The 55,970-nt window shown below is 63.7% G+C and carries 54 protein-coding genes and 1 tRNA gene (1 of these 55 running past the window's edge); 25 read left to right on the top strand and 30 right to left on the bottom strand.

The genetic code is table 11. The features are described 5' to 3' along the window. Positions 1-81: 81 nt before the first annotated feature. Positions 82-663, bottom strand: coding sequence for a dCTP deaminase (dcd, locus tag ACFVHU_RS15120; protein WP_013349886.1), 582 nt, complete (start codon positions 661-663; stop codon positions 82-84). Between the two features lie 189 nt (positions 664-852). On the opposite strand from dcd, the gene ACFVHU_RS15125 reads away from it, so the two are divergent. Next, positions 853-1,713: a M15 family metallopeptidase gene (locus tag ACFVHU_RS15125; protein ID WP_388025153.1), complete on the top strand. Its 861-nt coding sequence runs from the start codon at positions 853-855 to the stop codon at positions 1,711-1,713. Between the two features lie 399 nt (positions 1,714-2,112). Here ACFVHU_RS15125 and ACFVHU_RS15130 read toward each other — a convergent pair whose 3' ends face one another. Continuing rightward, positions 2,113-3,819: a fumarate hydratase gene (locus ACFVHU_RS15130; protein WP_388025155.1), complete on the bottom strand. Its 1,707-nt coding sequence runs from the start codon at positions 3,817-3,819 to the stop codon at positions 2,113-2,115. A gap of 111 nt (positions 3,820-3,930) precedes the next feature. Between ACFVHU_RS15130 and ACFVHU_RS15135 the strand changes: the two genes are divergently transcribed. The 8 genes from ACFVHU_RS15135 to ACFVHU_RS15170 all read left to right on the top strand — a co-directional run bounded on the left by ACFVHU_RS15135 (position 3,931) and on the right by ACFVHU_RS15170 (position 10,642). Next, the gene (locus tag ACFVHU_RS15135; RefSeq protein WP_105662527.1) at positions 3,931-4,416 is read left to right on the top strand and encodes an SseB family protein; all 486 of its coding nucleotides are present in this window, start codon (positions 3,931-3,933) and stop codon (positions 4,414-4,416) included. Positions 4,417-4,521: 105 nt separating this feature from the next. After that, a tRNA-Gly gene (locus tag ACFVHU_RS15140) sits at positions 4,522-4,592 on the top strand. Positions 4,593-4,661: 69 nt separating this feature from the next. After that, positions 4,662-5,591, top strand: a complete 930-nt coding sequence (locus ACFVHU_RS15145) for an AEC family transporter (protein WP_133833550.1) — start codon at positions 4,662-4,664, stop codon at positions 5,589-5,591. An 87-nt stretch (positions 5,592-5,678) separates the two neighbouring features. Continuing rightward, complete coding sequence (locus tag ACFVHU_RS15150; RefSeq protein ID WP_332594840.1) at positions 5,679-6,506, top strand: amino acid ABC transporter substrate-binding protein; 828 nt, start codon at positions 5,679-5,681, stop codon at positions 6,504-6,506. A 73-nt stretch (positions 6,507-6,579) separates the two neighbouring features. Further along, entirely contained in the window at positions 6,580-7,245 is a 666-nt protein-coding gene (locus ACFVHU_RS15155) for an amino acid ABC transporter permease (RefSeq protein WP_105657025.1), read from the top strand. Beyond that, the gene (locus tag ACFVHU_RS15160) at positions 7,232-7,999 is read left to right on the top strand and encodes an amino acid ABC transporter ATP-binding protein (protein ID WP_332485898.1); all 768 of its coding nucleotides are present in this window, start codon (positions 7,232-7,234) and stop codon (positions 7,997-7,999) included. The genes ACFVHU_RS15155 and ACFVHU_RS15160 overlap by 14 nt, the downstream gene beginning before the upstream one ends. An 18-nt stretch (positions 8,000-8,017) precedes the next feature. Then, positions 8,018-9,553 carry a helicase HerA-like domain-containing protein gene (locus ACFVHU_RS15165; RefSeq protein WP_388025158.1) on the top strand — a complete coding sequence of 512 codons (1,536 nt, stop codon included), beginning with the start codon at positions 8,018-8,020 and terminating at the stop codon, positions 9,551-9,553. Between the two features lie 66 nt (positions 9,554-9,619). Continuing rightward, entirely contained in the window at positions 9,620-10,642 is a 1,023-nt protein-coding gene (locus tag ACFVHU_RS15170; protein WP_133833547.1) for a hypothetical protein, read from the top strand. On the opposite strand, the gene ACFVHU_RS15175 is transcribed toward ACFVHU_RS15170, so the two are convergent. The 11 genes from ACFVHU_RS15175 to ACFVHU_RS15225 all read right to left on the bottom strand — a co-directional run bounded on the left by ACFVHU_RS15175 (position 10,639) and on the right by ACFVHU_RS15225 (position 22,149). Further along, complete coding sequence (locus ACFVHU_RS15175; protein ID WP_332594843.1) at positions 10,639-11,877, bottom strand: MFS transporter; 1,239 nt, start codon at positions 11,875-11,877, stop codon at positions 10,639-10,641. The genes ACFVHU_RS15170 and ACFVHU_RS15175 overlap by 4 nt on opposite strands. 181 nt (positions 11,878-12,058) lie before the next feature. After that, a complete protein-coding gene (locus ACFVHU_RS15180) occupies positions 12,059-13,966 on the bottom strand; it encodes an NHL domain-containing thioredoxin family protein (protein WP_332727289.1) in 1,908 nt (635 codons plus the stop codon). A 172-nt stretch (positions 13,967-14,138) separates the two neighbouring features. Then, on the bottom strand, positions 14,139-14,903 hold the full coding sequence (locus tag ACFVHU_RS15185) for a hypothetical protein (RefSeq protein ID WP_133833544.1): 765 nt from the start codon (positions 14,901-14,903) through the stop codon (positions 14,139-14,141). Then, positions 14,896-16,950, bottom strand: coding sequence for a cytochrome c oxidase assembly protein (locus tag ACFVHU_RS15190; RefSeq protein ID WP_105657032.1), 2,055 nt, complete (start codon positions 16,948-16,950; stop codon positions 14,896-14,898). Before ACFVHU_RS15190 ends, ACFVHU_RS15185 begins: the two co-directional genes overlap by 8 nt. A gap of 65 nt (positions 16,951-17,015) precedes the next feature. Then, the gene (locus tag ACFVHU_RS15195; RefSeq protein ID WP_166650711.1) at positions 17,016-18,164 is read right to left on the bottom strand and encodes a Dyp-type peroxidase; all 1,149 of its coding nucleotides are present in this window, start codon (positions 18,162-18,164) and stop codon (positions 17,016-17,018) included. Next, positions 18,151-18,684: a copper chaperone PCu(A)C gene (locus ACFVHU_RS15200; RefSeq protein WP_133833542.1), complete on the bottom strand. Its 534-nt coding sequence runs from the start codon at positions 18,682-18,684 to the stop codon at positions 18,151-18,153. The genes ACFVHU_RS15195 and ACFVHU_RS15200 overlap by 14 nt, the downstream gene beginning before the upstream one ends. 76 nt (positions 18,685-18,760) lie before the next feature. Continuing rightward, the gene (locus ACFVHU_RS15205; protein ID WP_388025162.1) at positions 18,761-19,351 is read right to left on the bottom strand and encodes a copper resistance protein CopC; all 591 of its coding nucleotides are present in this window, start codon (positions 19,349-19,351) and stop codon (positions 18,761-18,763) included. Between the two features lie 43 nt (positions 19,352-19,394). Further along, positions 19,395-20,003 carry a hypothetical protein gene (locus ACFVHU_RS15210; RefSeq protein ID WP_133833541.1) on the bottom strand — a complete coding sequence of 203 codons (609 nt, stop codon included), beginning with the start codon at positions 20,001-20,003 and terminating at the stop codon, positions 19,395-19,397. Positions 20,004-20,161: 158 nt separating this feature from the next. Next, positions 20,162-20,446, bottom strand: a complete 285-nt coding sequence (locus tag ACFVHU_RS15215; protein ID WP_013349906.1) for an HU family DNA-binding protein — start codon at positions 20,444-20,446, stop codon at positions 20,162-20,164. Between the two features lie 275 nt (positions 20,447-20,721). Beyond that, on the bottom strand, positions 20,722-21,006 hold the full coding sequence (locus ACFVHU_RS15220) for an HU family DNA-binding protein (RefSeq protein WP_013349906.1): 285 nt from the start codon (positions 21,004-21,006) through the stop codon (positions 20,722-20,724). A gap of 174 nt (positions 21,007-21,180) precedes the next feature. After that, on the bottom strand, positions 21,181-22,149 hold the full coding sequence (locus ACFVHU_RS15225; protein WP_105657037.1) for an SDR family NAD(P)-dependent oxidoreductase: 969 nt from the start codon (positions 22,147-22,149) through the stop codon (positions 21,181-21,183). 219 nt (positions 22,150-22,368) lie between these two features. Between ACFVHU_RS15225 and ACFVHU_RS15230 the strand changes: the two genes are divergently transcribed. After that, positions 22,369-22,950, top strand: a complete 582-nt coding sequence (locus ACFVHU_RS15230; RefSeq protein ID WP_388025164.1) for a DUF1992 domain-containing protein — start codon at positions 22,369-22,371, stop codon at positions 22,948-22,950. A gap of 60 nt (positions 22,951-23,010) precedes the next feature. Here the strand turns inward: ACFVHU_RS15230 and rpsN are convergent, their stop codons facing one another. The 9 genes from rpsN to ACFVHU_RS15275 form a co-directional block, all read right to left on the bottom strand. Further along, a complete protein-coding gene (rpsN, locus tag ACFVHU_RS15235) occupies positions 23,011-23,316 on the bottom strand; it encodes a 30S ribosomal protein S14 (RefSeq protein ID WP_013349909.1) in 306 nt (101 codons plus the stop codon). Between the two features lie 3 nt (positions 23,317-23,319). Then, positions 23,320-23,490 (bottom strand): 50S ribosomal protein L33, encoded by a 171-nt coding sequence (gene rpmG, locus ACFVHU_RS15240; RefSeq protein WP_013349910.1) that lies wholly within the window; start codon positions 23,488-23,490, stop codon positions 23,320-23,322. A gap of 2 nt (positions 23,491-23,492) precedes the next feature. After that, entirely contained in the window at positions 23,493-23,729 is a 237-nt protein-coding gene (rpmB, locus tag ACFVHU_RS15245; RefSeq protein ID WP_013349911.1) for a 50S ribosomal protein L28, read from the bottom strand. Positions 23,730-24,056: 327 nt separating this feature from the next. Further along, positions 24,057-24,557, bottom strand: coding sequence for a MarR family winged helix-turn-helix transcriptional regulator (locus tag ACFVHU_RS15250; protein ID WP_105657039.1), 501 nt, complete (start codon positions 24,555-24,557; stop codon positions 24,057-24,059). A 360-nt stretch (positions 24,558-24,917) separates the two neighbouring features. Beyond that, a complete protein-coding gene (locus ACFVHU_RS15255) occupies positions 24,918-25,715 on the bottom strand; it encodes an ABC transporter permease (RefSeq protein ID WP_105657040.1) in 798 nt (265 codons plus the stop codon). Position 25,716: 1 nt separating this feature from the next. Continuing rightward, positions 25,717-26,640, bottom strand: a complete 924-nt coding sequence (locus tag ACFVHU_RS15260) for an ABC transporter permease (RefSeq protein WP_133833538.1) — start codon at positions 26,638-26,640, stop codon at positions 25,717-25,719. Next, entirely contained in the window at positions 26,637-27,770 is a 1,134-nt protein-coding gene (locus ACFVHU_RS15265; RefSeq protein ID WP_332730596.1) for an ABC transporter ATP-binding protein, read from the bottom strand. Before ACFVHU_RS15265 ends, ACFVHU_RS15260 begins: the two co-directional genes overlap by 4 nt. After that, positions 27,767-27,928 carry a hypothetical protein gene (locus tag ACFVHU_RS15270; RefSeq protein ID WP_166650709.1) on the bottom strand — a complete coding sequence of 54 codons (162 nt, stop codon included), beginning with the start codon at positions 27,926-27,928 and terminating at the stop codon, positions 27,767-27,769. Before ACFVHU_RS15270 ends, ACFVHU_RS15265 begins: the two co-directional genes overlap by 4 nt. A gap of 15 nt (positions 27,929-27,943) precedes the next feature. Then, positions 27,944-29,167 (bottom strand): spermidine/putrescine ABC transporter substrate-binding protein, encoded by a 1,224-nt coding sequence (locus ACFVHU_RS15275; RefSeq protein WP_332485884.1) that lies wholly within the window; start codon positions 29,165-29,167, stop codon positions 27,944-27,946. A 210-nt stretch (positions 29,168-29,377) separates the two neighbouring features. Here ACFVHU_RS15275 and ACFVHU_RS15280 point away from each other — a divergent pair, with 210 nt between their 5' ends. The 4 genes from ACFVHU_RS15280 to ACFVHU_RS15295 all read left to right on the top strand — a co-directional run bounded on the left by ACFVHU_RS15280 (position 29,378) and on the right by ACFVHU_RS15295 (position 34,438). Next, a complete protein-coding gene (locus ACFVHU_RS15280; RefSeq protein ID WP_105657044.1) occupies positions 29,378-29,845 on the top strand; it encodes an Lrp/AsnC family transcriptional regulator in 468 nt (155 codons plus the stop codon). Continuing rightward, complete coding sequence (locus ACFVHU_RS15285; RefSeq protein ID WP_105657045.1) at positions 29,842-31,221, top strand: aspartate aminotransferase family protein; 1,380 nt, start codon at positions 29,842-29,844, stop codon at positions 31,219-31,221. Before ACFVHU_RS15280 ends, ACFVHU_RS15285 begins: the two co-directional genes overlap by 4 nt. A gap of 156 nt (positions 31,222-31,377) precedes the next feature. Then, positions 31,378-32,436: an ImmA/IrrE family metallo-endopeptidase gene (locus tag ACFVHU_RS15290; protein WP_388025169.1), complete on the top strand. Its 1,059-nt coding sequence runs from the start codon at positions 31,378-31,380 to the stop codon at positions 32,434-32,436. A 79-nt stretch (positions 32,437-32,515) separates the two neighbouring features. Continuing rightward, the gene (locus ACFVHU_RS15295; protein WP_388025171.1) at positions 32,516-34,438 is read left to right on the top strand and encodes an acyl-CoA dehydrogenase family protein; all 1,923 of its coding nucleotides are present in this window, start codon (positions 32,516-32,518) and stop codon (positions 34,436-34,438) included. Here the strand turns inward: ACFVHU_RS15295 and ACFVHU_RS15300 are convergent. Continuing rightward, positions 34,435-36,168 carry an HNH endonuclease signature motif containing protein gene (locus ACFVHU_RS15300; RefSeq protein ID WP_388025173.1) on the bottom strand — a complete coding sequence of 578 codons (1,734 nt, stop codon included), beginning with the start codon at positions 36,166-36,168 and terminating at the stop codon, positions 34,435-34,437. The two genes, ACFVHU_RS15295 and ACFVHU_RS15300, sit on opposite strands and share 4 nt — an antisense overlap. Before the next feature lie 61 nt (positions 36,169-36,229). Continuing rightward, positions 36,230-37,756: a PucR family transcriptional regulator gene (locus tag ACFVHU_RS15305; protein WP_388025175.1), complete on the bottom strand. Its 1,527-nt coding sequence runs from the start codon at positions 37,754-37,756 to the stop codon at positions 36,230-36,232. Positions 37,757-37,866: 110 nt separating this feature from the next. Here ACFVHU_RS15305 and ACFVHU_RS15310 point away from each other — a divergent pair, with 110 nt between their 5' ends. From ACFVHU_RS15310 to ACFVHU_RS15330, 5 genes are all read left to right on the top strand, one after another. After that, positions 37,867-39,369, top strand: a complete 1,503-nt coding sequence (locus ACFVHU_RS15310; protein WP_388025176.1) for a CoA-acylating methylmalonate-semialdehyde dehydrogenase — start codon at positions 37,867-37,869, stop codon at positions 39,367-39,369. A 5-nt stretch (positions 39,370-39,374) separates the two neighbouring features. Beyond that, positions 39,375-40,754 (top strand): aspartate aminotransferase family protein, encoded by a 1,380-nt coding sequence (locus tag ACFVHU_RS15315; RefSeq protein WP_388025178.1) that lies wholly within the window; start codon positions 39,375-39,377, stop codon positions 40,752-40,754. A gap of 59 nt (positions 40,755-40,813) precedes the next feature. Then, on the top strand, positions 40,814-42,172 hold the full coding sequence (locus tag ACFVHU_RS15320) for an FAD-binding oxidoreductase (protein WP_388025180.1): 1,359 nt from the start codon (positions 40,814-40,816) through the stop codon (positions 42,170-42,172). Positions 42,173-42,210: 38 nt separating this feature from the next. Beyond that, positions 42,211-42,648, top strand: a complete 438-nt coding sequence (locus tag ACFVHU_RS15325; RefSeq protein ID WP_388025181.1) for a hypothetical protein — start codon at positions 42,211-42,213, stop codon at positions 42,646-42,648. A 91-nt stretch (positions 42,649-42,739) separates the two neighbouring features. Further along, entirely contained in the window at positions 42,740-43,216 is a 477-nt protein-coding gene (locus ACFVHU_RS15330) for an HtaA domain-containing protein (protein WP_286134134.1), read from the top strand. A gap of 60 nt (positions 43,217-43,276) precedes the next feature. On the opposite strand, the gene ACFVHU_RS15335 is transcribed toward ACFVHU_RS15330, so the two are convergent. Together ACFVHU_RS15335 and ACFVHU_RS15340 are read right to left on the bottom strand one after the other, a co-directional pair. Next, entirely contained in the window at positions 43,277-44,191 is a 915-nt protein-coding gene (locus tag ACFVHU_RS15335) for a hypothetical protein (RefSeq protein ID WP_388025183.1), read from the bottom strand. Between the two features lie 120 nt (positions 44,192-44,311). After that, complete coding sequence (locus ACFVHU_RS15340; RefSeq protein ID WP_388025185.1) at positions 44,312-45,124, bottom strand: shikimate 5-dehydrogenase; 813 nt, start codon at positions 45,122-45,124, stop codon at positions 44,312-44,314. Positions 45,125-45,264: 140 nt separating this feature from the next. On the opposite strand from ACFVHU_RS15340, the gene arr reads away from it, so the two are divergent. Further along, a complete protein-coding gene (gene arr, locus ACFVHU_RS15345) occupies positions 45,265-45,675 on the top strand; it encodes an NAD(+)--rifampin ADP-ribosyltransferase (protein ID WP_388025187.1) in 411 nt (136 codons plus the stop codon). Positions 45,676-45,756: 81 nt separating this feature from the next. On the opposite strand, the gene ACFVHU_RS15350 is transcribed toward arr, so the two are convergent. From ACFVHU_RS15350 to ACFVHU_RS15365, 4 genes are all read right to left on the bottom strand, one after another. Beyond that, complete coding sequence (locus ACFVHU_RS15350; RefSeq protein ID WP_388025189.1) at positions 45,757-47,169, bottom strand: aldehyde dehydrogenase family protein; 1,413 nt, start codon at positions 47,167-47,169, stop codon at positions 45,757-45,759. A 25-nt stretch (positions 47,170-47,194) separates the two neighbouring features. Beyond that, the gene (locus tag ACFVHU_RS15355; RefSeq protein WP_133833525.1) at positions 47,195-48,625 is read right to left on the bottom strand and encodes an APC family permease; all 1,431 of its coding nucleotides are present in this window, start codon (positions 48,623-48,625) and stop codon (positions 47,195-47,197) included. Positions 48,626-48,738: 113 nt separating this feature from the next. Next, a complete protein-coding gene (locus ACFVHU_RS15360) occupies positions 48,739-49,662 on the bottom strand; it encodes a helix-turn-helix domain-containing protein (RefSeq protein ID WP_388025191.1) in 924 nt (307 codons plus the stop codon). A gap of 104 nt (positions 49,663-49,766) precedes the next feature. Then, a complete protein-coding gene (locus tag ACFVHU_RS15365; protein WP_388025193.1) occupies positions 49,767-50,360 on the bottom strand; it encodes a TetR/AcrR family transcriptional regulator in 594 nt (197 codons plus the stop codon). 130 nt (positions 50,361-50,490) lie between these two features. On the opposite strand from ACFVHU_RS15365, the gene ACFVHU_RS15370 reads away from it, so the two are divergent. The 5 genes from ACFVHU_RS15370 to ACFVHU_RS15390 form a co-directional block, all read left to right on the top strand. After that, on the top strand, positions 50,491-52,413 hold the full coding sequence (locus ACFVHU_RS15370) for a primary-amine oxidase (protein ID WP_388025195.1): 1,923 nt from the start codon (positions 50,491-50,493) through the stop codon (positions 52,411-52,413). Then, a complete protein-coding gene (locus ACFVHU_RS15375) occupies positions 52,397-52,837 on the top strand; it encodes a hypothetical protein (protein WP_388025197.1) in 441 nt (146 codons plus the stop codon). The genes ACFVHU_RS15370 and ACFVHU_RS15375 overlap by 17 nt, the downstream gene beginning before the upstream one ends. Before the next feature lie 276 nt (positions 52,838-53,113). Continuing rightward, positions 53,114-54,559, top strand: coding sequence for an NAD(P)/FAD-dependent oxidoreductase (locus ACFVHU_RS15380; protein WP_388025199.1), 1,446 nt, complete (start codon positions 53,114-53,116; stop codon positions 54,557-54,559). After that, positions 54,559-54,927, top strand: a complete 369-nt coding sequence (locus tag ACFVHU_RS15385; protein WP_388025201.1) for a cupin domain-containing protein — start codon at positions 54,559-54,561, stop codon at positions 54,925-54,927. Before ACFVHU_RS15380 ends, ACFVHU_RS15385 begins: the two co-directional genes overlap by 1 nt. 20 nt (positions 54,928-54,947) lie before the next feature. Beyond that, positions 54,948-55,970 carry the 5' portion of a gamma-aminobutyraldehyde dehydrogenase gene (locus ACFVHU_RS15390; RefSeq protein ID WP_388025203.1) on the top strand. It continues 468 nt past the right edge of the window, so 1,023 of the gene's 1,491 nt are visible here — the first part of the coding sequence; it begins with the start codon at positions 54,948-54,950; the stop codon falls past the right edge of the window.

Raw genomic sequence — 55,970 nt, forward strand, 5'->3', positions numbered from 1 at the left:
GCTTCCAGCCGCAAACGGCGCTGGCCCCCAACAAATGTTGGGGGCCAGCGCCGTTTGCGGGATCCTGAGCGGTACTGCCGCTTAGTTCTCGATGATGGTCCGGTGGAAGTTCAGGTGGCTGCGCGAAGCCGTGGGGCCACGCTGGCCCTGGTAGCGGTTGCCGTAGGGTCCCGAACCGTACGGATGCTCGGTGTCCGACGTCAGCTTGAAGAAGCACAGCTGGCCGATCTTCGATCCCGGCCACAGCTTAATGGGCAAGGTGGCCATGTTGGACAGTTCCAAGGTCACGTGGCCGGAGAACCCTGGATCGATGAACCCTGCGGTGGAGTGGGTGAGCAGGCCAAGGCGGCCCAAGGAGCTCTTGCCTTCCAGCCGGGCGGCCACGCCGTGGCCCAAGGTCACCACTTCGTAGGTCGAGCCGAGCACGAATTCGCCCGGGTGCAGGATGAATGGCTCATCGGGGTCGACCTCGACCAGGCGCGTCAGTTCATCTTGCTCCACCGAAGGATCGATGTGCGCATACTTGTGGTTATCGAAAAGCCGGAAGAACCGGTCAAGTCGAACATCCACGGATGCGGGCTGGACCATCTGCGGGTCAAAGGGCTCTAGCCCAATCTCACCGGACGCTATTTCTCGACGAATGTCACCATCTGAATACAACACGCGTATAAATTTATCCTGACTTTCCCCGGCAGCCGAACTATTAGGCCAATTATGTACAGTGAGTCGAGATCACTGGCCGCATCCTGTTCACCAGCTGGTCGCAGATTTCCCACGAATTACCCAGCGTTTCCAGCTATTGTTAGGGTGGGATTTCCCATCATCGCTCCGCAACTCAAGGGTTTATTCAACATGCGCCTAGCCTCCGCGCTGACTGGCACCGTACTCGCATCGGCATTGCTGCTCTCCGGCACCGCCGCACTCGCTGCGCCGGCCGAGGATCTGCCTGCTGTCGAGAGCTCGCAGCTGTCGAAGGCATCGAGCCCCTTGGCCTTGATCAACCCCACCACGAAGCTTTCGCCGGAGGACTATGTTCCCGGCAAGCTAGTTGGTGTTGCCGGCAGCTCGATGACCCTGCGTCCTGAGGCGGCAGAGGCCATTGAAGTGTTCATTGCTGATGCGCGCGCTGCCGGCCATTCGATCAAGCTGCTGAGCGCATACCGTTCGTACCAGCGCCAGGCGGTCTTGTTCAACCAGTACCAAGCCAAGTACGGCACCGCTTATGCCGAACGGATTTCTGCGCGCCCCGGAACCAGCGAGCACCAGCTTGGTTTGGCCGCAGACCTGGGCTACACCGATAGCCGTGCCGAATTGAAAGCCGAATTCGGCCAGACCCCGGCCGGCCTGTGGATTGCCGAGCACGCGGCGGAATACGGTCTGATCATCCGCTACCCCCAGGGCAAGGAAGAGATCACCGGCTACAAGTACGAGCCGTGGCATGTGCGCTATGTCGGCGTCGAGCATGCCGAAGCGATGCTTGCTTCCGGAGCGGAAACGTTCGAAGAGTACCACCAGATGCTGGCCGCCTCGATAGCGGAGGCCGAGCAAAGCGAAGCAAAGGCAGCTATCGAGAAAGAACCCGCGAAAGCCAAAGACGAAGAGCCGCAGGAAAAATCCAAGAAGGCCGGCGAAGATGTGGTCGTGGACGAGGACTTGATGGTCCTGCGTTTCCTTCCGCCGTACCGCGACTGGGGCTTCGGCTTCACCCAGTAGTCCGGTCTGGAACAGGCCGCTGCCAGGTCCACTAGAACCGCCGGAACCACGAACATTGTTGCTGCGAGTCGCCAATTCGCGGCTCTGCCCGAATCCGCTGGGCGTTGGGCGGTGCCCGAATCAGGGTACAGCGGGGCATCCAGTACTAGCGTCCAATATTAACTAGTGCCCGGGACGCGAAGCAGCAAGTTCACACGAAGTAGCCTCGTCAGCACCCTGCCCCTCTGCGGGAGCATCCTGGAATCTGCCCTCCGCACCGGCATGCAATCCCGGGAACGGTTTTCCAGGTTGCGTGCCGCCGGACGGCATGAAAATGCTCCCCAAAAGTTGCTGGCTTCTACAGTCCAACTTTTGGGGAGCAGTTCATGGCAGGTGGTTCCTGCCCAGAGCGCTGGAGAATTACTTCGCGCGCACCGGAATGCCGGTGAAGGTCGGCTTCAAGGTCTCGGCGAAGAAGTCCTCGCCCTTGTCATCGACAACGATGAAGGCCGGGAAGTCCTCGACCTCGATCTTCCAGATCGCTTCCATGCCCAGTTCCTCGTATTCGAGCACCTCGACCTTCTTGATGCAATCCTGGGCCAGGCGTGCCGCCGGGCCGCCGATGGAGCCCAGGTAGAAGCCGCCGTGGGTGTTGCATGCGTCGGTGACCTGCTTGGAGCGGTTGCCCTTGGCCAGCATGACCATCGAGCCGCCGGCAGCCTGGAACTGGTCCACGTAGGAGTCCATGCGGCCTGCGGTGGTTGGGCCGAAGGAACCCGAAGGCATGCCTTCTGGGGTCTTGGCAGGACCTGCGTAGTAGACCGGGTGGTCCTTGAGGTACTGCGGCATTTCCTCGCCAGCATCCAGGCGTTCCTTGACCTTGGCGTGTGCGATATCGCGGGCCACAACCAATGGACCGGACAGCGACAAACGCGTCTTGACCGGGAACTTGGTCAGCTCGGCCAGGATTTCGCTCATCGGCTTGTTCAGGTCGATCTTGACCACCGAAGAGCCACCGGTGCCGGTGACGCCATCGGTCTCGTCGTCGTGCGCGGCCAGGGCCGGGTGGTCCTCCGCCGGCATGAAGCGGGCTGGATCGGTTTCCAGCTGCTCGACGAACAGTCCCTCTTCGGTGACCTTGGCCAGCATCTGGCGGTCAGCCGAGCAGGATACTGCGATGGCCACCGGCAGCGAGGCGCCGTGGCGAGGCAGGCGCACCACGCGCACATCGTGGCAGAAGTACTTGCCGCCGAACTGCGCGCCAATGCCGAAGTGGCGGGTCAGCTCAAGGACCTTGTCTTCCAGCTCGGTGTCGCGGAAGCCGCGGCCGGTCATCGCGCCTTCGGTCGGCAGCGAATCCAGGTACTTGGCCGAACCGTACTTCGCGGTCTTCAACGCCATCTCGGCCGAGGTGCCGCCGATGACGATGGACAGGTGGTACGGAGGGCACGCGGCGGTGCCCAGAGAACGCAGCTTCTCATCGAGGAACTTCAGCATCGAGTTCTCGTTGAGGATCGCCTTGGTCTCCTGGTACAGGAAGGACTTGTTGGCCGATCCGCCGCCCTTGGCCATGAACAGGAACTTGTAGCTGGTGTCAGCGCCGTCCTTGGTGTTCGCGTAGAGGTCGATCTGCGCCGGGAGGTTGTTGCCGGTGGCCTTCTCTTCCCAGGTGGTGATCGGAGCCAGCTGCGAGTAGCGCAGGTTCAGGCGGGTGTAGGCGTTGTAGATGCCGCGCGACAGCGAGATCTCGTCCTGCTCTTCGGTCAGCACGCGCTGGCCGCGCTTGCCCATGACGATCGCGGTACCGGTGTCCTGGCACATCGGCAGGATGCCGCCGGCGGCGATGTTGGCGTTCTTCAGCAGGTCCAGGGCGACGAACTTGTCGTTCGGGCTGGCATCCTCGTCGTCGAGGATATTGCGCAGCTGCTGCAGGTGGGCCGGGCGAAGGTAGTGCGAGATGTCGTGCAGCGCGGTCTCGGCCAGCTGCTCCAGTGCCTGCGGCGCGACCTTCAGGAAGTACTTTCCATCCGGGCCGGCGACAACTTCGACACCTTCGGAGGAAATCTTGCGGTACGGGGTGGTATCTTCGCCAATTGGCAGAAGATCCTCGTAACGGAATTCAGGCATGCTCAGTCCTTGATTCAATCGTGTGTGCTCATCTGCCATTTTAGGCCTTTACCCCGAATTAACCGCATTCGGCGTTTGCACCTGGGGGTTTATCGCGACATGCTGTAGTACATGAGCAACGAGAACACCTCCGCCGCCGCTGAAGGCCAAGAACCAGACCAGGTCCCGGATGCGATCATCGAAACGCCAATGGACAAGCAGCGGGCACAGCCCAAGACTCATTTCGAAATGATGCTGCAGGCCGGGCTCAACAAACCTGAGCTGTCCGGCTCGGTCATCGGCGCTTTCATGAGCGCCGAGGTGTATTTCCTCTCCCGTGAAGAGGTCACCGGCGAGAACAAGAATGCCCAGCCGATGATGCTGACCAACCCTTCCGGTGAGGCCGTGGTAGCGGTCTTCACCACCTTGGAGCGCATCCCCTCCTCGTACATCGACATGGCGCCGTACGGCGTGAAGGTCCAGGGCGCCACCGTGGTGCGCGCATTGGAGAACACCGGCTTCGTGGTGAACCCCGGCGACGAGCTCAGCTTCGAGGTCCCGGCCGATGGGGTGGCAATCCTGCGCGAGCAGCTGCTCAACGAGAAGCCCTCCGAATAGGCATTGCGTAACTTTGGCCACGATTTTCCGTGCCGTTTTCCGGTGCGCGGGATTCGTGGGATATGCTTTTGATGCCCGGGCCGTCAATAGGCCGCTCGGTGCACTGCGGGCGTAGCTCAATGGTAGAGCGCTAGCTTCCCAAGCTCGATACGCGGGTTCGATTCCCGTCGCCCGCTCAAGCGAACGCCGGGGCACCAATGGTGCTCCGGCGTTGTTGGTCTTCTGATAGCCAGCGAAGGAGCACGATGACCGGAGTCCTCGAAGGCTTCTCCATCATTTGGGTTGTCATTCTCGTCGGCTACTTGGTGGGCCGCACCGGGGTGCTGGGCGAGCAAGGCCGCCATGTGCTCAGCCGGGTCACCTTCTTCGTGGCCAGCCCCGCCCTGCTGTTCACCACCTTGGCCGAGTCCGATCCGGTTTCCGTGCTCGGGCCGCTGCTCTGGGTTGCCGCCCTGTCCGCGGCGCTGACCGCGGTTCTCTACTACCTGGCGACGGCCCGGATGCTCAAGCGCCCGGCCTCGGAAAGCATAATCGCGGCAATGTCCGCCTCCACGGTGAACTCCGCCAACTTGGGCCTGCCCATCGCGTTGTACGTGCTCGGCGACATGTCCTACGCGGCCCCGATCATCCTCTTCCAGCTGGCCCTCTACCAGCCGATCAATCTGGCGATGCTGGATGCCACCACCTCGCGGCACCGCACCACCCCGATCGCTTTGCTGCTGGCCACCGCGAAGAACCCGATGATCATCGGGTCGCTGCTCGGCTTGGCCGTCGCGCTGACCGGCATCGAATTGCCCTCCATCGTGCTCGAACCGATCGACCTGATCGCCGGCGCCTCGATCCCCGCCATGCTCATGGCTTTCGGCATCTCCTTGGTGGGTTCCAAGCCGCTGGAAAAGAAGTCGGGCCGCCGCGCCGACGTGCTGATCGCCGCCGGGGCCAAGCTGCTGCTCCACCCGTTCCTGGCCTGGGCACTGGCCTACTGGGTATTCAATCTGCGTGGCGAGCTGCTGGTGGCTTCGGTCATCATGGCCGGCCTGCCAACTGCGCAGAACATTTTCGTGACGGCCATGCGCTATGACCACGGGGTGGTAATCGCGAAGGACACGGTCCTGGTCACCACCATCTGCGCGATCCCGCTGATGATGCTGCTGGCGATCGTCCTCGGAATTTAGCGTAACTTCCACCTGCAGGAATAAGCGATCATCACTAGAGTGTTCAGTAGGACAACAGCTTTTATCCACTCCCCTAGCGAGGTCACCATGAAGCGCACTGCACCACTGCTGGCTACTGCCGCAATTATCGCCCTGTCACTGAGCGCCTGCGGCTCGGCAGGCCCATCGACCTCCGCAAGCGAATCCGGTGGCGCCAAGCCCTCGCCGGACACCGGAGCAACCTTGAAGAAGGTCCAGGATTCGGGCGTGCTGACCGTGGGCACCGAAGGCACCTACCGCCCGTTCTCCTACCACGAGGGCAACGAGCTGACCGGCTACGACGTCGAGGTCATCGAAGCCGTCGGCGAGAAGATGGGCGTCGAGGTCAAGTTCCAGGAAACCCAGTGGGACGCGATCTTCGCCGGACTGGATGCCGGGCGTTTTGATGCCATCGCCAACCAGGTCTCGATCAACCCGGAACGCGAAGAGAAGTACCTGTTCACCGAGCCTTACACCGTCTCCACCGGCGTGGTGGTGACCAAGAGCGATAACAGCGAGATCACCTCTTTCGAGACGTTGGAGGGCAAGACCACCGCGCAGTCGCTGACCAGCAACTTCTACGAGACCGCCAAGGCCGCCGGCGCGAACGTCGAGCCGGTGGAAGGCTGGGCCCAGTCGATCACCCTGCTCAAGCAGGGCCGTGTCGATGCCACCGTGAACGACAAGCTGACGTTCCTGGATGCGCAGAAGACCAACCCGGATGACAGCATCAAGATCGCTGCCGAATCCGAGGAGAAGAGCGAATCCGCTGTAGCCCTGCGCAAGGATTCCACTGAACTGGCCCAGGCCATTGACACCGCGCTCGAGGAGCTGCGCGCCGAGGGGGAACTGGCAAAGATCTCCGAGAAGTACTTCGGCGAAGACGTCAGCAAGTAGCAAACACTATAAGTAGACTGGCTCCACACGTAAGAACGCGTGGAGCCAGTCTCATTTGCGCAAAAGGTAGCCCATGGATTCGAAATGGCAGTTATTCCTCGACTCGCTCGGGCCGTTAGCCCTCGGGGCGATCACGGCAACCATTCCGCTGGCCCTGATCAGCATGGCCTTGGGCCTGGTCATCGCCTTGCTGATGGCGCTGATGCGGATCAGCAAGAATCGGGTCATCTCCTCGATTGCCCGGATCTACATCTCCATCATTCGCGGCACGCCGCTGCTGGTGCAGCTGTTCGTCATCTTCTACGGCATGCCTTCGGTGGGGCTGACCATCGACCCGTGGCCTAGTGCCATCATCGCCTTCAGCCTGAACATCGGCGGTTACGCCGCTGAAATCATTCGTGCCGCGATCCTCTCGGTCCCCCAGGGCCAATGGGAAGCCGGCTACACCCTGGGCATGTCGCGCACGCGCACCCTGTACCGGCTGATCTTGCCGCAGGCCACCCGGGTGGCTGTGCCGCCGCTGTCGAACTCCTTCATTTCCCTGGTCAAGGACACCTCGCTGGCCTCCACCATCCTGGTCACCGAAATGTTCCGCAAGGCCCAGGAAATCACGGCCTCCACCTACGAGTTCCTGCTGCTCTATTGCGAGGCCGCAGCCATCTACTGGGTCATCTGCCTGGTGCTCTCGGCTCTGCAAAACTCTGTTGAAGGAAGGCTTGAAAAGTATGTCGCCAAGTAATTCCGCCCTGCTCTCCGTCACCGCCCTGCATAAGGCCTTCGGCGAGAACCAGGTGCTCCAGGGCATCGACTTCACCGTGCATTCCGGTGAAGTGCTGGCACTGATTGGCCCGTCGGGCTCTGGCAAGACCACCGCCCTGCGTTGCCTGAACGGCCTGGAAATCGCCGATGCCGGCACCGTCGGATTCGCCGGCGGGCCGGAAGTTTCCTTCAGCGCCGGGATGAAACCCAAGGCCGCACAGATCCTGCGCAAGCGTTCGGCGATGGTGTTCCAGGGACATCACCTGTTCCCCCATCTGACGGTGCTGCAGAACGTGAGCATCGGGCCGATCGAGGTGCAAAAGCGTCCCAAGGACCAGGTCCTGGCGCAGGCGAAGAAGCTGCTGGCCCGCGTGGGCCTTGAAGCCAAGGCCGACGCCTACCCGAACTCCCTGTCCGGCGGCCAGCAGCAGCGCGTGGGCATTGTCCGCGCGCTGATGCAGCAGCCGGATCTGCTGCTCTTCGACGAACCCACCAGCGCACTGGATCCGGAGCTGGTCGGCGAGGTGCTCACGGTCATCAAGGAATTGGCCCAGGAGGGCTGGTCCATGGTGCTGGTGACCCACGAGCTGGCCTTCGCCCGGGATGTGGCCGACACCGTGGTGTTCATGGATGGCGGGGTGGTCGTGGAGACCGGTCCGGCGGCCCAGGTGCTCGGCACGCCTGCCAACCCCCGCACCCAAACTTTCGTCCAGCGTCTGTTGCACCCGTTCTAAAAGCAATAGAGTGAAGCCATGACCCAGGAAACGAATACTTTGCTGACCAGCCTCGTTGAAGGCTACAACTTCGAATCCGATTGCTTGGAGCTCGGGGCTGCACTGATCGGCGGCAAGGCCGAGCCAACCGCGCAGGTCCGCCTGCCGTTGAAAATGCTCAACCGCCACGGCCTGATCGCTGGTGCCACCGGCACCGGCAAGACCGTCACCTTGCAGACCATGGCAGAACAGCTCTCCGTGGCCGGGGTTCCGGTTTTCCTCGCCGATGTCAAAGGCGATCTGAGCGGCCTGGCGCAGCCTGCCGAACCGTCGGAGAAGCTCAGTGCCCGACTGGCCGAGCTCGGCCACGAATTCGTTGCGCGCACCAACCCAGTCGAGTTCCTCAGCCTGGGTGGCAATGGGCAGGGCGTCCCGGTACGCGCCAGCGTGGACGCCTTCGGCCCGATTTTGCTGGCCCGTGTCCTGGAACTGAACGAAACCCAGGAAGAATGCCTGCAGCTGATCTTCCATTACGCCGATTCCAATAAGCTGCCGCTGGATGACCTCAGCGACCTGAAAGCTGTGATCAGCTTCCTGCTCAGCGACGACGGCGCCCCGGCGCTGGCCGCCCTGGGCGGCGTCTCCTCATCCACCGCATCGGTGATCCTGCGCGGCATCACGATCATGCAGACCCAGGGACTGGACCAGTTCTTCGGGCAGCCGGAGTTCGATACCGCGGACTTCTTGCAGGTGCGCGACGGCGCGGGCGTCATCAACATCCTGGAACTGCCCTCGGTCAGCTCCCAGCCAATGCTTTTCTCCACGTTCCTCATGTGGCTCCTGGCCGACATGTTCGAGGACCTGCCAGAAGCCGGGGACCTGGAGAAGCCCAAGCTGGTGTTCTTCCTCGACGAGGCCCACCTGCTCTTCAAGGATGCGACCAAGGCGTTCAGCGATGCGATCATCAACACCGTGCGCCTGATCCGCTCCAAGGGCGTGGGCCTGTTCTTCATCACCCAGTCCCCGACCGACCTGCCCGATGAGGTGCTCGGCCAGCTGGGTAACCGCATCCAGCATGCGGTGCGCGTGTTCACCGCCAAGGACCAGAGCGCGCTCAAGCAGATCATCAAGACCTTCCCAACCGGTGAGCTGGACCTGCAGGAAGCACTGACCCAGGCCGGTGTCGGCGAGGCTGTGGTCACCGTGCTGGGCGAGAAAGGTGCACCGACCCCGGTAGCGTGGACCAAGATGTCCTCGCCGGGGTCCAACATCGGCCCGGCCTCACCTGAGGTGATGGCCCAGGCCCGTGGCACTTCGACGCTGGCTGCGCAGTACAGCGCCGCAGTGGATCGTGATTCTGCCCGCGAAATGCTCGAGGCCAAAACCCGGGCCGCGGCGCCGGCGCCAGCGACTGCTCCCGAACCGGCGAAGGAGCCCCGACGGGAAAGCGCCCCACGCCAGAGCCAACCGCGCCAAGAAGAGAACCCGATGATGGACATGGCCATGGGCGCCGCCAAGGTGCTTGGCCGCGAGCTGATCCGCGGCTTCTTCGGCAACCGCAAGCGCCGCCGTTAGTAATACCTGGCTCTTCCAGCACGCCGTTTTCGGTCTGGGCCCGGAAACCAGATAGCCTAGCTACTGATGAACACTCGTAATTCCACGCCGATCTCCGCTGCCCGCCTGGCTCTTCGCTGGGCATTGGCTGCAGCGGCTGTCGTCGTTCTGGTCATTGCCGGAACGATCGCCGCCAACCGTACGCTCTTCTCCCCCCAGCACCAGGTGCAGGCACTGCAGCAGCATCTGGCCAGGGGCGAAGGCGCCGAAGCCCTGGGCCTGATGCAGGCCCAGGTCCCGCAGGGCGATGCTGTTGCCCTGGATGGGGACGTGCTCAAGCGCACCCAGGCCGGAATTACGGATTTCTCCACCGACAAGGCCCAGGCGGTAGAGGGCGATGAGCAGTTGCGCACCGTCACCGCGCATTACAAGGCCCACGGCGTGGACAAGGAATCGACCTACACGCTGCGCCATGCCGGCAAATCCTGGCTGCTGTTCGACAAGTGGGCCTTCGAGCCAAGCACGCTGCCCAGCGTGAAGATCAAGGCCAACACCGTCAACGAGGTCACGGTCAACGAGCAGAAGATCCCGTTATCGGCTGGCGTGAGCACCCTTCCGGTGTTCTACCCCTCGATCCTCGACGCGAGCTTCAGCACCAAGAACTTTGCGGCCGACACCCGCGGGATGGTGGTCACCAAGCCTGCCAAGGAGCCGGTGGAGATCGCGCTGAAGACCGAGCCGACCAAGGAATTCATCGCTGCCATCAATGCCAAGGTGAAGAACTACCTCAACGAGTGCGCCAGCGAGCAGGTGCTGATGCCTGCCGGATGCCCGTTCGCCTACAGCACCTCGGCGCGCGTGGACCCGGCAACCATCGACTGGTCCATCGCGAAGTACCCCACCATTGAAGTGAACTACTACAACGGCGCCTGGGTGCTGTCCCCGCTGAAGGCCACCGCTACCTTGACCCTGACCGAGCAGGATCTGCGCACCGGCGCCAAGGCCAAGAAGACCGTCAAGGATGACTACTCCTTCACCGCGCAGCTGACCACCAGCACCACCGAAGTTTCCGTGGTTCCGGTGGCCGGCGGCGAACAGGTGGCCGGCTAGCGTCCGAGCAGTTCGCGGAACTGGCTGCGCAGCGGCACCGCGTTGGTCTTGAACTTCTGCCAGACCACCAGCGCTGCCAAGCTGGCGGCCAGCGACAACCCGGCGCCAATGGTCACGGCGATCTGGATCCCGAACAGTTCAGCGAACCAGCCGATCAGCGGCGAGCCGATGGGCGTACCGCCCATCACCACCATCAGGTACAGCGCCAGCACGCGCGCCCGGTACTCCGGGGGCACCGAGGTCTGCACCATGGTGTTGCAGCTGTTCAAGAAGGTCAGCGACCCCAGTCCCACCGGGATCAGCACCAGCGCGAATGCGATGTAGTTGGGCATCCACGCACTGGCAATCCCGGCGATGCCGAAGAACACGCCGCCGCCGATCAGGAAGCGCCAGCGCGGAGCCGAACGCCGGGCGGCGAACAGCGCCCCGCCAAAGGTGCCCACGGCCATGATCGAGCCCAGGATCCCGTACTCCCCTGCTCCTACCCCGTAGACCTCGGTGGCCATCAGCGCGTTGGTCATCTGGAAGTTCAGCCCGAAGGTGCCGATCACGCCGGCCAGGAAGAAGATCAGCACCAGGTCCTTGCGGTTCTTCACGTAGGCCAAGCCCTCCCGCACCTGCCCCTTGGCGCGCGCGACCGGCTTAGAGGGGTTCAGCGCGTCCTTGCGCATGAACACCAGTGAGAAAATCACCGCGAGGAATGAGGCGCCGTTGAGCAGGAACGCCGGTCCGGTGCCCACCAGCGCGATGACCGCACCGGCCACGCCGGGCCCGGCCAGCCGGGCCAGGTTGAAGTTGGCGCTGTTCAACGCCACCGCGTTGGCCAGGTGGGTGCCGGGAACCACCTCGGAGACGAACGCCTGGCGTGCCGGGGCGTCGAAGGAGGCGCCGATGCCCAGCATCGTGGCCAGCACGTAGACATGCCACAGCTGCGCCGTGCCGGTAACCACCAGCAGGCCCAGGACCAGGGCGCAGACTCCCATGAAGCTCTGCGTGAGGATCAGCAGCCGGCGCTTGTCGAAGCGGTCGGCGATCAGTCCGGCATAGGGGCCCAGCAGCAGCACGGGCAGGAACTGCAGGCCGGTGGTGATGCCGGTGGCCACTGCATCGTGGTCGGTGAGCTCGGTGAGCACCAGCCAGTCCTGGGCCACACGCTGCATCCAGGTTCCGATATTGGAGACCAGCGCACCGATCACCCACAACCGGTAATTTGGTACTTCCAGTGCACGGAACATTTTCGACGCCATAGCTACCGCCAGATCCCTCCGGCTCCTCCCGTCCTCCAGTCTAGCCACCCGGGCAGGAAAATGCTGAGGCTTCCTCAGATTCTTGCTGCGGCGCTGCCCGGGCGTTCGGCGCCGGGCGCGCAAAAGGCGCACCATCGCTGGTGCGCCTGATGCATGCTTCGGGCCGGGGCTAGTTCACGCCACGCAGGTCAAGGAGCAGTTCATCCTCGCCCTCTGCGTCCAGCACCACCGGGATGCCCCAGTCCTGCTGGTACAGGTGGCAGGCCGCGTGATCGGGAATCTCGCCGCCCGGTTCGCCATCGCAGGCCGCCGCGCGGGCGGTAATGTGCAGCACGCCCTCGGCCACCTCCGGGTTCAGTTCCAGGGTGCGGGACAGGCCCACCGAGGTGCCGGCGCCGTCGAGGATCAGTTCCTCAGGGCTGGCCGAGATCTTCAGCTGGGTCGGATCGCCCCAGCGGTCATCGAGCTTCTGCCCCTTGGGTGCGGCGAAGCGGACCAGGATCCCGTGCTTGCCGGCCTGCACCCGGGTCTTGGGGCGCTGGGTCTGGCTGGCGCCCTGGTCGACCACCAGTGCTTCGGCAGGGATCGGGATGCGCACCAGCTGGTGGGAGTTGGTCTCCACGACCAGCAGCACCGGATCGCCGTCCACGGTGGTGTCCACCAGCACGTCGGCCGGTTCCTTCAGGCCCTTGGCCAGGGTGGAGACAGTCTTGGTGGCCGGATCGAAGCGGCGCACCGCGCCATTGTAGGAGTCGGCGATGGCAATCGAGTGGTCCGGCAGCACGGCCACGCCCAGCGGGTGCTGCAGGCGCGCCTGCTGCGCATCGCCATCGCGGAAGCCGAAGTCGAACAGGCCGGTGCCCACCGCGGTGTTCACGCTCTTGGCCTTGCCTTCTTCAACCTCGATCCAGCGCAGGGCGCTGGTTTCCGAGTCGGCGATCCACACGTTTTCGCCATCCAGTGCCAGGCCCGAGGACTGGGCGAACCAGGCCTCATCCGGCGCGCCATCGGTTAGGCCTTCCAGCCCGGTGCCGGCGAAGACCGACACGGCGCCGGTGCGCGGATCGAAGGCGAAGATCTGGTGGGTTCCGGCCATCGCGACGATGACCTGCCCCGATGGGTGGTAGAGCACATCCCATGGGGACGAGAGCGAAATATTCAGCGCATCGGTGCCCAGCTCGGTGGGCTGGACTTCCTGGCGGGCGTTCTCCGAATCCAGCAGGCGCTGCACGCCGTTGCCGGCCAGGGTGCCCACGGCGCCGGTGGCCAGGTTCACCGAGCGCAGGCGGTGGTTGACGGTGTCGGCGACGATCACGTCGTAGCCGACTTCGGCGGCCAGTTCCGCCGGCAATGCGGCCAGCCCCTGCAGTTCGTTGAACTGCGCGGTGGCAGCGTCCCCGTCGGCATAGCCCTTGACCCCGGCGCCGATGGTGCGCACCACGGTGGACAGGTCGCCGGCCAGTTCGACCAGGCGGTGGTGGCCCGAATCGCCCACCAGGAAATTGCCGTTGGCCAGGGCGATCGCCTTGCCCGGGAAGCGCAGGTCGCCCTCGCGGGCTGCCGGTGCCACGTACGGACCGTTGCCGCGGTGCAGCGTGCCCTTGGCTTCGTGCTCGGCTACCAGTTCCTCGACCAGCGAGCCCAGGCCCTGGGCGTGGCCCTCGCCGGACAGATGCGCGACGATGTAGCCTTCGGGATCCAATACCACCAGGGTAGGCCAGGCGCGGGCACCGTAGGCCTGCCAGGTGACCAATTCCGGGTCGTCGAGCACCGGGTGGTGGATTTCGTAGCGCTCCACTGCGGCGGCCAGCGCATCCGGATCCGCTTCGTGCTCGAACTTCGGGGAGTGCACGCCGACGGTGACCAGCACGTCCTTGTACTGCTCCTCCAGCGGGCGCAGCTCGTCGAGCACGTGCAGGCAGTTGATGCAGCAGAAGGTCCAGAAGTCCAGGAGCACGATCTTGCCGCGCAATGCGTCCAGATCCAGTTGCTTGCCGCCGGTATTCAGCCAGTTGCGGCCCAGCAGTTCGCTGGCGCGCACCTTGTAATTGGCGCGGACGGATTCGGAAGTGCTCATGGTGATCCTTTCGCTGTCGCCGCGGCTGCGGCAATTCGAACCTCAATTATCTGCCACCGCGGCCCGCTGGGGCTAACGGTGTTAAGCAACATTGAGAAAAGTGTGAAACTCGCTCACGGTCTGCTGGTGTAACCGCAGGCCCACGCCTTCTATTCCCTGCCGGGGCGGCGAGCTAGGGCAGCTGCGCGAGCACGGTGTCCATGATGCCGGTGGCCACCTGGTTGAAGGCGGCATCCTGCAGCGAGGTCGCCGAGAGGAAGGAGACCATCACCGCATACTCCCCGGTGCTCTTGATCAGCACCAGCGAATCCTGCGCATACTGCCCATCACGGCTGTAGTACAGGGCCGAATCGGCATCCTGCACGCCCGGATCGGAGAATGCCAGGGTCTCGCGGTAGTCCAGCCCGTTGAGCTTCACGCTCTTGCATTCCTCCAGGATGGTGGCCACGTTCGCATTGTGCGCCGCCACCTTCGCCGCCCCGTCGCCGAGCTTGGCCACCTCCACCGACCCGGTGATCGACTGGTTCTCGTTGGTGAAGTCGGTGCGCGCCGCCTCGGTGCCCAGCTGCACCGGCGACCAGTTCAAGTCCTCGATCGGAGCCGAGCATTGGGACGGCAGGACCACCAGGTCCTTGAGCGTATCGGTGGGCGGCGTGGCCAGGGATTCGAGGTCCTCGCCCTGGATCTTGGCGCTGGAGGGGAAGCCGAGCTCGGCGGCCATCACTGCGCCGGCCGTGGTGGCCACCTGCGCGGTGGTCATTTCTTCCGGCTGGGCAGGCTCTTGCGGCTCTTGCGATGCGCTGGGCGTCGCGGTGCCCTGCACGGCGATCTTGTGCGTTTCGTCCTGCGGCATTTCGGATTGCGCGGAGCAGGCGCTTGCGGCCAGCAGCGCGCACACCGCCAGGGAGGCGGCGAGGATTTTCTTGGTGCTAGGCACGTGGGTCCCTTCGGTCGGCTTGCTTGAAGCGGGCGAACATTTCGTTGTAGGCAGCCAGCTCGGCGTCGTTGTCGCGCTCGGCCTGGCGGTCGTAGCGCTTGGTGTCCTTCTTGTCCTGGCGCAGCCACGAGATGACCACGAAAATGGCCAGGACCAGGGTCGGCACTTCGCCGATCGCCCACATCGCCCCGGCACCCACCACCTGGTCTTCCAGTGCGGTGCCGCCCCAGGTGCGGCCCATGTTCCCGAAGTAGTCCGGGGCCAGCAGGGTTTCGGTGCTCATCAGCGCCACCCCGAAGAAAGCGTGGAAGGCGACGGTGGCCAGCAGCACCACCAGGCGCATCGGGTACGGGTAGCGCTTGGGGACCGGGTCGGCGTCCACCAGCGACAGCGCGAACAGGTATCCGGTGAGCAGGAAGTGCAGGTTCATCAGCTCGTGGCCCGCGTGGTAGCGCATGGCCGGTTCCAGCAACGGGGTGAAGTAGAAGACGACGATCGAGCCGGCGAAGTTCACCGCGGCGAAAATCGGGTGGGTGATGACCTTCGAGTAGCGCGAGTGCACCAGGTAGAGGATCCATTCGCGCGGGCCGCGGGTGCCGTCGACGCGCGATCCCAGCACCTTGAGCAGCAGCGTGACCGGGGTGCCCAGGACCAGGAAGATCGGCACGATCATGGTCAGCGACATGTGATCGACCATGTGGGTGGAGAACTGGATCTTGCCGTACACGGCCACCGCGCCGCTGGTCACGTAGAACAGCGCGAAAAGGCCCACGATCCAGCTGGCCAGGCGCAGCACGCTGGGCTTGTCGCCGCGGCGGGCCAGCTTGATGAAGGCCCACAGGTACACGGCCAGGCCGAACAGGCACACGGCCACCCAGATCCAGTCCATGCGCCAGGTGGTGAACCACGCGGCGGTATCCGGGGCCGGCGGCAGGTCGTAGCCGGTGAGCAGGCGGGCCGGGGTCGCTTGCACCGGAGGCTCATCGGAAGTCGGCGGAGCGGTGCGCGCCAGCACGGTGGCCACCGACATCACCGCAGCCATCAGGATGACCTCGCCGGCCACGACCTGCCAGGCCGCGCGCAGCGCCGTGAACTTGCCCTCCAGCAGCCGCGGGATCACCATGCGCCGATGCCACAGGCCCAGTGCGCCCAGCCCCAGGGTGATCAGGATCTTCACGATCACCAGGATGCCGTACGGGGTCAGCCACTGGTCCCAGCCGGTAATGCGGATCACCGCCGAAGCCAGGCCCGAGCCGATCATCAGGAACACCGCGAAGGTGGCCAGCGCGGAATAGCGCTTGAGCACCACCCCGGCCAGCACCTGCCCGCGTTTGCGTCCCGGCGCTTCGCCGGCCAGCGTCGGAGCGAGCAGGGCCAGCACCATGATGCCGCCAAACCAGAGCACCACGGCCAGCAGGTGCAGGCCGATGGAGTTCACCGCGGCGAAGTGGTCGTCTCCCCCGGCCGCGTGGCCGATGAAGGCCAGCGGCAGGATGCCGAACAGCGAGAAGAATGCGCTGAGCCCCACCGTGGTCCTGGAGCGCGCGGCCAGGGCCAGCGAACTGGTGATCGCTGCGATCACCACCATCCAGGCCCAGGCCCGCCCGCTGGTGATCGACAGGATGTAGTCCAGGATCGCGGCCGAATACTGCGGATCCAGGCTCATCGGGATGCCGGCCAAATCCCAGAAGGTCAGCAGCATGACGGTGGCCGCGGACAGGGTCCACACCACCGCGGCCCCGGCGGCGATATTCATCGTGCGGGCGAACGCCGGATGGGCCTGGCCTTCGGCATCGCCGGTCACCTTGGCGGCCCGCGGGATGATCGCCGCACCGAAAACCAGCGCGGCGATGCTCAGCGACATCGAGGCATGGTGGATGGCCCGGGAGATGGGCAGCGACCAGCGCACGAAAGCCCCGGGATCGGCCAAATCCGCCGGCCGGGCGATCCCGGTGAACAACACCGCCGCCAGGAAGGCCACCGCCGCAGCGAGGATTCCGGGCAGGATGAAGCGGGTGACTGAAACCGTGCGCTGTGCTGTATCCATAACCTTCTCATCATCTCATTTTTCGCCCGGCCGGTCACCGCGCGGCAGCCCGCTTTGGGCGCATCTCACACCTGGCCCAGCAACGCCTCCCCCAGGTAGCCGCCTTCGCGCACCCCGGGAAGGATCGCGTACAGGCCCGATCCCACCGGCTTCAGCCAGGTGTTCAGCGCATCTGCGGCCGCCAGCCGGTGCTGCACCGGGATGAAGCTGGTGGCCGGGTCGCGCTGGTAGCTGGCGAACAGCAACCCGGAAGCCGCTCCGTCGAAGTTGTAGCCCCGCCGGTGCATGGTCTCATCCGCGCTGGCCGGCTTGGCCAGCGCCACGTGGGCGTTGGCCGCGATCGCCGGCAGCCCCAGCTCATTGGCCGCGGCCAGGTCCACCGGATCATCCACGCTGGCGCCCGACAGCGGCGCGCCGTCGGACTGCCGGCGGCCCAGTGCATGGTCCCGTCCGGCGCCGTCCACCTCGTCCCAGCCGTCCAGGTCCATCTCGAACCTGCGCAGCGCCAAGGTGGTCCCGTTCTCGATCCAGCCCGGCTGGCCGAACACCGCGCTCTCGCGCAGTTCTCCGCCGGGGTTGTTGATCCCGTCGAGCTGGCCGAACAGGTTGCGGAACCCGCGCCCGCCGGGGTTGATGAACCCGGTCTGGGCGAAGCGCCTGGCGCCCAGCCCGCGCAGGTTCTTGGACACCGCCCGCACCGCATGGTGCAGCACGGTCTGGTCCTGCGCGCAGAACTGGATCAGCAGATCGCACTGCCCGTACTGCTCATCGAGCTGGTCCCCGGCGAAGCGCGGCAGCGTGCCGATCTGCCCGCGCCCGGCCACATCCAGCAGGCTCTGGCCCAGCCCCACGGTCAGCGTCAGCTCGCATCCGGGCTGCGCCATTTCCGGTTCGGTGTCGGCCAGCACCCCGCGGCCACTGGCCAGCCGGGCCGCATCATCGGTGATCATCTGCAGCACCGCGCGCAGCTGCTCCTTCTTGGAGCCCTCGCGCCAGTGCAGATCCCACCCGGCGAAGACCGCGTGGGCCTGCTGGCCGTCGAGGATCCCCGACTGGTACTTCCCGTAGAACGGGCGGTACCCCTGCGGGTTGGCGGTGGCCGCTGGGGCTGGAGCGCTCAGCTTTCCGGTGCCGAACCCGGTGAGCATTCCGCCCAGCGCGGCGGCCGCGGTGGTGCCCAGCAGCAGCCGGCGGTCGACGCTAGTGCCCGGCATGCGCATCCCCGGCATGCTCGTCGTAGCTTTCGTTGGCCCCGTCGAAGTTGCGGATCGGGAAGTCCACCTCGGTGCTCGACCCGTCGGCGAATTCCAGCTTCAGCCTCGCCGTCTGGGCCGCCACCAGCGGTTCCTGCAGGTCCATGAACATCAGGTGGTGGCCGCCCGGTGCCAGCACCGCGTCCTTGCCGGGTTCGATCACCAGATCCCCTTCGAGCTGCGCCATCGTCATCCCGTCGCCGGTGCCGCGCATTTCGTGGATCTGGATCTGATCGCCCTGGGCATTGCTGATCTTGCGCAGCGCAATCGGGGTGCCAGAATTATTGTGCAGGATGCCGAAGGCCGCGCTCATGCCCGACTCGGCGGCCTTGGCCCAGGTTTCGCTGGTGGCCAGCGCTTCGGCTTGCCCGGCGGTTTTCTGTTCGGCCGGTGCGGGCTGCTGCCCGTCGGCGCTCTGTGCGCAGCCGGTGAGCAGCAGTCCAAGGCCCAGGGCCAGTGCAGTGGTTTTGCGGAAATTCATGTTCTCAAGCTTTCGGGTTCGGTGTGCAGGCGCGCCAAAGGCAGCGGTGGCCTCGGGCGCACCGGAAGGGTGGGGGCTACTTGGACTGGCGCATGAACTTGGCCAGCACGCCCAGCGCGCCGCCAAGGATGACCACGCCGATGATGACCCAGACCACCGGGCTCATCGAGCTGCCCAGGTCCTGGACCGGGTTAGCGCCTGGATCCAGGTCGGCGGACCCTGCGGAGTCGCTAGGCGCCGCTGGCGCGCTCGAGCTGACCAGGGTGGGGGCGGCCTGTGGCGCGTCGACGCTGAAGCCGATCTTGTTCTCGATCGGGTGGCCGTCAGACGAGACCACGCGGTAGGCCAGCTGGTACTCGCCGTTGCCCAGCTCCTTGGCCGGGGTGACGGTGACCTTGGTGCCCTTGGTCCTGGCCTCGGTGTCGATCTTTTCCCCATCGAGGGTCAGCGAGACCACCGTGGAGTCCACGCCGGATAGGCTCTGGAGCACGCCGGAGAATTCGAGGGTGATGTCCTCGGGCACTTCCTGGATGGTGGCCCCGGCCTCCGGGGTGGAGCCGATCAACTGGTCGTGCGCGTTGGCGGCACCGATCGAGCCGGCGAAAGCCAGCAAGGAGAATGCCAGTACTGCGACTAGTCGGGTGATGTTCTTGGTTACTACGCTCATGATGTTCCTTCCAAGCCCCTTGCGGGGCGCTTCGATTCTTTACTCAGGCAGCAAGAATGAAGCAGGGCGGACCGCGGCGCTCCGGCAGTCTTCCCAATTGCGCCAGCTTGAGTTGGAAACGCAAGGGGAAGTAGGCACGAAGCGGCCGGGCAGCAGGTACCTGCACGCGAATGCGCGAGAGGATCCGCCGGGCCGTTGAAAGGGTGAGCCAGCCGGCCATGGCCTTGAGCAGGCGTTCACCGCCGTAGAGCACCAGTACGCTGGCGATCGCGGCCAGCACGTGGGCGTAGAGCATCGATTCGGTATGCACGTTGGCGTACTGCGCGGTGATGTCCTGCGCCAGCGCTGGATTGCGCCCCGCATGGTGCGCGTGTTCCAGACCGGAAATGTCGCCGCCCTGGTGGCTCATCACCGACAAGCTCAGGTGGTAGAGCCCCTGGCTGAGCAGCACGACCAGGCTGGTCGCCCACAGGGAGAACTTCCGGCCCACCAGCACGACGCCGATAGCCGCAGAGACGCAGGTAATGAGCACCATGGCCACCACCGATAGCGCTGTAGGCGCACTGTGGGCGTGCGCGGCAAAGGCTGTCCAGGTGCACACGCTTGCCGCCAACCAGCCGCGGATAACGCGGGTTGCGGGTTTCTGTGACACGATGGGCAGCCATTCTTCGCGGAGTTCTACGATCGAAGCTGATTCTACGCGAAGTAGAAGAGCGCCTCAAACGGTGCTCCGATAAAGCAGAAGGCCCGACCCTGCCTCCTGGATTTCTCCGGAGCGGGTCGGGCCTTGCGCAAAGCTCTAGCGGAAGCTTACTTCTTGGCTACAGCAGCCTTCAGCTTCGACCCAGCGGTCAGCTTGACCGAGTGGCCAGCAGGAATCTGGATTGCTTCACCGGTCTGTGGGTTGCGGCCGGTGCGAGCTGCACGATCGGTGCGCTCTACAGCCAACCAACCTGGGATCGACACCTTCTCACCCTTGGAAATCTGGTCGACGAAAACCTCGAAGACTGCATCCAGAACACCATTAACGGCAACCTGGGAGTTTTCGGTCTTCGCTGCAACAGCAGCAACAAGTTCGCTACGGTTCATAGCCAATGTATGGTCCTCCTGGACTAGTGATCCAAAGCCCTCTTCCGGGCCCCGAACGCCGCACGGTCGCACGGACTTACCAGTGAGAACATATCAAACGTTTCGCCCCAGAACTGCGGAAAACAGGCGGAAAACCGGGATTTTTTCAACTAATTGCAGATTTCTTGGCTCAACGGCAGCATTTTTGGGTTCAATGAAGGCTTTTGCAACGTTCCTTAACGCCGCAAGGCCCGCCAATCCGGGAACGGACAGCGGGCCTTGCGCAAAGCTCTAGCGGAAGCTTACTTCTTGGCTACAGCAGCCTTCAGCTTCGACCCAGCGGTCAGCTTGACCGAGTGGCCAGCAGGAATCTGGATTGCTTCACCGGTCTGTGGGTTGCGGCCGGTGCGAGCTGCACGATCGGTGCGCTCTACAGCCAACCAACCTGGGATCGACACCTTCTCACCCTTGGAAATCTGGTCGACGAAAACCTCGAAGACTGCATCCAGAACACCATTAACGGCAACCTGGGAGTTTTCGGTCTTCGCTGCAACAGCAGCAACAAGTTCGCTACGGTTCATAGCCAATGTATGGTCCTCCTGGACTAGTGATCCAAAGCCCTCTTCCGGGCCCCGAACGCCGCACGGTCGCACGGACTTATCAAGAGTTGAACTTACCAGCTGAAAGCGACAAAAAGTGCATCATCTTGCGGATTCTGCTGAATTTTCGCCAAATCAAGGGTGTGAAAGTTCACCCGGGACCTACAGCGCGAACGGATCGAGGCCTTCGTTTGCCTCCACGAAAAGTTCCCAGGCTTTGCTTTGCAGCTCCTTGCCGCGGGTCGCTTTCGCCGGGCTGGCCAGTGCCGTTGGACCCTTCGTGAGGTATTTCGGCCCCAAGTAGCTGCCTCGGGGCGCGTCTTCGAGTTCCGGCGCCAATGCCGCTTCGACCAATGCCACCGCACCTTCATGTTTGCCCTGCGCGAAACTGGACTGCAATTGGCCAATCAGCCGCTTGGCAAAGTCCGGTTCGTTGATGTTGGGCACCTGCGGGGTCAGCCCGGAAAGCGAATACCCCGGGTGGATGGCCAGCGCGCGAGCCGGCAGTTCCAGCTGGCGCAGCCGGTGGTCCAGGGCCAAGGTGAAGGCTTGCACTGCCGCCTTGGACTGCGCATAGGCACGGTATGGATGGTAGTCGCGGGTCAAGGCCAGGTTTTGCGGATCGGTAGCCAGCATCCGGGTGGACATCGATCCCAGCCCGATGAACCGCAGCGGCTGGGCGAAGCGTTCGGCCAGCTCGCCGACTAGCCGCGCATGCCCGATGAAATTCGTGCTCATGGTCAGCTCATGGCCCAGCAGGCCCTCGACGCGGCTCTGCGGCGCCCGGATGACCCCGGCATTGGCGATCAGCGCATCCAATGGCCGATTGCGCAGTTCAGCTGCCAGTCCCATTGCGGATTCCATGCGCGAGGAGTCGAACTGCATGAATTCCACGCTAGCCGCCGGTACGCGCAGCCGGATCTGCTCCATGGCATGCTCCGCACGGCTCTGGTTGCGGCAGGCCAGGATGACTTGCGCACCGGCTCGCGCCAAGCCGAGGCTCGCGAAGAAGCCAAGGCCGCTATTCGCGCCGGTCACCACAACGGTCTTGCCTTGGCCCAGCGGCGCCCACCGCTGCCGGTTCGCGTAGATGTCAGTTGCGGGTCTCGGATAGCGCGTCGCTGGCTTCATGGAATACACGCTACTACAGGGAAAATGCTCGATTGCGGGTGGGACATGGCCGCTTATAGCGATCTCCAGCCACCTCGCAGCCGCTTGCTGGGCACTGAATCCTTGGCGAGGCGCCCGAACCCGAAGGGAATGATTTTATCTTCCCAGCTCCTCCATCAATTGCTTCGGAAAGTCCCAGTGCCGTTGCCGGGCTCAGGCACACGGTGGGATCATTGGAAGATGGAGCACAGCGAGGATGCCGCACTGAATGCGGCCCGGTACAAGATGAAGCAGGACAGCGAGCCGTTGCCGGTGGACGAGTATGCGCAGGCCACCGGGATGGCTCCCGTCGAGAAGCAGAAGACGCCGCTGCAGCTGCATGCCGAGGACGAGGCATGGGAAGTGGCCAACTCCGTGCTCGATGAGGCTTTCGCCCGCGGGGACTTCGACAATCTTGCCCTCTCGGGCCAGAAGATCGACCATATCACCAGCAATGACGATCCCGACTGGTGGCTGAAGTCCATGATGCGCCGAGAGCAGCTTACCGGGCTGGGCCCACCGGCCCTGACCTTGCGCGTGGAAGATGAGCAGATGGAGCAGACCTTGGACCGCTTGCTCTCCGAGCGGGCCGTGCGTGAGCATATCGAGGATTTCAATGCCCGCATTATCGAGGCGCGGCGGCAGCTGCTTGGCGGCCCGCCGGTGATCACCGCTTTGCGCGATTCCACCGCAGAGGTGCTTGGTTGGCAGGAACGCCGGGCGGCAGAACCTGCACCGGTGGCAGAGAAGGCACCGGTGAAACGCCGGTGGTGGCGGCGTTAAAAGGCGAAGCCGCCTTCCCAAAAGGGAAGGCGGCTTGCTAAGTCAAAAGACTTGCAGGTCTTACCAGGAAGACTTGGTGATGCCCGGAAGCTCACCACGGTGTGCCATGTCGCGGAAGCGAACACGGGAGATACCGAACTTCTGGAAGGTGCCACGTGGGCGACCGTCGATTGCGTCGCGGTTGCGAACGCGGATCGGGGAAGCATCGCGTGGAAGCTTCTGCAGGCCTACGCGTGCAGCTTCGCGAGCTTCGTCGGTTGCGTTTGGATCAACCAGGGTCTTCTTCAATTCGAGACGCTTTGCAGCGTAACGCTCGACAATGACCTTGCGCTGTTCGTTCTTTGCGATCTTGGACTTCTTGGCCATGTCTTAGCGCTCCTCTCGGAATTCAACGTGCTTACGGACGACTGGGTCGTACTTCTTCATGACCATGCGGTCAGGGTTGTTACGACGGTTCTTACGGGTTACGTAAGTGAAACCGGTTCCAGCGGTGGACTTCAGCTTGATGATCGGACGTACGTCCTTATCCTTCTTTGCCATTTTTAGAGCTTCACACCCTTCGCAATCAGGTCAGCAATTACAGCGTCGATACCGCGAGCATCGATGACCTTGATGCCCTTGACCGACAGGGTCAGGGTCACCTTACGGCGCAGGGAAGGCACGTAGTAGGTCTTCTTCTGGATGTTCGGATCGAAACGACGCTTGTTGCGACGGTGCGAGTGGGAGATGCTATGTCCGAAGGCCGGAGTAGTACCGGTTACCTGGCAAACAGCTGCCATGATCACTCCTCAGTTAGTTAGTAGTAAAATTCGGCGGTACTCGCGCACAGTGCCCATACCAAAATATCGACACCGCTTCTGCGTTATGAGTCCCGCCAACCAGTGAAACACCGTTAATACTGCACACTAGGAAGGTAACCAGGCTGGGTGAGAACCAACCGAAGAGCCTTAAAGTATGTAAGTCGGTGAACTTCGCAACCGGTCGAGCAATTTCCCCGTACTCAGTCGGCCACGATATTCGGTATTACGGGCAACGCGCAGTTGTTCTGCTGTTAGACGGCATAACAACACACGCGATTAACGCCTGATTAGCTTATCGAGAATTCCTCAGTGTTCCAAATCGAGGTTTTCCGAATTCAGGATCCAATGATCCGCATCAAGCGAAGTTGTAATTTTGCGTGCGATCCGCGTGAGATCGTTAACGTCCTTGTCATCAAGGGTATCGAAGAGAAGACCGCGCACCGAGGCAACGTGGTGAGGCGCCATCTGCTGCACGGCTTCCCATCCGGCCTGCGTTAATGAGGCGATTTTCACACGGGCATCTTCTGCGGACTGCTCGCGGGTGACCCAGCCGCGCTTCTCCAGCTTCTTGACCACATGCGACAGTCGCGAAAGCGAAGCACTGGTGTGCGAAGCCAGCGTCGTCATGGTCAGCTGATGGTCCTTGGCCTCGGAGAGCATGGCGAGCATGTGGTAGTCGAAAAGCGTGATGCCTTCCAGGCCCTGCAGATCGGAATCCAAGGCCGCCGGAAGCAAAGTCATGACAGCATGCAGTCCAAGCCAGGCGTCGCGTTCAGGCCCGGAGAGCCAAACTGGCTTATCGCTCATGAAGTTTCCAATCGTTCATAGACCTGCACCTACAGGCCAGCAAGGTATCAACCTGTAGACCATATATTGTAAAGCTAAGTATTTACTATATGTCAGATGCCCGCATTTCGGCTCTCTGCCAATATTTCGTTCCGCCAGCCACCCTAATGGCCTTTGGGCGCGGCTGCATCCTGCAGGCAATGGTCCTGCAAATCACCGCAAGAGCAGCATGCGGCCGGAGGCCTAGCGCCAGTCCAACAACGTGCAGGTCCCAGAGGGTGCAAGGAGCGAGCTGGGTACCGCTCACGCTAGTGACGATCCCTGCTTTTTGACCAGCTGGCAAGCCAAAGGCCCGCGCTGAAGAGCGCGGGCCTTTGGAACCTAGGAATTCTCCAGCTGTTTCTTCTTCCGGTAGCTGATCACCTGTCCGATGACCACCACGAGCAGGGCAAGGATGAACATCGCCGAACCAATGACATTCGCCTGGGCCGGGATGCCGCGGGTAGCTGCCACATAGATGAACTTCGGGAAGGTCTGGAAGGTGCCGGAGTTGAAATTCGTGATGATGAAATCATCAAAACTCATCGCGAAGGACAACAGCGCGGCGGCCACAATGCCTGGCAGCAGCAGCGGGAACGTCACCTTCCAGAAGGCCGCCCGCGGCGAGGCGTAGAGATCGGCGGCCGCTTCTTCCAATCGCGGATCCAGCGAGGAGACACGAGCCCTGACGGTGACGATCACGAAGGACATGCAGAACACAATGTGGGCGATCACGATGGTGGCGTAGCCCAGTTCCCAACCGAGGTTCAGGAACTGTGCCAGCAGAGAAGCGCCGAGCACGACCTCCGGAGTAGCCAACGGCAAAATGATCAGCACATCGGTGAGCTTGCGGAACCGGAACTTGTAGCGGACCAGGCCGATGGCGATCAGCGTGCCCAAGGCGGTGGCGGCAATCGTGGCCACCGTGCCGACCTGCAGCGAGTGCGCCAGCGATTCGCAGACCGCCGGAGCGCCGCAGGGGTTCTGCCAGTTCTCCAGGGTGAAGCCGCGCCAGTCCAGGTTGGTGCGGCCGGCATCGTTGAAGGAGAACACGAAGATGTACGCGATCGGGACCAGGAGGTAGATGAAAGCCAGCCCGCCGACAGCGGGGATGAACCAGCGTCCGATTTTCTGCTTCATGCTACATCAGCTCCTTGGTCCCGAAGCGGCGGATATAGATCGTGACCAGGACCAGGATCGAGACCATCAGCACGAAGCTCAACGCCGAGGCGCCCGGGTAATCGATGACCTTGAAGAATCTGGAATCGATGATCTGGCCGATCATCGTAGTATTGCGGTTATTGCCCAGCAGGGCCGCGTTCACGTAGTCGCCGGCGGCCGGGATGAACGTCAGCAGGGTGCCGGCGAAGACGCCCGGGGCGCTCATCGGCAGCGTCACCTTGAAGAATGAGGTCACCGGGCTGGCATACAGATCCCCCGAGGCCTCGAGCAGGCGGGTGTCCAGCCGGCCCAGGTTAGCGTAGATCGGCAGCACCATGAACGGCAGGAAGTTATAGGTCAGGCCCGCGACGACCGCGAACGGCGTGGCAGTCAGGTGCCCGTCGGCTGGCAGGATCGCCAGGAATTTCAGCGTTTGGGCGATGAACCCCTCATCGGCCAGTATCTGCTTCCAGGCCTGGGTGCGCAGAATGAAGCTGGAGAAGAACGGGGCGATCAGCAGCACCAGCAAGATGCCCTGCAGCAGCGTCTTCTCGCGCAAGCGGACTGCCACCAGGTAGGCCATCGGGAAGCCGATGAGCAAGGCCAGGACGGTGGCGATCAGCGCGAACCCGAAGGAGCGCAGCAGCTCGGGCCAGTAGGCGGCGAGCACCGTGGCGTAGTTGCCGATTTCGAAACCCGGCACGAATTCGCCGATTTCCCCGCCCTCGGGTTTCACGTACAGGCTCATTGCCAGCAGGACTACCACCGGAAGCGCGAAGAACAGGGCGAGCACCAGCATGCCCGGGGCGATCAGGTAGACGCCGGTGCGGCCCTTGCGCCGCTCCGCCCGGATCTCCTCGGGGCTGCGCAGGTCGACGATGCCCTTCTTGGTCATGACCGTCATGGCTGGTCAACTCCGGCATCCTCGTGCTCGGCACCGGCCAGTCCGAAGGAATGCTGCGCTTCCCAGGACAGGTACACGGTGTCGCCTTCGGCAGCAGGCTGCTGGCCGCGATTCTGCGCGAAGGTCCCGAGCGTGCCGATCCCGTCCACCTCGACCAGGTACTCGGTGGTGGTGCCGGTGAAGGACACGTCGACCACGGTGCCGGACAAGCGGTTCTCTCCCGCATAGCCATCGCGCGAGATCGTGATCTTCTCCGGGCGCACCCCGACGACCACCTCCCCTGATGCCTGCACGGCGCGGTCGGCCGGCAGCAAGATGGCTTGGCCGTTGACCATGACGCTGAGCATGCCGGCGTCATTGCCGGTGACCGTGCCGCGCATCAGGTTCGACTTGCCCAGGAAGTTCGCGACGAACGCGGTCTTGGGCAATTCGTAGAGTTCGCGCGGCGGGCCCATCTGCTCGATCCGTCCGCCGTTCATCACGGCGACCACGTCGGCCATGGTCATGGCCTCTTCCTGGTCGTGGGTGACGTGGATGAAGGTCAGGCCGACTTCGGTCTGGATGTTCTTCAGCTCCAGCTGCATTTGGCGGCGCAGCTTCATGTCAAGTGCCCCGAGGGGCTCATCGAGCAGCAGCACCTGCGGGCGATTGACCAGCGCCCGGGCCAGGGCCACGCGCTGCTGCTGCCCGCCGGAGAGCTGGATCGGCTTGCGATTGGCAAGGTGCCCGAGCTCCACCAGGTCCAGCCCGGCCCTGGCTTTCTCCATCGCCTGCTTGTCCTTCTTGCGCTTGAGCCCGAAGGCCACGTTTTCCAGCACGCTCATGTGCGGGAACAGCGCATAGGACTGGAACACGGTGTTCACCGGACGCTGGTGGCTGGCCAGCGCGGTGACGTCCTGGCCGCCGATCGAGATGCTGCCCTCGCTGGGGGCCTCAAGGCCCGCGATCATGCGCAGGGTGGTCGACTTGCCGCAACCGGAGGGTCCTAGCAGGGCGAAGAAGGTGCCCGAAGGGACCACCAAATCCAGGTCCTTGACCGCCACGAAGCTGGAAAAGCGCTTGGTGATGCCCGAGAGGTGCAGATCCGCGCCGGTGGCAGTGGTTTCGGTACGCGTTGCCAAGGTTGTCATGCCCCTATCACTTCCTGGAACTGGTTGTGGAAATCGGTTTCTGCTGCCGGTACAGCACGTGCGGAGGTTGCCCGGTTGACGACGTCCCTGGCGCGGGCCGGGCCCGAACCGTGGCCCTTGGGCAGGCGCTGGCAGTTGATGGCTCGTTGGCGAGTCATGGTGTTCCCCGCTTTCTAGGCGCCGATTGCACTCTGGAATTCAGAGTTCAACGCGGTCTCTTCATCCGCTTCCAGCGAGCGGAAGACATGTGCCTTGGCCAGATCCTCATCGGTCGGGAAGATCAGCGGGTTGCCGACCAGGTCCGGGTCGATCTTTTCCATTTCTTCCTGGGCGCCGACCACCGGGCAGATGAAGTTCACGTAGGCTGCGACCTGCGCGGCCACGGCCGGGTCGTAGTAGAAGTCCATGAGCTTCTCGGAGTTGGCCTTGCGTGGCGAGGCCACCGGGACCATCAGGTTGTCGCTCCACAGGGTGCCGCCGGCCTCGGGGATCACGAACTCCCACTGGTCATCGTTCTCGAAGTTCATCTGCACGATATCGCCGGACCAGACGATGCCGGCGATCGCATCGCCCGAGACGAAGTCCTCCTTGTAGGAGTTGCCCTTGACCTGGCGGATCTGGCCATTGCCGATGTTCTCGCGCAGCACGTCGGCAGCGGCGCCGAATTCGCTTTCGCCCCATTGGCCGGCGATGTCCACGCCGTTGTGCAGCATCAGCAGGCCGATGGTGTCGCGCATTTCATCGAGCACGGTGATACGGCCCTTGAGCTTTGGATCCCAGAGGTCCTCGACGGATTTCAGGCCCTTGGGGAATGCCTTCTTATTCCAGGCGATGCCGGCGTAGCCGGACTGCCAGGTCAGCGAGTGCTTGCGTCCCGGGTCGAAGTCCACGTCCTTCAGGTTGGGCAGCAGGTTGGCCGAGTTGGGGATGTTCGCCAGGTCCAGCTCCTGGGCGTAGCCCTGGCGGATCATGCGGCCGGCCATCCAGTCGGTCATCGTGATGACGTCCTGGCCGATGTCCTGGCCTGCCTTGAGCTGGCCCTGCACCTTGCCGTAGTAGGTGTCGTTGCCGTCGATATCCTCGCGGTAGTTCACCTTGATGCCGGTCTGCTTGGTGAACGCATCCAGTGTCGGGTAGGTCTTCTTCTCGTCGTCGTAATCCAGGTACAGGGTCCAGTTGGCCCAGTTCACGGTGGGGTCGTTTGCGGAAATGTCCTCGATCGACGGTGCGGCTTTGGTGCTGCTTCCTCCGGTGCCGCAGGCTGCGAGCAGCCCGGTCAGGCCCAATGCGCCGGCCGTGGAAAGCACGCCGCGGCGGGAGTAGCTGCGCTGGCTCATGGCCTGGACCAGTGCGCGGACTTGGGGGTCTTGCGGAAGTCGGCGTTGCGAGTGCGACATGGCTGGAATCCTAACGACGAATGTGATCGGCCACACATGAAAGTGTTGTCGTTCATCCTGCCAGCAATGCACAAGTCCAACAAGACCCGAACGCAAGTTTCCTTGTAAAAATTACGTTACGAAAACTGAAAACTTTCAAAAATACCCCTTTCGCAACTGAATCAGTGACGGTAGGGTCTGTGGAAAGTCCCTTAGACCTAGGAGGTCGATATGACGCTGCCCTCGCATACGGCACAGGCCATTGATGAAATTTCCAAGGAGATCATCGAGCAGCTGCAGGAAGATGGCCGGCGCTCCTATGCCGCCATCGGCAAGGCAGTGGGCCTGAGCGAAGCGGCTGTGCGCCAGCGCGTGCAGAAGCTGGTCGAGAGCCGCGTCGTGCAAATCGTCGCAGTCACCAACCCGCTGGAATTGGGATTCACCCGCCAGGCCATGATCGGCGTCGTCGCCGCCAGCGACATCAGCGGCACCGCCGACCGGATCGCCGAACTTCCGGAGGTCGACTACTGCGTGGTCACCGCCGGCAGCTCGGACATCCTCGCGGAGGTCATCTGCTCGAACGATGAGGACCTGCTGCGCGTGATCGGAACGATCCGCGGGCTCGAAGGCGTGGTCAGCACCAATACGTACACCTACCTTTCACTCAAAAAACAGGAATACAACTGGGGAACACGATGAACACACCACGTGGTACCGATCGCCAGCAAGCCGCTCGCGATCACCTTTGGATGCACATGGCCCGGCACTCCGGAATTTCCAACGGCGCGCACGTTCCGATCATCTCGCGCGGCGAGGGGCACAAGATCTACGACGATGCCGGGCGCGAATACATCGACGGCTTGGCCGGGCTGTTCGTGGTCAACGCGGGGCACGGGCGCGCCGAATTGGCCGAAGCCATGGCCAAGCAGGCCGAGAAGCTGGCCTTCATGCCGCTGTGGTCCTACGCCCACGAACCGGCGATCGACCTGGCTGAGCGCCTGGCCAGCTATGCACCGGGCGACTTGAACCGCGTCTTCTTCACCACCGGCGGCGGCGAGGCGGTCGAATCCGCCTTCAAGCTGGCCAAGCAGCATTTCAAGATGAAGGGCAAGCCGGGCAAAACCAAGGTCATTTCGCGCGCCCTGGCCTACCACGGCACCCCTCAGGGAGCCTTGGCCATCACCTCGCTGCCGGATATGAAGACCCCGTTCGAGCCCTTGGTCCCCGGCACCTTCCGCGTGCCGAACACCAACTTCTACCGCGCACCGCAGATGTTCGCGGACAACGAGAAGGACTTCGGGCTGTGGGCCGCGGAGCGCATCCGCGAAGCCATCGAATTCGAAGGCGCCGACACCGTGGCGGCGGTCTTCCTGGAACCGGTGCAGAACTCCGGCGGCTGCTTCCCGCCACCACCGGGGTACTTCGACCGGGTCCGCGAGATCTGCGACGAATACGACGTGCTGCTGGTTTCCGACGAAACCATCTGCGCGTTCGGCCGCATCGGCTCGATGTTCGCCTGCAACGACTTCGGCTACGTCCCGGACATCATCACCTCGGCAAAGGCGCTGACCAGCGGCTATGTCCCGCTGGGCGTGATGGTCGTTTCCGACAAGCTGTTCGAGCCTTTCACCAAGGGCGATACCACCTTCTACCACGGCTACACCTTTGGCGGGCATCCGGTGGCAGCCGCGGTGGCGATGGCGAACCTGGACATCTTCGAGCGGGAAGGATTGAACGAGAACGTCAAGAACAATGCCGACGCGTTCAAATCCACGCTGTCCAAGCTCACCGATCTGGACATCGTTGGCGATGTGCGCGGCGCCGGCTACTTCTACGGGATCGAGCTGGTCAAGGACAAGGCGACCAAGGAGACCTTCAGCGACGCGGAGTCCGAACGCCTGCTGCGCGGGTACCTCTCCCCGGCCCTGTGGGAGGCGGGACTGTATTGCCGCGCCGACGATCGCGGCGACCCGGTCATCCAGCTGGCTCCGCCCATCACGATCGGGCAGCCGGAGTTCGACCAGATCGAATCCATCCTGCGCACCGTGCTGAAGGAAGCGGCCAGCAAGATCTAGCGCCACGAAGGCTCGCAGGCACCGCCTGCGAGCCTTTTCGCAAGTCAGAGCGTGTTACTTCACGAAGCTGCACGCAATTGGTGCTTTGTGGCATAGGCCACTAGTCTGAGGTCATTAGACGATCAAGATCGCCTTTTGGAAGATTGCAGGAACCTCATGACTTTGGAACCGACCAGAATCAGGTTGGCACGCGAACGTGCAGCGCTGAGCCGGTCCGCCTTGGCCGCCTCGCTGGGTATTTGCGAGCGCGAACTCGCCCATGCTCCCGAGGATCTTTCCCTTGCGCTGGCCGATGCGCTGGGCTGCGCGCCGCAGTTCTTCCGGCTTCCCGCGGCCCAGGGCGTCGACACCGAACGGATCTTCTTCCGCTCCCCGCGCCGCACCAGCACCGCGCAGAAAGTCGCCGCGGCCGCGCTGGGCCGCAACGGCGTGGAACTCTACAACCTGATCACGCGGAACTTCCGACTCCCGCACACCGGGATCCCCGAGCTGTGCGGCTTCACCCCGGAAGATGCCGCCGCGCATCTGCGCACCGAATGGGATCTGGGATGCGGCGCGTTGCCCGATCTGCTGCATCTGCTCGAAGCCCGCGGGGTGCGGGTGCTGAGCCTGCCGGCCTCGCTCGAAGCGGTCAAGACCTTCAGCTTCTGGGAAGACGGGCAGGCCTTCATCTTCCTGGCCGCCGGCAGCCGCAATGCACAGCGCCTGGCGATGGCCCACGAGCTGGGGCATCTGCTGATGCACTCCTCGCTGGGCGAGAACCGCGAACAGGTGGCCGCCGCGGAACGCGAGGCCGACGAATTCGCGGCACGCTTGCTCCTGCCCTCCCTGTCCCTGCAGGTTCGGGTCTCCGATTCCCTGCAGATCCCGCAGCTGCTGGCACTCGAAGAGCAGTTCGGTACGCCGGCCCAGGTGATCCTCGCGCATTCGCGTGCCCGCGGCTTGCTGGGCGAAGGCGCCTACCAGTGGTTGTCCCAAGAGCTGGCGCTGGAACCGGCCCAGGAACACCAGCAGCTGGTCTCCCGGGTCTTCTCCCTGGTCTTCCCCTCCCTGCAGCGCGACCATCGGGCCAGCACCGCACGGATCGCCCGCGAATTAGGGCAAACCGCATCGCAGATCCATGAGCTGACCTTCGGGCAGGCGTTCGTGCTGCTCGAAGGAGAGAACCTGCACGACGCCGGCCAGGCGACCCGCGGCCACCTGCACGCGCTCTAGCAACCCCGGGGTTTGGCAGCTACGCTGGTGCCACCAGGCGATGGAGCCGCGGCCGATCGCCGAGCCAAAGGGGATCGCCATGCAAATCAACGCCGACAAATCCAGGCAAGTCGCCGAGGAGTCCCGCGAGCAGTTCGACCGGCCCAGCTTCGCCAAGGGCCTGTACATGGGGGCCGTGGACTTCTCCCTGATCGAACCATTGCCCAGCGCCCTGCATCCAGAACGCGGACAGGAATTCCTGCCGCAGCTCGAAGCGGTCCTCGATGGCATCGACCCGGAGCGCATCGAAGCCCAGGCGCGCATCCCCGGCGAATATATTGCCCAGCTTCGCCGCATCGGCGCCTTCGGCATGAAGATCCCGGTCGAATACGGCGGACTGGGGCTGAGCCTGCTGGACTACGGCCGGGCGCTGATGCGCGTCGGCGTGGTTTCCCCGGCCATCGGCGCGCTGCTCTCGGCCCACCAGTCCATCGGCGTCCCCGAACCGGTGAAGTCCTTCGGCACCGAGGAGCAAAAACGCGAGTACCTGCCGCGCTGCGCGGCAGGAGCCATCAGCGCCTTCCTGCTAACCGAGAACGATGTCGGTTCCGACCCTGCACGGTTGGGCACCGAAGCCCGGCTCAGTCACGACGGCAGCCACTACATCCTGGATGGCGCGAAGCTGTGGACCACCAACGGGGTGGTCTCCGAGCTGCTCGTGGTGATGGCCGCGGTGCAGCCGCATGAGGCCCTCGGCCAAGAGCCTGCAGGTCGCGGCGGAATCACCGCCTTCATCGTCGAGGCCGATACCGCGGGCATCACCGTCGAGAACCGCAACCAGTTCATGGGCCTGCGCGGAATCGAGAACGGGGTGACCCGGTTCCGCTCGGTGCGCGTGCCGGCGGCCAACCGCCTGGGCAAGGAAGGCTCGGGGCTGAAGATCGCGCTGAGCACCCTGAACACCGGGCGCTTGTCCATCCCGGCCATGTGCGCCGGGGCCGGCAAATGGTCCACGAAGATCGCCCGTGAATGGTCCGCGGCCCGCGTGCAGTGGGGCCACCCGGTCGGCAAGCACCAAGCCGTCGCCGGCAAGCTCGCCTGCATCGCGGCCAGCAGCTATGCGCTGGAAGCGGTGTTCGAGGTGTCCGCCCGGCTGGCCGATGCCGGCATGAAGGATATTCGCATCGAGGCGGCGCTGGCCAAGCTCTGGGCTTCGGAGACCGCCTGCACGATCGCCGATGAGCTGCTGCAGATCCGCGGCGGGCGCGGATTCGAGACCGCGCAGTCGCAGGCAGCGCGCGGCGAGCGGGCGGTGCCGGTCGAACAGATGCTGCGCGACCTGCGGATCAACCGCATCTTCGAAGGCTCCACCGAAATCATGCACCTGCTGATTGCCCGCGAGGCCGTGGATGCGCACCTGCAGGCGGCCGGGGACCTGGCGCGCGCCGGGTCGAGCATCCAGGACAAGGCCCGAGCGGCGGTGGATGCCTCGGGGTTCTATGCCCGGTGGCTGCCCAAGCTTGCGATGGGCGCAGGCTCGCTTCCGAACTCCTATGCCGAGCACGGCCCATTGGCCAAGCACCTGCGCTATGTGGAGCGGACCTCGCGGCGGCTGGCACGCCAGACGTTCGCCGGGATGGCGCGCTGGCAGGCCGGGCTGGAAAAGCAGCAGGTCTTCCTGGGCCATATCGTGGATATCGGCGCGGAGCTGTTCGCCATGTCCGCGGTGATCGCCAAGACCACCGCGCTGCCGCAGTCCCCGGCTGGCCAGCGCAACTCGGCGCAGGATCTTGCCCTGGCCTTCTGCGAACAGGCCGCGCAACGCTGCGAGGAGCATTTCGACAGGCTCTGGAAGAACACCACCCGTACCGATGGACGGATCGCCGCGGACCTGCTGGACGGGAAGTTCCAGTGGCTGGAGGCAGGGGTCCGCGATGTTTCCGAAGGCACCGGAGAGTGGATCGCCCAGTGGTCCGATGGAGTTCGCAAAGACGTGCGGTGGCCCTACCCGGAGGATGACTAGGGCTCCACGATCTCGATGTCCAGTTCCCCGGCACGCCACTTCGCGGTCATGCGCTCGGCGAGGGCATCGGCCGCCAGGGCTTCCTGCGGGGTCATCCAGTAGGTGTTCACCCGGAGTTTCTGCTGCGGGTCGAGTTCCTTGGACAGCAGGGCCATCGGCCGGCATCCAGGGATCTTCACCGCGTGGAACAACCCGCAATGCCTGCCGATATGGTGGATCATGCATCCCAAGGCCGCGGACTCGATGTCCGTGTTGCCGCCCTTTTCCCACGCGTCGAGATGATCCAGTTCGCATCGTTCGGCGGGCATGCTGCATCCCGGATACAGGCACCCTCGATAGGCCGCCCGGATGGCGCGGCCCTGCGCCTTGCTATACAGCCGCTGGGTGCGGCCCAGGTCCAGGGGAAGGCTCTGGCCGTTCAGCACCAGCGGATAGATTCCGGCCGTGCACAATGCCGCTCTGGTTTCGCCCGGGGATAGCTGGATCCCGGTGGAAGTGACCGCGAATTCCTTGCCGTCGCGTCTCATCTTCTCGTAATCCAGGATGATGCTCACCTGCGGTACCGCCAACCCGGGTTGTTTCCCTGGCGAACCGCTCTGGTTGCGGTCGGTCATCAGCAAGGCCAGGAATCCTACGAGCCGGCGTCGTTCTGGCTTGAGCTCCTCGAACTGGGTGGCGGCCGGGCCGGCAGGTTCCTCGGGCTCTTCAGGTTCTTCGGGTTCGTCAGGTTCCTCGGGTTCTCCAGGTTCGTCAGGTTTGTCAGGTTCTTCGGGTTCTTCAGGTTCGGCGGATCCCTCGGGTGCCGATCCGGCAGGTTCCCCGTCTTTGGCCCAGTCGGGCATCGATTCCTCATCATCCCAGCCGCTGCCCTGGGCACCGGTGAACTGCGCCTCGGCGTGCGCCAGGGCTTCGCGGTTCCCGGCCACGGTGGCCGGGTTGTCCAGCGCGTTGAAATACGCTTCGATCATCGCCGCATGGGCGGGCAGGACGCGCAGGACGTATTCGACCAGGCCCTGGCGCATGCCCTTCTTGAAGATCCCGATCCCATCCAGCAGGGCCTGCAACGGGCGCTGGCCGGACTTCACCTGCGCCACCAGTGCGTTGATGTGCCTGCGGGCGGCCTTGGGTTCGCTGCGGATGAAGGCGGCCGATTCGGCTTGCAGCTGGTCCTTCTTGGCCTGCCCGGCCTGGCCTTCGCCGAAGTCCTTGCGGGCCGAATGCAGTTTCAGCGCGGCCGAGGACACCAGCCGGGGATCCACGTCGGGGTCGGCGAATTGCCCGGCCAGTTCCGGCAACCAGGCGGGCAGCGGTTGCCCTGCCTCGTCGACACCGCCCAGCAAGCAATCCACCAGGGCCAGCCGGTCGCGGACCGTGCTGCGCGGGATGTCCAGCCAGCCGTGCAGCAGCCCGGCCGTGTTCTTGAAATGCGTGCGGGCAGTGGTGGTGCGCCCGGCGGCCACCTGGAACGCGGCGAGGCTCGGGTGCTCGCCTGCCTCGGTGACGGCCTGGAAGGATTCCTGGTCGAGCTTATGGGCACCGGTGCGGCGCAGCGCATGGGCGGCGTGCAGCTGGGTGCGGCTCTGGCGGCGGGCGAGCTTGTCAGCAAGCTGCGCAAAGCAGGCCGCGTGGCCGGGGCTCAATGGCCCGCCGGCAAGGACCGCGGTGGCCGATGCGATGAGTTCTTCCGCGTCGGCCAGGTCCTTCAGCGCCTGTGCCTGTTCTGTGCTCATGCCCCCATGATGCCTGCGGCGTCCTGCGGGGTTTTCGGACCGGGAGCCAAGTGTGGATAGCTCAGCCGTGCATGCGGTACCAGAGCAGCGCCACCTGCAGCGAGGCGCGGGACTCGGCGGAGTCCAGCTGCACCCCGAGCTTGGCTTCGAGCTTGGCCAGCCGGGAGTAGAGGGTGGGCCGCGAGAGGTAGCCGGCCTTGGCCAGCGCGGTTTTGTTCCCGCCGTGGGCCAGGTAGAGATCGAGCAGGTCAAGGGCGGGAAGGTCGAGCGGGTTGAGCAGGCCGGAGAGCTCGGCCAGCGCGAAGGTGCGCAGCTTCGGGTCGCTGCCCATGGCCGAGAGCACCCCGCGCAGGCGCAGGTCGGCGAAGCGGTTGTAGGGCTGGGCGCGGGTGGGCAGGTGCGGGACGATCTGCGCGACCTGCGCGGCTTCCTCCAGCCCGGCGATGCTGGTGGCCAGGGTGCCTTCGGGCCCCACGCCGATGGCCACCGGCGCGGTGAGCTGCTCGGCCAGCCGGCGGGTGAAGCCCTGCAGGGTGGAGTCCAGCAGTTCGCGGGCGCGCAGCGGCAGGATCAGCCCCAGGTACCCGGGCTTGAGCGAGCCGGCCAGGATGCCCAGGTGCAGGGTGTCGGCCAGCTGGTCGAGCACTTCGAGCAGGGCGCGGTCGGCCAGCTGGGTTTCGGTCGGCGTGCCGGAACCTGCCAGGGAGATGACCACCGGGACATAGTAGGGGGCGGCGGCCAGGCCCAGGGCCTGGGTGCGGATGGCGATGTCCTTGTCGCTGTAGCTGTGCCCGGCCTGCAGTTCGTGCAGCGTGGAGGTGCGCGCCTGGTAGAGCAGCTCGCGCTGGTCGCGCCCGGACAGGCGGGCGATGGTCAGCGCCTGGCCGGCCCGTTCCAGCACCAGGGCCGCGCGGTCGTCGTCCTCCAGGATGGCCGGGACGATCAGCCGCCCCCAGCGGCTGCGGACCGCGCCGACCGGGGTCTGCAGCCAGTTCTCGGTGCCGGTGGCGCGTCCAGTGTGCTCCAGGAACCCGACGAAGCGCGAACGGGTGATCCAGTGTTCCAGTTGCGCGCCGGACTGGGCGAGCACGTGGTGGCGGACATCTTCCAGGACCACGGGGGCCGAGAGCAGCTGCGCGGTGCGGTCCACGATCTGCGCTTCGTCGGCCTCGGTCAGCGAGAGCCCGGTGTAGATTTCGTGCACCGTGCGGGAGAACTGGACGGCCTCGAGCTGCTCGGCGACGAGTTTCTGGTGGATGACCTCGGTGATGGACACGAAGCGGGTGGTGGTGCGCAGGGCGATGACCGGCAGGCCCAGGTCGGCGACGTCCAGCGGTGCGCCGGAAAGGTCCTCGATGATGACCCCGACGGCCCCGGCCTCGCGCAGCGCGGTGATGAAGGCGCGCACGTCGCTCACGTTGCGCAGGGTCGTGAGGATCAGCTCGCGGCCCAGCAGCAGGTCGATGTTCTCGGTGGATTCGGTCACGTGCACCCAGCGAAGCGGCGCGTCCATCCCTGTTCCGCAGAGCACCTGGGGGTCGGCGGCCTGGACCACCGGCAGGTGCAGTACCTCGTCTACCGTCAGCATTTTTACACTCCGTCAGCACTAGTGCTTAAATCATGACACAGTGATGGTGTTGTCTCTCACATCCATGACCCATGATGAAGGCAGGCACCCAACTTCGAAAGGCCGATACGATGACCGCAACGCTGACCGGCACCCTGCAGCACTGGATCAACAACGCCAATTACTCCGCCGATGACCGCACCGGCAAGATCTACAACCCCGCCACCGGCGAGGTCACCCGCCAGGTTGCGCTGGCCTCCAAGGCCACCACCGAGCATGCGATCGCCGCAGCCGCCGAGGCTTTCCCGAAGTGGCGCGACACCTCGCTGGCCCGCCGCACCGCGATCATGTTCAACTTCCGCCAGCTGCTGGCCGAGCGCAAGGGCGAGCTGGCCGCGATCATCACCGCCGAGCACGGCAAGGTGCTGGACGACGCGCTGGGCGAAGTGGCCCGCGGTCTGGAAGTCGTCGAGCTGTGCTGCAACGCCCCCTACCTGCTCAAGGGCGAGTTCTCGCAGAACGCCTCCACCGGCATCGACGTGCAGTCCATGCGCCAGCCGGTCGGCGTCTCGGCCATCATCTCCCCCTTCAACTTCCCGGCCATGGTGCCGCTGTGGTTCTTCCCGGTAGCGATCGCCGCCGGCAACGCGGTGGTGCTCAAGCCATCGGAGAAGGACCCGTCGGCCGCCAACTGGTTGGCCGAGCTGTTCACCGAGGCCGGCCTGCCCGAGGGCGTGCTGAACGTGGTGCACGGCGACAAGGAGGCGGTGGACACCCTGCTGACCGATCCGCGCGTGAACTCCGTGTCCTTCGTGGGTTCCACCCCGATCGCGCAGTACGTCTACTCCACCGGCACCGCGCACAACAAGCGGGTGCAGGCCTTTGGCGGCGCGAAGAACCACATGCTGGTGCTTCCGGATGCCGACCTGGACCTGGCCGCCGACATGGCGGTCAACGCAGGCTTCGGCGCGGCCGGCGAGCGCTGCATGGCGATCTCCGTGGTCGTCGCGATCGACACCATTGCCGATGAGCTGGTGGCCAAGATCGCCGAACGCGCCAAGACGCTGCGCGTGGGCGATGGCACCCGCGGCTGCGACATGGGCCCGCTGATCACCGGCGAGCACAAGGCGAAGGTGGCCGGATACATCGAGGCCGGCATCGACGCCGGCGCGGACCTGGTGCTCGATGGCCGCACCGGCACCGTGGACGCCGATGGCGAGGGCTTCTTCCTGCACCCGACGATGTTCGACCGTGTAGGCACGGACATGTCCATCTACACCGAGGAGATCTTCGGTCCGGTGCTCTCGGTGGTGCGCGTGGAGAGCTTCAACGAGGGCATCGAGCTGATCAATTCCTCGCCGTACGGCAATGGCACCGCGATCTTCACCAACGACGGCGGCGCGGCCCGCCGCTTCGAGGACGAGATCCAGGTGGGCATGGTCGGGGTCAACGTGCCGATCCCGGTACCGGTGGGCTACCACTCCTTCGGCGGCTGGAAGGCCTCGCTGTTCGGCGACCAGCACGCCTACGGCCCGGAGGGCTTCAAGTTCTTCACCCGCAACAAGGTGATCACCAAGCGCTGGCTGGATCCCAGCCACGGCGGCATCAACCTCGGCTTCCCGCAGAATGACTGATACCCATGACTGAACCACTGGCACAGCCACTGACGCAGGGCGTTTCCGCAGCGGATATCGCCGCTGGGAAGCGTGCCTACGAGCTGGACCGCAAGCACGTCTTCCACTCCTGGCAGGCCCAGGGGCCGTTCGCCCCGATGACCATCCTGAAGGCCGAAGGCTCCTGGGTATGGGACGGCGAGGGCAACGCGCTGATCGACCTCTCCAGCCAGCTGGTGAACACGAACATCGGGCACCAGCACCCCAAGGTGATCGCCGCAATCCAGGAGCAGGCCGGCAAGCTGGCCACCATCGCCCCGCAGCATGTGAATGATGCGCGCTCTGAGGCGGCCCGGCTGATCGCCAAGCACACCCCCGGGCAGCTGGACAAGATCTTCTTCACCAATGGCGGTGCCGATGCGGTGGAGCATGCGGTGCGCATGGCGCGGCTGCATACCGGCAAGCACAAGGTGCTCTCCGCGTACCGTTCCTACCACGGCGGCACACACCTGGCGGTGAACCTCACCGGGGATCCGCGGCGCTTCGCCTCGGACCACGGAACCGATGGGGTGGTGCGCTTCTTCCCGGCCTACCCGTACCGCTCCTACTTCAATTCGAGCACTCCCGAGGAGGAGACGGCCCGGGCGCTGAAGCACCTGGAGGACACGATCCTGCTCGAAGGCCCCGGCACCATTGCCGCGATCATCCTGGAGAGCATTCCGGGTACCGCCGGCATCTACCTGCCGCCTCCGGGGTACCTGCAGGGCGTGCGCGAGCTGACTAAGAAGCACGGCATCGTGTACATCGCCGATGAGGTGATGGCCGGATTCGGGCGCAGCGGGCAATGGTTCGCAGTGGACCATGCCGCGGTGGTGCCGGACCTGCTGGCCTTCGCCAAGGGCGTGAATTCCGGCTACGTGCCGCTGGGCGGGGTGGCGATCAGCCCGGAAATCTTCGAGACCTTCCGCGAGCGGGTCTACCCGGGCGGGTTGACCTATTCGGGCCACCCGCTGGCCTGCGCGGCGGCGGTAGCCACCATCACCGCGATGGAGGACGAGGCCATGGTGGAGAACGCCCAGCGCTTGGGCGAGGAAATCATCGGGCCGCGCCTGGCGCAGTTCGCCGCCGAGCACCCGAGCGTGGGCGAAGTGCGCGGAACCGGCGTGTTCTGGGCGATCGAGCTGGTGAAGAACCGGGAAACCCGCGAGCCGCTGGCCGCCTATGGAGGCAGCAGCCCGGAGATGAACCAGGTGGTTGCCGCCGCGAAGGCCGCAGGGCTGCTGCCCTTCGCGAACTTCAACCGGCTGCATGTGGTGCCGGCGATGAATATCGAGGACGACGTGCTGATCGAAGCACTGGATCGCCTCGAGCAGGCCTTGGCCGTCGCCGACACGTTCGTTCAATAGCACCGATCTGGCAGGACAGCTCAGCTGTCCTGCCAGTTCTGCATTCAAAGGAGATCGAGATGACTACCGTGGCGACCAGTCCAGTGCTATGCGCCCATCCCCGGGCCTCGCTCGATGAGCAGGACCGCAAGCAGGCCAGCGTGGACCGCTCCGGCTATGTGCCCCCGACCTTTGCCGACGGGGTGATCTTCGCGCAGGACATCGATGATGTGGTGCTGGCGATGCAGTTGGCCCACAAGCATGGCGCCACGATCGTCCCGCGCGGGGCCGGCACCGGGCTGGCGGCAGGGGCCAGCGCCGAGGCCGGGCAGATCGTGCTCGACTTGTCCCGAATGGACAAGATCCTGGAAATCGATCCGGTGGAAGCCACCGCGGTAGTGCAGCCCGGCGTGCTCAATGCGACGGTGAACCAGGCCGCCGGCGAGCACGGGCTGTTCTACGCCCCGGATCCTGCCAGTACCGCGATCTGCTCGATCGGCGGCAATATCGCCACCAACGCCGGCGGCATGTGGTGCGCCAAGTACGGGGTGACCCGCGAGTCGGTACTCAGCTTGCTGGTGGTGCTGCCCGACGGGCAGCTGCTGCGTACCGGGCGGCGGACCATCAAGGGCGTGGCCGGCTATGACATGAATGCGCTGATGATCGGTTCGGAAGGCACCTTGGGCATTGTGGTTGAAGCGCTGCTGCGCCTGCGCCCCAAGCCCAAGCACACCTCCACGCTGGTCGCCTACTTCCCCGATGAGGATACCGCCGCGAAGGCCGCCTCGGCGGTGATCGCCGAACGGCTGGCCCCCTCGGTGCTGGAGCTGATGTGCGGCAAGACTTTGAAGGCCATCGATGCGGCGCTCGGAACCGGCCATGGATCACGCGGCGGCGCGTTGCTGCTCGCGCAGACCGACGGCTACGGCGCGCAGCTGGAAATGCAGGCCCTGCAGGATGCGATCGCCCCGCTGGCCGCGCACATCGAGATCGCCACGGACCAGGAGCAGGCCGAGGCGCTGATCGAAGCCCGGCGCCAGGCGATCCCGAGCATGGAGCTGCTGGGCACCGCCTCGATCTGCGATATCGGCGTGCCGCGCAATCGCTTGGCCGAAGCCTTCGCCGGCCTGCAGCGCATCGAGGATGAACGCGGAGTATCGATCTTCACTATCGCCCATGCCGCCGATGGCAACCTGCATCCGATCATCGTGGTGCCTGAAGGCCAATCCATCACCAGCGGCGCACCGAAGGCCGCGCTGGGAGACATGTTCCACCTCGCCAAGTCCCTGGGCGGCACGCTCACCGGCGAGCACGGCATCGGTTTGCTCAAGCAGGATTGGCTGGCCCAGGAGCTGGGCGAAACCTCGCTTGCGTTGCAGCGACGGGTGCGCGCGGTGTTCGATCCACAGGGCATCTTGAACCCGGGCAAGGCGATTTAACCCTAGAAGTCATCCGCTGACATGGGTAGGGTAAATACATGGATGAGTATCTACCGGTGGACTTCAGCCTTCCTCTCGTGTCGCTGGCGGCTTCTGTGATCTTCTTGCTGATCGGGTTGCCCTTGATCATCCACGCCCTGATCCGCCGCAAGGGCTTCACGCGCCTGCGTGACGGGGAGCAGACTTATGCGCGACGCGCATCCATCCGCACCGAGTTCATTTCTGCCGGTATTGCTGTGGTGGCAACGGCCATCTGCCTGGTCATGGGCATCACCGGCTACAACACCGCGATGAGCAACCTCGAGGCGAACGTCCAGAAGGAATATTCGCCGACCGCGTTGGAGATCAAGTACTGGAACGGGTCGTGGGCAACAGCAGATATCGCCTTTGCCGACGGCACCAGCTACGTGGATGCCCAGATCTCAATGCAGTCTGCCTACCGTCCACTAGTTGAACCGAAGATGACGCTGGATTAGCTGGCAGAGAACTGTCGCCATGATCCAACTCCAGTATGAAATACTGGCCACAGCATATTTTCACGCCGATATCCTGTGGAGGGAAAAGACAATGACCGGAAGTGGTGCGCCAGCAGGCGATCCGTTCCAGCCGCATCTTGAGTGGGGTCTGAAAACCTCGTTCGTGAGCTATATTTCTTCCCTCGCCGACGGACGCATTGAAGCTGCCAACGGGGTATGGCAGGCAGGCAACGCGTTGGCGTTCCCCGTCTCCCCCGCTGCAGAGGTACCGGAAAACGAAATCTGGTTCAACGGGCGCGTGTCCTTCTCCGGGCACGGCGGCATGATGAAGCTGGATCTCTTTGAACCGCGCATCGTGAACCATGACGAGAACATCAGCCTCACGATCGACGAAGCCGGCGAACGCGTTGCCATTGCCGAGCTCACCGAAACCAGCGTTTCGAACGCTTTCGGCCTGGTCAAGACCCGCTTCTCGGCGGTGCTCACCGAGGCAGGTTCGAAGCTGTTCAATGGCCAGTACCCTGCCGGCCAGCAGATGGAAGAAGTCGAGGTCGTGCTGCGCGGTTAGCAGCTCACCAGCAACAGGGCCCGGCACGAAAGTGCCGGGCCCTTGGTGCTTGTCTACTGTTTAGGCGATCTGGCTCTGTTGCAGAGAACGCAGGTAGGCAAGTCCGGGGTGCCTTTCCAATCCTTGTTGACCACGTAGGGCCCAGACCGCGGCAACAGCAGCAAACAAACCGCCGGTACCACCAAGCATCAGTGGTTGAGTGTCCGGGAATTGCACGATCATCGTGCCGGTTGTGCTGTCGATATCCATGCTGGTGGCTCCGCTGAAGTAGAAACTCAACCAGGTTCCGTCTTGGCGTCGGCAGATCACTCGGTGGTTCGTTACTACAGCAAGCACTTCCTGTTGCTCACGCCATTGCTCTTTCGCCAAAGCTTCAGCCTGAGTACGGCGGGCTTTGTTTCCCAACGCCATAGCCAGAACGCCAACAGCGACCAGGGTTGGATTTCCCATCAAGAAGCCCGAACTCTGCGTGAAGGTGACATCAGAACCGTAGAAACGGGCATAGTTGGCGTTGGCGGCACAGATTGCCTGCTCGTTCTGGCCTAGGACAACGTCCCATGGCGGGCTTTGCGACCGCCAAGTTCCGTCGTAAAGGTCACCCGCCAACTGAGCGGCTGCGACCTGTGCACGGGCAAGTTCCGCCCTTTCGTTGACGATCACTTGTTCCGCCTTCGAGTAGCGTCCCTTGGAACGGCAGAATGCTCGCCAAGCAAGCCGCATCTTTCCGAACGATGTCAGCAGGAAGAAGAGCCCGACACAGAAAATTAAGAGCGATCCGAAAGCCAATCCGGCTAGTGCGGTATTCTCAATTTTATTGGTCAGTGCAAACGCATTGAGCAAAAGAATCGCGCTGGCGAAGAAGAGAATTACGGCAACAGCTACCCGAACAATCCATGGTGCATGGCGCTTCCATGTCGAATAGTTGTCATATTCCATTTCCTTGAGCGTCGATATTTTGCCGCGCAAACTGGCCAACCCCTCTGTTACTTCTTATTCTGCTCAGCTGGTTCGATTGATTTTATTCGAGTTGCGTCGAATTTTTCTTGTTATTGCTCATACCGTTGCTCGAAAGGGCGCGGAACCGTCTGATTGCGCTTATTGCCGCGAAAACTCTGACGCTCGCAGCACCTGATCCTCGGTGAGCGCCTGGCCGGTGTACTTCTCGAATTGCGCCGCGGCCTGCAAGGCGATGACCTCGGCGCCGGTGATGACCTGTTTGCCAGCGTCACGGGCGGCGCGGATCAACGGTGTTTCGCTGGGGAATGCCACGACGTCGAAGATGCTCTGGGCCGACGCAAGATGCCCGGCTGTGAATGACAGCGTTTCGGCTTGAGCGCCGTCCATGCCCAGCGGAGTGACGTTCACGAGAATCTGGTGTCCTGGGGCGGGGTCGACGGTGGTAAAGCGGTATCCGTATTTATCGGCCAGGGGTTGTCCGGAACCTTCATTGCGCGCCAGCACCGTCAAGTCGCTGAATCCGGCCTCGCGGAAGGCGGCGACCACTGCCTTGGCCATGCCGCCAGAACCGCGCACCAGAACGCTGCTGCGAACATCCAGTCCATGGCGTGCAATGAGGGCGGCGATGGCTTCGAAATCGGTATTCGATGCAACGAGCCGACCCCCGTTATTCACGATGGTGTTGACCGAGTCGATTGCTTTGGCCGAAGGCTCGATCTCGTCCACCAGTTCCATGACTTCTTCCTTGAACGGCATGGAGACCGAGCAACCGCGAATCCCCAGGGCGCGCACCCCGGCAATAGCTCCTGGCAGGTCGTCGGTGGAGAAGGCCTTGTAGATGAAGTCCAGGCCGAGTTCGTCATACAGGTAATTGTGGAAACGTGTCCCGATGTTCGATGGTCGCCCGGAGAGCGAAATGCAAAGGGACATGTCTTTGTTCAAAATGGGCACGCGGGATCTCCAATGGTGTTGGCCGGTTCACCTCCAATATACGTGCACCGGTTCGTGGATCCCGCAAGGCCCGGTGGGCATCCGGACAGGACTCGCACTGCTCTTCCGCTGTGCCGGCGCTTCGGCTAGGCTCATGGCGCATGAGCCAGGATCTTGACCAGGGACCATTTTTCCACGGCACCAAAGCCGCGCTGCACCCCGGGGATCTGCTGTCCCCCGGTTTTCCCTCGAACTATCGTCCCGAAATCATCATGAACCACATCTACTTCACCGCACTTGCCGATGGCGCGGGGTTGGCCGCCGAAATTGCGGCCCTGGAGGGGACCGCCCATGTCTATGAAGTGGAACCGACCGGGGCGTATGAAGATGACCCGAATGTCACCGACAAGAAATTCTCGGGCAATCCCACGCGTTCCTACCGCAGTGCGCATCCTGTACGGGTGATCCGTGAAGTCCACGATTGGACCCGGCTGTCGCCCGAAGCCTTGCAAAGCTGGCGTGAACGCATCGCAAGGATCGCCGATGACCCAACAGCCGAGATCATCAACTAGCCTTCGCACGCAAATGGGCGGTGCCCGATGCCTGGATAGGCACCGGGCACCGCCGGGGAATGCTGGCGAACGCAGTCTCCGTCAGCCCTTGATGATCTGCGGCTGAGCCAGGGACTTCAAGCCGTCAATACCGAATTCCAGGCCGTAGCCGGACTGCTTGGCGCCGCCAAATGGAATGCGCGGGTCGATGGTGCCGTGCGAGTTGATCCACACGGTGCCTGCTTGGATCTGCGCCGCGACTTCTAGTGCCTTCTCGCGGTTGCTGCTCCATACCGAGGCTCCGAGCCCGACTTCCAGGGCATTGGCGTGCTTGATCGCTTCGGCCGTGTCCTTGACCTTGATGATCGGCAGGGCCGGGCCGAACTGCTCCTCGACCACCAGCGGGTTGCCCGGGTCGATGTCGGCAATGAGCGTGGTCGGGTAGAAGTAGCCGGCCGCGTTTTCATCGGGGTTGGCACCGAGCAGCACCTTGGCACCGGAATCCACGGCATCCTTGACCAGGGAAGCGACGATGTCGTACTGGGCCTTGTTCTGCAGCGGGCCGAGCACGTTGTTCTCGTCGAGGCCGACACCCATGGGCATCTGCGCGGCGACGCCGGCCAGTGCATCGCACACCGCGTCGTAGATCGATTCGGGCACGTACAGGCGCTTGAGCGCGGCACAGGTCTGGCCGGTGTTGATGAAGGCACCCCAGAACAGGTCTTCGGCGATGGCCTGCGGATCGGCGTCTTCGAGCACGATGCCGGCGTCGTTGCCGCCCAATTCCATGGTCAGGCGCTTCACGGTATCGGCCGAGGAGCGGATGATGGCCTTGCCGGTGCGGGTGGAGCCGGTGAACATGATCTTGGCGATATCCGGATGGCCCGAGAGCCTCTCGCCGACCTCGCGTCCGCCAGCCACGATCTTCAGCACGTCTGCTGGCAGCACTTCGTTGAGCACGTGGACCAGGGCCAGGACCGAGAGCGGGGTGTATTCGCTGGGCTTCATCACCACGGTGTTGCCCATGCGCAAGCTCGGGGCCAGCTGCCAGATGGAGATCATCATTGGCCAGTTCCACGGGCCGATGGCGCCCACTACGCCCAGTGCGCGGAAGTGCTTGGCGGCATAGGTTTCGCCGTCGTCCACGACCACTTCCGGCTCGATTTCATAAGCGGTGGCGGCGCGCAGCCAGGCGGCTGCTCCCCCGACCTCGAAGCGCGCATTCGGCCCGTTCAGCGGCTTGCCCTGCTCACGGGAGAGCAGCTCGGCGAGCGCTTCCGCGTTGGCTTCGATATTGTCCGCGGCCGCATTGAGCACGCGGTTGCGCTCTTCGTGGCCCAAGGCATCCCAGGCCGGCTGGGCGGACTTTGCGGCGGCAACGGCCGCGTCGAGATCGGCGGCAGTCTGCTCGGCAACACGGCCAACCAGTTCACCGGTTGCCGGGTCCAGGATTTCGGTGCCTCCGGTTGCGGGCTGGATCGCATCCAGCAGTTCTTGGGCGTTTGCGTAAGCCATCTTTGAGCTCCTTGGTACTGAGTTGTTAGGTGACGGGAAGTTTTTCGGCCATCGGTGCACGCCGTTTGGACGAGCGGATGACCAGTGCCAGCACCCATGCGATGAGGCCAGGCAGGATCACGATGCCTTGCAGCACATAACCGAGCATTCCCGGTTCTGCCATGCCAAGCAAGATTTCGAAGTTGATGACGATTTGGGCGAAGACGTAGACCAGGGCGATGCCCGAGACCAGCGGAGCGATCACCCGGGTTATCAGGGATTCTCCGCTGCGGTTCGCCTTGAAGTATCCGATGACGGCAAAGGAGGTCAGTGCCATGAGCAGCACCAGCCCGTAGGCCGCCGAGTTGGTCATCCAGGTGAACATCGTGAACACGACATACATCGGATCCTTGCCATGTGAGATCACCGCGAAGACGGCGATAACCGCCAGTCCGAGGGTGGACTGCGCCAGCGAGCCTGCAACGGGGGCGTGGGTGGTGCGCGAAGTTGCGGCAAGGAACTTCGGCAGCGCCCCGCCGCGGCCCATGGAGTAGAAGTAGCGGGCAATGACGTTGTGGAAGGCCAGCAGCGCGGCGAACAGGCTGGTGATGAACAGGATGTTGGCCAGATCGACGAACCAGGCTGGCGCGTTGGCGCCGAAGAACGCGAAAATCAGGTCGGGGCCGAATTGTGCCGAAGCGCCGATGACGTTCGAGGCGCCTTCGCCGACAGCTACGGCGAAGGCCGAAAACGCGTAGAAGCAGGCGATGATGACGACCGCGATCATCGTGGCACGCCGGGCGGTGCGTGCTGGATCCTTGACCTCTTCGTTGTAGATGGTTCCGGATTCGAAGCCCATGAAAGCGGCGATGGTGAAGGCCATGACGGCGCCCATGCCCGGTGCGATGGCGTCAGCCATGTTGAAGGATGCGGCCGGCTGCGGCGCTTCGGGAGCCAGCACGAAGGCCATGATGTTGTAGATGATGACCACGAGGAATTCTGCGGCCACGACGATGCCCAGGATCTTGACGGAGAAGTCGACCCGGTTCATGCCCAGGAAGCCGACAACTGCCCACGCGGCCAGGGCCATGGCCCACCATGGGATGGCGGTGCCGAAGGAGGCATTGGCAAAGGATGCCGCGGCGAATCCGAACATGCCGTAGATGCCGATCTGCATGAGGTTGTAGCTGACCAGGGCGACCATTGCCGCTCCCACGCCCAATGCCCGTCCCAGCCCCTGGGCAATGTAGGCGTAGAAGGCGCCGGCGTTCGGGATGTAGCGGCTCATCGCGGTGTAGCCGATGCTGAAAACCAGCAGGATGGCACCGACCATGAGGAAGGACAACGGCACGGATTCCATGCCGGTCACCGCGTAGTTGGTAGTCACGCCGCCAGCCACGGCGGTTAGCGGTGCGCTGGCGGCAATGATCATCACGACCAGAGCCGGCACCGTCAGTGTGCGTTGTTCGAGTCCCATTCGATCCCCCATTTGCCGAGTGCTTGGATATCAGCATCGCCCAAGTGCTCGGGCTTGTCCTTGGCATTGAGTGCAGGACCATTGGCTCCGCGTGCACAAGAGTGTCCTGCGCCTCAGCCGGCGCAGCGGTATTTGCCCGGGGTGGAACCGAATTCCTTGGAGAACATGCGGCTGAATCCGGCCGCATCGGCAATCCCGACCCGGGACCCGATAGCTTGGACGGGCAGTTCGGCCAGCAGCGGGTCGCGCAGCAGGCGCGCGGCCTCGCGCATCCGCAGATGGCGGATCAGTGCGGCCACACTGAGCGGCTGGTTCTCGAAAAGCGCGTGCAGGCTGCGCACGGACATGAAGTGGGCGGCAGCGATGCGTGCAGGTCCCAGGTCGGGATCATCCAGGTGCGCGGCGATGTAGCTGGTGGCCAATTCGCGCTGCCGCTCCTTGGCATCGCCATGGCACTCGGCTCCAAGCGCCCCGCCCAGGGCAGTTGCCAGCAGGTCCACGGTATTGCGCGCCAGCTGGTAGCCGCCGAATTCATCCCATTGGGACAGATTGGCGCCAAGATGGCGCAGCAGCGGGGCGACGGTTCCCGACAGCGGGTGTGTTTGCCTCAGGGCGACGGCGGTGAGCTGGCCGACCTGCTGCTGGGACAGGCGGAACAGACCATGGGGAACCAATGCGACGAGCACCGACGCCGGCTTTTCAAAGGCCAGGGTGTAGGGACGCTGCGTGTCATAGATCGCCAGGTCCCCTGGGGCCAGCAGGGTCTCGCGACCGTCTTGGATCAGCAGCCCGTAGCCATCGAGCTGGTAGGAGACCTTGTAGAAATCCCCGTCGCCGCTGGAGGTGAGGTTCTCGGTTCGTTGCACTGCGTGGGGTTTGGCATGTATGCGCATCAAACCGATATCGCCGAGCATATTGGCACCCAGCGTGGCGGTGAAATGGCCGCTGGAAATCTGCTCGCTTTGCAGCCTGACGAAGGCGTCGGAAATGAGCCGCGACCACGCGGTGAACGAATCGACGTGCTGAAGTTGGTACATGCTTGCCTCCCCATTGAAGCCCATCAACTGTGTCGGGCATCACGAATGAGAGTACGCCGAGCGAAGCGAAAAGTCACTATTTTCTTCGCGCGGAGAATATCCGCCTAGCTCTGGGGGTGCAGGCGGCGCAACGCATCCAGGCGGTATTGCAGCTGCGCTTCGAGCGACTCGGCGGTGTTGACAGCTTCATCGAGCACGCTGCTGGCCTGAGCACCCATCAGGAAATTGATCATCGAGTCGCGGGCAACACGCGCCGCGGGATGCTCCGGACCCAGCAGCTGCCCAAGCCACTGGTCGATGAGCTCGCGCCACCGGTCCATGGTTTGCGCGTTGACCGCAGCCAGCGCACGGTCCCCGAGGGCCAGATGCCAGAAGTGCACAGCAATGCGGGCTTCATTGCGCCGCAGCTCATCAAGCGGGAGCACTTCGCGCGAGAATGCCTCCAGCGCGCCCAGCCCGGCTTGCCCCTGGCACATGCGGGCGATGCGCCGGTCAGTAGCCTCGGCCACGTAGCGGAACGTGGCAACCAGCAGCGAATCGCGCGTCGGGAAGTAGGGCTTGAAGGCGCCATTTGAATAGCCGGCCGCGGCCGCCAAATCACGCAGATTCAGCTTCTCGACGCCTTCGCGGGCAATGAATCGCCAAGTAACTTCGACAATCTCCCGGCGACGCTGATCATGGTCCACGATTTTCGGCATGGTTCAAGATTAGCGAAAAACAATTTATTTCAGGCAAGGGCTTGCGTCACATTGACCCCGTCCGTATTCTCTACAACTAGAGAATAATAAATGCTGCAGATCACACTTCAGTGCCGAAGGAGCCAATCCCATGCCAATCACCACCACCACGGATTTCACCCTGCTCAGCGAAGCAGAGATTGCCACCGCCAAGGAATTGCTGGTCAGCCACCAGCTTTTCACCGAGAACACCCGCATCGCCTACATGGGCCTGGAGGATCCACGCGCTGACCGCCCCGGACGTTTTGTCCGTGTCATGCTCATGGACAAGCTGGCCAACTCACCCAAGGACGTCGTCCTGGACTTGGGCGCGCAGGCCGTGCACTCCCGCATCGACCTGGATCCGGCCAAGGTGGGGCAGATGCCCGTGCTGCTGGAGGAATTCGAAATGGTGGAGGCCATCCTGGTTGCCGATCCGCAGTGGGCGGCCGCTCTGGCCAAGCGCAACCTGACGCCAGAACAGGTGCGCGTTGCCCCGCTCTCCGCAGGAGTCTACGAGGACGAGTACCCGCAAGAAGCCGGGCGCCGCATCCTGCGCGGCCTGGCCTTCCGCCAGGATTTCGCCGAAGACTCCGCCTGGGCCCATCCCGTTGATGGACTGGTGGTTTACATCGACACCATCGCCGGAAAGATCGACCAGCTGCTGGACCTGGAAGTCATCCCGGTACCCGAAACCCACGGCAACTACACGGATCCGGAACTCACTGGCCCGGTGCGCACCACCCAGAAGCCCATCGAGATCACCCAGCCTGAGGGCGCCAGCTTCACGGTCAGCGCAGGCAACCACGTCGAGTGGGAGAAATGGTCGCTGGATATCGGTTTCGACATGCGCGAAGGGCTGGTGCTCTACAACATCGCCTTCAACGATCGGGGCACCGAACGCCGCATCCTGGATCGTGCGTCCATTGCGGAAATGGTAGTCCCCTACGGGGACCCTTCCCCGGTGCGCAGCTGGCAGAACTACTTCGACACCGGCGAGTACCTGATCGGGCGCCTGGCCAACTCGCTGGAGCTGGGCTGCGACTGCCTGGGCGAAATCCACTACATCTCCCCTGTGGTCACCGACGCCGATGGCAATGCGCAGAAGATCACCAACGGCATCTGCATGCACGAGGAAGACGCCTCGATCCTCTCCAAGCACGCCGATGACTGGTCAGGCGTGAAGTACACGCGCCGCAACCGCCGCCTGGTGATCAGCTTCTTCACTACCGTGGGCAACTACGACTACGGCTTCTACTGGTACCTGTACCTCGACGGCACCATCGAATTCGAGGCCAAGGCCACCGGCATCGTGTTCACCTCGGCCATGCTCGACGAGCGCTACTCCTCGGAAATGGCGCCTGGCCTGGGCGCGCCCTTCCACCAGCACATCTTCGGCGCCCGGCTGGACTTCGCCCTGGACGGCGGACCCAGCCGCGTCATCGAAGAAGAAGCCGTGCGCCTGCCCATCAGCAAGGAGAACCCCCGGGGCAACGCCTTCACCCGCAGCCACACGGTGCTGGCTACCGAGAAGCAGGCGGTACGCGATAGCGATCCGACCGCCGGCCGCACTTGGGTGGTGACCAACCCGGATTCGAAGAACTACCTCGGCAAGCCGGTGGGCTACAAGCTGATGTCCCAGGGACTGCCGACCCTGCTGGCCGCCGAAGGATCCTCCATCCATCGTCGCGCAGAATTCGCCTCCAAGGCCCTGTGGGTGACCAAGCGGGAGGACGGCCACCGCTATCCAACCGGTGACTTCGTGAACCAGAACCCGGGCGTTGACGGCATTGGCTCGTGGATCGAGGACGACAAGAACATCGACGGCGAGCAGATCAGCCTGTGGCACACCTTCGCGTTGACCCACTTCCCGCGGACCGAGGACTGGCCGATGATGCCTGTGGACACCGTAGGATTCACCATCCGCCCCGAGGGCTTCTTCGACCGCTCCCCTGTCCTTGATGTTCCAGCCCCGGTCCAGCACGGCTGCTGCGCCACCAAGGAGTCAGACGGTTGCTGTGGCAGCGGCGACTAGCCACGCGGGCAGGGTGCCGGCCGGACACATTGCCCTGGGAGCCGCTTCGCTGGGCCTGGCCGCAACCCACCTGCTGGTTCTGGCACTGATGCCGCACTCCCTGTGGTGGAACCTGGCATTGCTTGCCATGACCTTGTGGTGCATCAAATGCTCCTGGTGCGTGCTGCGCGGCGGTTCTCCCCTGCGCCTGCTGGTGATGAGCGCGCTCATGGGCACCGCCCATGTGGCGATGGTGATCGGCATGCCGTGGTTTGGCGGCCATCACGCGTCCCACGCTGCGCACGGCTCCCAGCATGCACCGGTGATGCTGGCAGTTGCGGCCGCCGAATTCCTCCTGATGTTCGGCGCGGCTTGGCTCAGCCGCCATTTCCCGGGACGGGCGCATCAATTCACTAGCGGCAAACCGGTCGCGGTTCCCGCATGACCAGGCCCGGTCTTCGAAGCAGTTCTCTGCTGTTTCGAAGGCCGGGTTTCGGCTTGGCATCGGGACCTTGACAACCCCGAGCGGCGCAGGCTTAGATGAGTAATGAATCACATTCAATTTGTATTCATCTTTCCGAGAAGAGGGATAGCCTTGGCCGCCGATTGGCACTCAACTGGCATCCCCGGTGCCCAGCAGACGGCAAAGCCGCACGGACCACTGGTTGTTCCCCTGCCTCGATAGCGCCTGCCGAACCCGCTACCTTCGAGGAAAGAACCAATGAACAGCACCAATGACCTGACATTCGACAGGCATGAAGCCGAAGTCTCCCCCACCCTGATCTCCCGAGCATTGGCCGGCGCCAAGCGCACCAGCTACTGGCTGGATCATGAGCACCGCCCCGCACCCCACCCGGCGCTGCATGGCTCACTCACCACCGACTTGCTGATTATCGGCGGCGGCTACACCGGATTGTGGACCGCGCTCCAAGCCAAGGAACAGAACCCCGGCCGAAAAGTCGTACTGATCGAGGGCCAGCGCCTGGGCTGGGCTGCTTCCGGGCGCAATGGCGGCTTCTGCGAAGCCTCCCTGGTCCACGGCGAGGCCAACGGCGAAAACCATCTGCCCAAGGAAAATGCGCTGCTTGCGGAACTGGGCAGGAAGAACCTCGACGAGTTCGAAGCGACGGTGCGCCGCTATGCGATGGACGTGGACTTCGTCCGCGAGGGCGCGCTCAGCGTGGCCACCGAACAGCATCAGATTGCGTGGGTGGCCGAGGAAGCTGAGGCACCGGGTGTCGACTACCTCGATGCCGGCGCGGTAAGGCAACTGGTCAATTCGCCAGACTTCCTGGCCGGCGCCCGTGACCATGATTCAACCGCGCTGGTCCACCCCGCCAAGCTGGTCTGGGAACTTGCCCGCGTCTGCAGCGAACTAGGCGTCGAATACTACGAGCATACCCACGCCGTGGAGATGAACAATGCCGGCACGCAGGTGCAGGTGCTGACCGCCGACGGGCAGATCACCGCCAAGCACGTGGCCCTGGCAACCAATGTTTTCCCGTCTCTGCTCAAGCGCCACCGCTCCCGCATTGTGCCGGTATACGACTACGCGCTGATGACTGAACCGCTCACTGAGCAGCAGCGCGCGGCCATCGGCTGGGAGAACATGGTGGGCTTGGCCGACCTGAACAACCGGTTCCACTATGCCCGCCCAACCATCGACGCCGAAGGGAACTTCCGCATTCTCTACGGCGGCTACGACGCGGTCTACCACTTCGGGGGCAAGGTCCGCTCCAGCTACGACACCAACCAGCAGACCTTCGAGAAGCTCGCCGCGCATTTCTTCGGCAGCTTCCCGGACCTCTCACAGGTGAAGTTCTCCCATGCGTGGGGTGGCGCCATTGATACCTGCTCCCGCTTCTTCTCCTTCTTCGATCTGGCCTACGGCGGCAAGGTCGCCTACTGTGCAGGCTTCACCGGCCTCGGTGTCGGCGCTACCCGTTTCGGTGCAAGGGTCATGCTGGATCTGCTCTCGGGCCAGAAGACCGAGCTGACCGAATTGGAACTGGTGCGTACCAAGCCGATCCCATTCCCGCCGGAACCTGCCGCATGGGTGGGCGTGAACCTGATGACAAGCCAGCTGGTCAAGGCAGATCGCAATCGAGGCGAGCGCTCGGCCTTCTTGAAGCTGATGGATAAGATTGGAATGGGGTTCGATTCCTGATGCCTGGAAGAATACTTCAAGCCAGCATCGTCCAGGCCGATGCCCTTGAGGTCAAGCATGTTGCCATCGGCGACGAGCAGGTGGTCGCCGGCCAGGCATCCGCAACCGCAGGCTGCCGCGAACTGGGCACCCTCGGGGATGCAGGAATTGGCATCTGGGAGATGTCCCGCGGTGCCATGCAGGATATTGAAGCGGACGAGTACTTCGTGGTGCTTGCCGGGTGCGCTACGGTGCAGATTCTGGAAGCCGATGGTTTCGGCGCCCAAGAACTGGTGCTGGTTCCAGGCAGCGTTGTCCGGCTCCATGCGGGCATGAGAACCCGTTGGATCGTCACCGAAACCCTGCGCAAGATCTATTTCACCCTCTGAATCCCCCTAGGAGAATTCACATGGCCTACTACGATAGTTCCCTCGGACACCAGTTCATCAATGGCCAGCAGGTCCGCGGGCACGGCCCGGTGCTGGAACGCGCGAATCCAGCCACCGGAAAGAAGTTGCTGGACGTGGATACCGCGACCGGCGAGCAGGTTGACCAGGCGGTGCAGGCGGCCGCCGGCGCCTTCAAGACCTGGTCCCGGCTGACCCCGGGCGAACGGGCCGACCACCTGCTGGCATTCGCTCGCGAACTGGAAAAGCATGCCGATGAAATCGCCGCTTTGGAAACCGCGCAGACCGGCAAGAGCATCCGCATGTCGACCCAGTTCGATGTGCCCGGTTCCATCGACAACGTGAATTTCTTTGCTGGCGCTGCACGCAATTTGCAGGGATTGGCCGCCGGGGACTACGCGGGCAACACCACCTCGATGGTTCGCCGTGAAGCTATCGGCGTGATCGGTTCGATCAGCCCGTGGAACTACCCGCTGCAGATGGCTGCGTGGAAGGTCCTGCCAGCGATTGCCGCCGGCAATACGATTGTGCTCAAGCCCAGCGAGCTGACCCCGGGCACCTCGGTGCTCTTTGCCCAGGCCGCCAAGGATGCCGGTTTGCCGGACGGCGTGATCAATATTGTCGTTGGCGACGGGCCCAGCGTTGGTTCGCCCCTAGTGCGCCACAAGCTGGTGAAGATGACTTCGTTCACCGGCTCTACCGCCGTGGGCCTGAAGATCATGTCCATGGCGGCCGAGACCGGTACCCGGGTTCATCTTGAACTCGGCGGCAAGGCGCCGATGGTGGTCTTCGATGATGCCGATATCGAAGCTGCCGCGCATGGTGCGGTGGCCGGCTCGACGATCAATTCCGGACAGGATTGCACCGCCGCCACCCGCGCGTACGTGCATTCCTCGGTCTTCGAGAAGTTCACCAGCAAGGTGGCCGAACTGATGGAGGCCATGGTGGTGGGAGATCCGACCGATCCCGATACCGACATGGGTTCGATGATCAGCGAAGCCCACCTGCAGAAGGTTTCCTCGATG

Origin of the sequence: Glutamicibacter sp. NPDC127525 (assembly GCF_042672105.1) — a bacterium.
Lineage (GTDB): Bacteria > Actinomycetota > Actinomycetes > Actinomycetales > Micrococcaceae > Glutamicibacter.

Coding starts and splice junctions, on each gene's coding strand:
- ACFVHU_RS15170 (WP_133833547.1), top strand. CDS start 9,620: ATGAACACTCGTAATTCCACGCCGATCTCCGCTGCCCGCCTGGCTCTT.
- ACFVHU_RS15290 (WP_388025169.1), top strand. CDS start 31,378: ATGACTTTGGAACCGACCAGAATCAGGTTGGCACGCGAACGTGCAGCG.
- ACFVHU_RS15315 (WP_388025178.1), top strand. CDS start 39,375: ATGACTGAACCACTGGCACAGCCACTGACGCAGGGCGTTTCCGCAGCG.
- ACFVHU_RS15325 (WP_388025181.1), top strand. CDS start 42,211: ATGGATGAGTATCTACCGGTGGACTTCAGCCTTCCTCTCGTGTCGCTG.
- rpmG (WP_013349910.1), bottom strand. CDS start 23,490: ATGGCAAAGAAGGATAAGGACGTACGTCCGATCATCAAGCTGAAGTCC.
- ACFVHU_RS15205 (WP_388025162.1), bottom strand. CDS start 19,351: ATGAGCGTAGTAACCAAGAACATCACCCGACTAGTCGCAGTACTGGCA.
- ACFVHU_RS15360 (WP_388025191.1), bottom strand. CDS start 49,662: ATGTACCAACTTCAGCACGTCGATTCGTTCACCGCGTGGTCGCGGCTC.
- ACFVHU_RS15380 (WP_388025199.1), top strand. CDS start 53,114: ATGAACAGCACCAATGACCTGACATTCGACAGGCATGAAGCCGAAGTC.
- ACFVHU_RS15350 (WP_388025189.1), bottom strand. CDS start 47,169: ATGGCTTACGCAAACGCCCAAGAACTGCTGGATGCGATCCAGCCCGCA.
- ACFVHU_RS15145 (WP_133833550.1), top strand. CDS start 4,662: ATGACCGGAGTCCTCGAAGGCTTCTCCATCATTTGGGTTGTCATTCTC.
- ACFVHU_RS15150 (WP_332594840.1), top strand. CDS start 5,679: ATGAAGCGCACTGCACCACTGCTGGCTACTGCCGCAATTATCGCCCTG.
- ACFVHU_RS15310 (WP_388025176.1), top strand. CDS start 37,867: ATGACCGCAACGCTGACCGGCACCCTGCAGCACTGGATCAACAACGCC.
- ACFVHU_RS15160 (WP_332485898.1), top strand. CDS start 7,232: ATGTCGCCAAGTAATTCCGCCCTGCTCTCCGTCACCGCCCTGCATAAG.
- ACFVHU_RS15385 (WP_388025201.1), top strand. CDS start 54,559: ATGCCTGGAAGAATACTTCAAGCCAGCATCGTCCAGGCCGATGCCCTT.
- ACFVHU_RS15280 (WP_105657044.1), top strand. CDS start 29,378: ATGACGCTGCCCTCGCATACGGCACAGGCCATTGATGAAATTTCCAAG.
- ACFVHU_RS15355 (WP_133833525.1), bottom strand. CDS start 48,625: ATGGGACTCGAACAACGCACACTGACGGTGCCGGCTCTGGTCGTGATG.
- ACFVHU_RS15370 (WP_388025195.1), top strand. CDS start 50,491: ATGCCAATCACCACCACCACGGATTTCACCCTGCTCAGCGAAGCAGAG.
- ACFVHU_RS15275 (WP_332485884.1), bottom strand. CDS start 29,167: ATGTCGCACTCGCAACGCCGACTTCCGCAAGACCCCCAAGTCCGCGCA.
- ACFVHU_RS15250 (WP_105657039.1), bottom strand. CDS start 24,557: ATGAGCGATAAGCCAGTTTGGCTCTCCGGGCCTGAACGCGACGCCTGG.
- ACFVHU_RS15125 (WP_388025153.1), top strand. CDS start 853: ATGCGCCTAGCCTCCGCGCTGACTGGCACCGTACTCGCATCGGCATTG.
- ACFVHU_RS15295 (WP_388025171.1), top strand. CDS start 32,516: ATGCAAATCAACGCCGACAAATCCAGGCAAGTCGCCGAGGAGTCCCGC.
- ACFVHU_RS15260 (WP_133833538.1), bottom strand. CDS start 26,640: ATGACGGTCATGACCAAGAAGGGCATCGTCGACCTGCGCAGCCCCGAG.
- ACFVHU_RS15135 (WP_105662527.1), top strand. CDS start 3,931: ATGAGCAACGAGAACACCTCCGCCGCCGCTGAAGGCCAAGAACCAGAC.
- ACFVHU_RS15200 (WP_133833542.1), bottom strand. CDS start 18,684: ATGAATTTCCGCAAAACCACTGCACTGGCCCTGGGCCTTGGACTGCTG.
- ACFVHU_RS15300 (WP_388025173.1), bottom strand. CDS start 36,168: ATGAGCACAGAACAGGCACAGGCGCTGAAGGACCTGGCCGACGCGGAA.
- ACFVHU_RS15155 (WP_105657025.1), top strand. CDS start 6,580: ATGGATTCGAAATGGCAGTTATTCCTCGACTCGCTCGGGCCGTTAGCC.
- ACFVHU_RS15180 (WP_332727289.1), bottom strand. CDS start 13,966: ATGAGCACTTCCGAATCCGTCCGCGCCAATTACAAGGTGCGCGCCAGC.
- rpmB (WP_013349911.1), bottom strand. CDS start 23,729: ATGGCAGCTGTTTGCCAGGTAACCGGTACTACTCCGGCCTTCGGACAT.
- ACFVHU_RS15365 (WP_388025193.1), bottom strand. CDS start 50,360: ATGCCGAAAATCGTGGACCATGATCAGCGTCGCCGGGAGATTGTCGAA.
- ACFVHU_RS15225 (WP_105657037.1), bottom strand. CDS start 22,149: ATGAAGCCAGCGACGCGCTATCCGAGACCCGCAACTGACATCTACGCG.
- ACFVHU_RS15255 (WP_105657040.1), bottom strand. CDS start 25,715: ATGAAGCAGAAAATCGGACGCTGGTTCATCCCCGCTGTCGGCGGGCTG.
- ACFVHU_RS15285 (WP_105657045.1), top strand. CDS start 29,842: ATGAACACACCACGTGGTACCGATCGCCAGCAAGCCGCTCGCGATCAC.
- ACFVHU_RS15230 (WP_388025164.1), top strand. CDS start 22,369: ATGGAGCACAGCGAGGATGCCGCACTGAATGCGGCCCGGTACAAGATG.
- ACFVHU_RS15130 (WP_388025155.1), bottom strand. CDS start 3,819: ATGCCTGAATTCCGTTACGAGGATCTTCTGCCAATTGGCGAAGATACC.
- rpsN (WP_013349909.1), bottom strand. CDS start 23,316: ATGGCCAAGAAGTCCAAGATCGCAAAGAACGAACAGCGCAAGGTCATT.
- ACFVHU_RS15320 (WP_388025180.1), top strand. CDS start 40,814: ATGACTACCGTGGCGACCAGTCCAGTGCTATGCGCCCATCCCCGGGCC.
- ACFVHU_RS15195 (WP_166650711.1), bottom strand. CDS start 18,164: ATGCCGGGCACTAGCGTCGACCGCCGGCTGCTGCTGGGCACCACCGCG.
- arr (WP_388025187.1), top strand. CDS start 45,265: ATGAGCCAGGATCTTGACCAGGGACCATTTTTCCACGGCACCAAAGCC.
- ACFVHU_RS15175 (WP_332594843.1), bottom strand. CDS start 11,877: ATGTTCCGTGCACTGGAAGTACCAAATTACCGGTTGTGGGTGATCGGT.
- ACFVHU_RS15270 (WP_166650709.1), bottom strand. CDS start 27,928: ATGACTCGCCAACGAGCCATCAACTGCCAGCGCCTGCCCAAGGGCCAC.
- ACFVHU_RS15330 (WP_286134134.1), top strand. CDS start 42,740: ATGACCGGAAGTGGTGCGCCAGCAGGCGATCCGTTCCAGCCGCATCTT.
- ACFVHU_RS15190 (WP_105657032.1), bottom strand. CDS start 16,950: ATGGATACAGCACAGCGCACGGTTTCAGTCACCCGCTTCATCCTGCCC.
- ACFVHU_RS15165 (WP_388025158.1), top strand. CDS start 8,018: ATGACCCAGGAAACGAATACTTTGCTGACCAGCCTCGTTGAAGGCTAC.
- ACFVHU_RS15265 (WP_332730596.1), bottom strand. CDS start 27,770: ATGACAACCTTGGCAACGCGTACCGAAACCACTGCCACCGGCGCGGAT.
- ACFVHU_RS15305 (WP_388025175.1), bottom strand. CDS start 37,756: ATGCTGACGGTAGACGAGGTACTGCACCTGCCGGTGGTCCAGGCCGCC.